The sequence below is a fragment of the Agromyces tropicus genome, from assembly GCF_039531345.1.
Classification (GTDB): Bacteria; Actinomycetota; Actinomycetes; order Actinomycetales; family Microbacteriaceae; genus Agromyces; species Agromyces tropicus.
The window spans coordinates 1-54637 of sequence record NZ_BAAAPW010000007.1; the positions used below are offsets into that span (position 1 = coordinate 1).

Sequence of the window (54637 nt, forward strand, 5' to 3'; positions counted from 1 at the left end):
TCTCCCCCGCCTCGACAGTGAGGTCGATGTGGTCGTTCGCCACCAGGGAACCGAACTTCTTCGTGATTCCTCGGAGTTCGAGTTTCATGCCACCGATCCCGTCGTGAGGAGTTCCGCGCCTGCGCCCCGCGTCTGCACGGCGCGGGCTCCGGCAGCGAGTGCGGCCTGGACAGCTTCGGCGGTCGAATCGCCCGCGGCGAGTGATGCGGCAAGGGTCCCGACGAACGCATCTCCCGCCCCGGTCGTATCGACGATGCGGTCGGCGGGCACGCTGGGGAACGCGAACTCGACCCCGAGCCGGTCGACCAGCTGCACGCCGGCCGCGCCACGAGTCACGATGACGCTGACGCCGAGGGCGCGGTGCACGATGCCAGCGGCATCCCGGATCGGCACCGGTCGTGCCCCGGACCCGCTCAGGGAGTCGGCCAAGGACTGGGCCTCCGACTCATTGACGATGAGCGGGTTCGATGCGCGGAGCGTCGAGCGCGCGACCGGTGTGACCGGCGCGAGGTTGAGGATGAAGCGCGCGTCACGCTCGGCAGTGAACTCGGCGGCCGCGTCGATGGCGGGCCCGGGAACCTCGCCCTGGCAGACGACGACGAGGTGGCGGGGGAGTCCACCGGCGATCGCGTCCAGCGAGTCCCGGACCTGCGCCGCCGAAAGCGACGCGTTCGCGCCCGGGACGAGGACGATGCTGTTCTCGCCACGCCCGTCGACCGAGACGAACGCTCGGCCCGTGGGCGTTCCAGCGACTCGAGTCACGTACGTCGTCTCGACGTCGTGTCGACGGAGGGAGGAGAGGGCGTCGGCGCCGGCTTGGTCCGCCCCGACCGCGGCGACGAGGTGCACGTCGACATCGAACCCCGCCCGGGCCGCCCGCACGGCCTGGTTGGCACCCTTGCCGCCGAGGCCGGCGCGCGCGTCCGCAGCCACCACCGTTTCACCAGGCGCCGGGAGGTCGGCGAGAGCGAAGGCGAGGTCCACGTTCACTGATCCGACTACCACGACAACACCGCGCTGACTCACATCGACTCCTTCGTCTTCGTCACGTGCTGGTCAATCTAAACGTTTAGAGCATGGTCGTCAAGACCCAGTCGCGTGCACGACGCGGACCGTAGCTCGACCCGCGCGAGAGCGGAAGCGGCGCGCCGTGCGTCGGCGTGCGCCCGCACCCGCCCGCTCGCGGCATCCGTCGTGGCCAGGTTCGGGCGGAACGCCGCCGAGGCCACGGTCTCGATCCCGGCCCATCGCAGCCAGTCCTCGAGGTAGGGCTGCTGGAAGTCGCTGCCGAATGCGATGCCGCGCTCCGGGCCGTACACCGCGCTCGTGTAGACGATGGCGGCGCGCTTCCCGTCGAGCAGGCCGGTGTAGCCCTGTTCGCCGTCGAACGAGAAGACCGTGCCGGGCTGGCTGACCACGTCGATGAACTGCTTGAGGATGTACGGGATGCCGTGGTTCCACATCGGGACGCTGAACAGGTAGACGTCCGCGGCCGCGAAGCGCTCGAATGCGAGCCGGCTGCGATGCCATGCCGTCTCCTGCGGGCCGACGGGCGTCTCGCCCGCGAAGATCCGCATCTTGGCGCCGGCGCCGTCGGGGCCGAACGAGGGGAGCGAGCCGTCCCAGAGGTCCCAGGTCTGGATCTCGACCTCAGGGCGCTCGGCACGGAAGGCGTCGAGGAAGCTCGCCGCGAGCGCGAGCGATTCGGATGCCTCGCCGCGGGGCGATGCGGAGAGGTGCAGGAGCGTGGTCATGGTGGTGTCCCATCCGCGGCGGAGCGCCGCCGTCATTCATGTGCGTGTGCACGCTATCAAATGAGTGCGCGTGCACGCAAATGAGTTATGGTGGGAGCATGCCGAGCGATGCCGAACGTGCCTGGGAGGCGCTCCTGCGTACGCACGCGCGCCTGGTCCCGATCTTCGACCGTGAGGTCCAGCGGGGGACCGGGCTGCCCCTCACGTGGTACGACGTGCTGCTGGAGCTCAACTCGGCCGGCGGCCGGATGACCATGGGGCAGCTCGCGGAGCGCGTCGTGTTGAGTCGCACCCGGGTGAGCCGGCTCGTCGACGAACTCGCGCGCGCTGGCCTCGTGGCGCGCGAGGCGAACCCCGACGATGGTCGGAGCGCGTTCGCCGTGATCACCGACGACGGGCGACGACGGTTCCGCGAGGCCGCCCCGATCTACCTGGATGCGATCGACCGGGAACTCGGCGGACCGCTCAGCCGGGACGAGCTCCGTGCGCTGACGGAGATGCTGGAGAAGCTCGCCGGGGCACGCGCCGCGCATCGCGACTGAGCGCCGCGGAACGCCGGAGGCCCGGGTGCGTTCACGCTGAGGGCGTGGCCCCCTCGGCCGGCAGGCTGTGCCAGATCTCGAAGGTGAGCTCCGATGCCTGCTCGGCATCACCGCTGACCAGGAGCTCGATCAGCCGCTCATGCCGTTCGATCGACGCCTGCCCGCCCGCCGCGAAGCGGTCGCGCTCCGCCCGCCGAACCACCGGGCCGAACTGGTCGAGGACCGCCTCGATCGCGCAGTTTCCGAGGGCGGATACCGGGACGCCGTGCAACGCCTCATCCGCGTCGAGCGCGGCGTCGGTGTCGCCTGCGCCCAGGGCTCGAGCGAAGCGCTCGTTCGCGTCGCGCATCCGGGACACCTCGGCTTCGGACAGGGTGCCCGCCATCTCCCGCGCGACCAGGACGTGCATGGCGGCGACGACATCGCGCGCGTCCCTGACCGCCTTCGGGTCGATGGCGCTGACCGTCGTCGATCGTCCCGGCACCGCCACCACCAACCCGCTCGCGCCGAGACGGAGGAGGGCTTCCCGAACCGGCGTCCGGCTCACGCCGAGCCACTGCGCAAGGTCGGCGTCCTTCAGCTGTTCACCGGGAAGGAATGTGCCGTCGACGATGGCGTCCCGCAGCCGGCGGTACACGTCGTCACGCAACAGCGACCGGTCAACGCCGGGGACGCTCTGGGGAATCGGCATGCAATATATTGCCCACACTCCTGCGCCGCCGCGCAAGTCGGAGACGCCGTCTCTTGTTCGTCAACGCGACATGCAATATATTGCACATCGCGAGTGTTATCACCTCATGACCGCAACCCACCCGGGGTGGGCGGACGCTCTGGAAGGAAGAACCATGAACACCGAACAAGGGATCACGAACGTCGTCCTCGTGCACGGGGCCTTCGCTGACGGATCCGGATGGCGCCGCGTGTCCGACGCGCTGACGGCCCGGGGTTACCGGGTCTCGATCGTGCAGAATCCGCTCACCTCGCTCGAGGCCGACGTCGCGGCGACCAACCGGGTACTCGACCTCCAGGACGGGCCGACGATCCTCGTCGGCCACTCATGGGGAGGCACCGTCATCACCGAGGCGGGCGTCCACCCCAAGGTCGCAGGGCTGGTGTACGTGTCCGCACTCGCTCCCGACGCCGGCGAGACCACTGCTCAGCAGTACGAGGGGTTCGCGCCGACGCCCGAGTTCGTCATCGACGTCGGCGATGACGGGTACGGCTACCTCAACCGCGACGCGTTCCGGGCCGGCTTCGCGGCAGACCTCAGCGACGCCGACGCGGCCTTCCTCGCCGACAGCCAGGTGCCCATCGACATGGCCGTGTTCGGCACCCCCGTGACGGTGGCCGCCTGGCGCGACAAGCCGAGCTGGGCCGTCATCGCGACCGAGGACAAGGCGTTCGACCAGGCCATGCTGCAGCACATGGCCACGCGCATCGGCGCCGACATCACCAGCGTCCCGGGCAGCCACGCACTGTTCATCACCCAGGCCGACGCGGTCGCCGACGTCATCATCACCGCAGCCGAGCGCAGCGCGAGGCGCTGACGCCCAGCCGACCGCAGCGGGTCGGCTCGCTCACGAGGCGAGCCGGCCCGGTCGACTCGGAGGAGTTCCGATGATCGTCGCACCGTTCGCCGTCGAGTTGCGGGTGGAGCTGCCCGCAGCAGGAGACTGGGCGGGGCGCAAGGCGCCCGCTCCGCCGCCGAACGTGCCGCCCGTTGAGGTGGGAGGAACGCACCGTGCACTCTGACAGCCTCGGGCTCCGACAGGGGCCCCTCATGACCATCGGCGACTTCTCGCGTGCGGTCCGGATGACCGCGAAAGCCCTCCGGTTCTACCACCGGAATGACATCCTCACGCCGGCGTTCGTCGACGATCACACCGGCTACCGTCTCTACGCCGCCGACCAGATCGCGGACGCCCGCGTCGTCAAGACCCTGCGAGAGCTCCACGTCCCCGTCAGCTCCATTCGGGAGGTGCTGACCGCCCCGGATGTCGCGGCGCGCACGGAACTCCTCGCGCGACACCTCCTGAACATGGAACGACGACTCGACGACACGCGGGTCGCCGTCCAGAACCTCCGCGACGTGCTCACTCCCGAGCGGTCCCGGGTCGAGATCGTCCACCGCAGACTTCCCGAGACGCGGGCCGTGGCGGTCAGCGAGGTCATCGACCTGCGCGACCTCGGAGACTGGTTCCGTCGGTCGATCGCGAGGCTCCGGCGCATCGCCGAACGAACGGATCCTGCCGCGACCGGTCCATACGGAGGAATCTGGCCCAACGACCTGTTCGCTGACGAGCGTGGGACGGCCACCGTCTTCCTCACCATCGGGGCCGGATTCGCCGAACGCGCCATCGAAGCGGATGCAGCGATCGTCGAGCTGCCCCCCGTCGAGCTCGCCGTCGCAACCCACGACGGATCCGACGGGACGATCCCGCAGGTCTACGCCGCGCTCGGTGAACACGTCGCGCGTCACGAACTCGCCACCGACGCACCCGCCCGCGAGACGTACCTCGAGGGGTTCCCCGGCATCGATCCGCACAGCATCACCGAGATCGGATGGCCGATCTTCCGGGTCGTTCACTGAGAGCGGACGAGCGGGGTTGACCTTCCCCTCGGGGGAAGCCGGAACCTGAACCCGTGCACGAATCAGGGGCACGGTCGTCAGCGATCGGCAGCCCGGAGGGTCGTGCACACCGATCACCGGAACTGGTGGAACTGGAGGACACTCATGTCTCACACCGACGCATTCGACGCCTACGACACCGCGACGGTGCCCCCGGTCGTCGCCCGCTACATGGACGCGCAGGGCGACGATGGTCGGAGGCAGTCGATCATCGAGGCCTTCGCGGCGGATGCCCGCGTCACCGACGAAGGCATCGACCACGTCGGCCAGGACGGCATCCGCGCCTGGGTCGACAGGACCGGCGGGGAGTACACGTACACGACGACCCTCATCGGTCAGCGTCAGGACGGTCCCGACCGATGGACGGTCCTGGCGCGCCTGGAGGGCGACTTCCCCGGAGGCGTCGCCGACCTGCGCTACCGGTTCACCCTCCACGAGGACAGGATCTCCAGGCTGATCATCGCGCCATGAGGTGACATCGGACGTCGCCACCGGCGTCGCACACGATGCCGGACGCAGGACGGGGAGGTGCTCGCGCGACGGACGCGGTGCCCTCCCCGTTCGCCGGAAGCGCCGATCGCGGCATCCCGGTCGCCACGCACGCCGCGTGCGGGAGCCGCGGGGCTGGGGGTGTCTGGGAGGGCCTGCCACATTCTCGCGGCGGCGCGTTGCATGGAATGGGCAGGTCGAACGTGACCGGCCCGGCGGCAGCGGCTGGACCACGCCGCACCGAATGCACCAAGTGAAGGAGTGCCACGCATGCGTGGAGTGGTGATGTATGCACCCGGTGATGTCCGAGTCGAGGAGCGGGAGGACCCGACGATCGTCGATCCGACCGACGCGATCGTGCGGTTGACGGCGACCTGCATCTGCGGGTCGGACCTCTGGCCCTACCGCGGTATCGAGCCGGTGGACCGCACGCCGATGGGACACGAATACGTCGGCGTGGTCGAGGAGGTCGGCGCAGACGTGAAGAACGTCAGGGTCGGCGACTTCGTCGTCGGGTCGTTCGTCATCTCCGACAACACGTGCGAGATCTGCCGGTCGGGGTACCAGTCGCAGTGCGTGCACCGCACGTTCGTCGCGGAGATCGGCACGCAGGCGGAGAAGGCGCGCATCCCGTACGCCGACGGCACGCTGGTTGCGACCCCGGGCGAGCCCACCGATAAGCAGGTGGCTCACCTGCTCGCCGCGTCCGACGTGCTCGGCACCGGGTGGTATGCCGCGGTCGCAGCGGATGCCGGCCCCGGCAAGACGGTCGCGGTCGTCGGCGACGGCGCAGTGGGGCTGATGGCGATCCTCGCGGCGAAGGAGCTGGGTGCAGATCGGATCATCGCGATGTCCCGTCACCCGGAGCGTCAGGCGCTGGCTCGTCACTATGGTGCGACCGACATCGTCGAGGAGCGCGGCGAGGCGGGTGTCGCGAAGATCAAGGGGCTCACGAACGGCCTCGGTGCGCACTCGGTGGTCGAAGCCGTCGGAACCCAGGAAGCGTTCATGCAGGCCGTCGGCGCCACCCGTGGCGGCGGCCACCTGGGGTACGTCGGCGTGAACTACGAGGTGCAGATCCCCGGCATCCAGCTGTTCTTCGCCGGCATCCACACCGAGGGCGGCCCCGCGCCGGTGCGCCGCTTCCTTCCCGACCTGATCCAGCTGATCTGGGACGGCACCATCGACCCCGGGAAGGTGTTCGACCTCACCCTGCCCCTCGAGGACGCCGCCGACGGCTACAGGGCCATGGACGAGCGCCGCGCCACCAAGGTGCTCCTCACCCTCTGACCACCCGCTGCGGCAGTGCCCACCGAGCGCTGCCGCAGCAACCCACGGAAGGCGTAGGTTGAGATGATGGCCGCCGAGAACGAAGTGCGCGACTTCCTCATGGCCCGCCGCGCCGCCGTCACACCGGAACAGGCCGGCATCCCCGGCGGCGGCGACCGCCGCGTCGCCGGGCTGCGCCGCGAAGAGGTCGCTCTGCTCGCCGGCGTCAGCCTCGACTACTACACCCGACTCGAACGCGGCCGAATCCACGGCGCATCCGAATCGGTCCTCGACGCGATCGCCGACGCGCTACGGATGACCGACGTCGAACGCGCGCACCTGCACGACCTCGCCCGCCGAGCTCCCGCCACCCCGGCCGCACGCGCCCGCACCACGAGCATGGGGCGGCGCGAGCTGCGCGAGTCGGTGCAGCGCGTGCTCGACAACATGACCGTGCCCGCCGTGGTCTACAACGCCCAGCAGGATCTCATCGCCGCCAACCTGCTCGGCCGGGCGCTGTTCGCACCCCACTTCAACACTCCTCGGCCCAACCTGGCGCGCTTCATCTTCCTCGATTCGCGCGCCCGCGACTTCTACGGCGATTGGCCGCTCGCCTGCAGCCTTACCGCTGCGATGCTTCGCTACGAGGCCGGACGCGACCCGCTCAACACCGAGCTCACGGCGCTCATCGGGGAACTCGCCACCCGCAGCGCGCAGTTCCGCCTGGACTGGGCGGACCGGGACGTCCATGAGCACCGCACGGGCACCAAGGTCTACCGCCACCCCGATGTCGGTGAGATCGAGCTCGACTACGACGTCTTCGAGCTGCCCGGTGAGCCGGGCCTGTCCATCGGCACCTACACCGCCGCGTCGGGGACACCCAGCGCCGACAAGCTGATCCTCCTCGCCAGCAGCGCGGCCACGGTGCACGCCGACGAACTGCGGAAACGACAGGAGTCGCCATGACCGTCGACCTCGACGACCTCCTCGCCGCGCTGCGAGCCGGCCAGACCATCACCGGCGGCTCCCCCCTGCATGAGGTGATGCACCACGCCAGCCAGGAGGCCCTGCAGATCACCGCCCGACTCAACGGCACCTACCATCCGCCCGAGCGAGTCCGCGAGCTGCTCAGCCAGTTGATCGGGGCACCCGTCGATGACACCGTCACCGTCTTCCCACCGCTCTCCACCGACTTCGGCAAGGGCATCCGGATCGGCAAGCGGGTGTTCATCAACTCCGGATGCCGATTCCAGGACCAGGGCGGCATCACCATCGGCGACGGCTGCCTCATCGGACACAACGCCGTCTTCGCGACCCTCAACCACGACCTCGACCCGCGACACCGAGCCGACCTGCACCCCGCACCCATCGTCCTCGGAAGCAACGTCTGGATCGGCGCGAACGTCACGATCCTGCCCGGAGTGACGGTCGGCGACAACGCGGTCATCGGCGCCGGCGCACTGGTCACGAAGGACATCCCGGCCGACGCGATCGCCATCGGCTCTCCTGCGACGGTCGTCCGCTCCGTACCCGGGACCGCGTCGACCGACTGAAACGAACGGTGTGATCTTCCGGTGCCGCTGCGATCCTGCGATGGATCCGCATGGAATCCCAGTGCCCACGCGGGAAACGCAGAAGCCCCGCGCTACCGAAGCAGCGCGGGGCTGATTGTGGCTCCGACCGGCATCGATCCGGTGACCTTTCGATTTTCAGTCGAACGCTCTACCAACTGAGCTACAGAGCCTCGGGGTGCGGAACACCTCGATGATAAGGAGAAAGCCCCTTCTCTCGAAAGGGAAAGGGCTTGTCGCCTGAGCGACCCTGACGGGACTTGAACCCGCGACCTCCGCCGTGACAGGGCGGCACGCTAACCAACTGCGCCACAGGGCCTCGTAATGAAGCTGTTCAATTGTAAACCCATCGCTGGGTGACCCCAACGGGATTCGAACCCGTGCTGCCGCCGTGAAAGGGCGGTGTCCTAGGCCGCTAAACGATGGGGCCGGGCGACCGTGCCGTGAGGCCCGATCTCGGTCTCGCCCTGGGGCTCGACCGCCGAGAAGAAAGCATACGCAGAAGTCGGCGAGATTCCAAAACGAGGGGTCGGAGTCGCGCCACGCGCACCCGAAATGCCCGGTCCGGCGCCGACCGGCTCCTAGTGTGGCAGGGCCACTGCCCGCCGGTCGGGCAGCACGAGCGCGGCCGTACGGCCGCGCGGATGGGGACGGATGTCGCGAGATCGAGCACGTCGAGCGCCGGGCGCCTGGGGGACGCGCCTGCGCGGGTTCGCCGCTGCGCTCGCACTCGTGATCGCGGCGACGGGCGGCGTGGTGGCGAACCCCGCGCCCGCGACGGCGGCCGACTACCCGACGTGGGACGAGGTGCAGAAGGCCAAGGCCGACACGAAGGCCGCGGCCGCCGCCGTCGACGAGATCATCGGGCTCATCGCCGAGCTCGAGGCGAACGTCGAGGCGGCCCGGGCCGAGGCCGAGCGCCGCACCGAGGAGCTCTTCGTCGCCCAGCAGCAGTACGACGACGCGGTCCGCCGTGCGGACGAGATCCAGGCGCAGGCCGATGCGGCGCAGGCGAAGGCCGACGAGGCCGAGAAGAACGCCGGGCAGCTCGCGGCCCAGCTCTACCGCACGGGCGGTTCCGACATCGGGGTGAACCTGCTCTTCGACGCGGGCGATGCGGCCCGCACCGACGAGCTGCTCGCGAAGCTCGGCTCGATGGAGAAGCTCGTCGAGCGGACGGCCGACATCTACGAGGAGGCGCAGGAGGCCGGCAACGCGGCCCAGTCGCTCGCCGACCAGGCCGAGGTGGCGCGCGCCGAACGCGAGAAGCTGCGCATCGCGGCCGAGCAGGCGCTTGCCGCGGCACAGGCCGCCCAGGCGGCCGCCGAGGCCGCGCTGGCCGAGTCCGAGGAGAAGAAGATCGAGCTGGACCAGCAGCTCAAGTTCCTCAAGGACGCCGAGGCGAAGACGACCGCCGCCTACCAGGAGGGCGAGCGCAAGCGGAAGGAAGAGGAGGAGCGCCGCCGCAAGGAGGAGGAGCGCCGCAGGCGCGAGGCGGCCGCGGCGGCCGCGGCCGCGGCAGCTGCCGCCGGCAGCGGCGGTGGCGGCGGGTCGTCCGGCGGTGGCGGCGGAGGATCGACCGCGTCGTCAGGCTGGTCGAAGCCGGCGTACGGCTACATCTCCGAGTACTACGGCCCCCGTGCCGTCATGTGCACCGGCGGGTACTGCACGAACCCGTTCCACTACGCCGTCGACATCGCGACCGGCTGCTCCGCCCCGATCTACGCGGCCGCGAGCGGCACCGTCGTCTACGCCGGCTGGTCGGGCAGCTACGGCAACTTCATCAAGATCGACCACGGCGGCGGCATCTCCACCGGGTACGCCCACATCCGCCCGGGCGGCCTCTTCGTCGGCTACGGGCAGTGGGTGAACTCCGGCCAGGTGATCGCCTCGAGCGGCACCACCGGTGCGTCGACCGGATGCCACCTGCACTTCGAGGTCTACAGCGGCTGGAGCCGCATCAACCCGATCCCGTTCCTGTCGGCGCGCGGCGTCTACCTCGGCTGAGACCGCGGCCGGGAACACGACGAGGGGGCGAGCCGATCGGCTCGCCCCCTCGGTGCGTGCAGCGGATGCCGCGGCATCCGACTTGAGTCAGTGACCCGGGTAGGCCTCGATGGCCTTCGCGATGAGCGACTCGGCCTCCGCCGCGTTCGCCCAGCCCTCGGTCTTGACCCACTTGCCGGGCTCGAGGTCCTTGTAGTGCTCGAAGAAGTGCTCGATCTCCTTGCGGGTGTACTCGGGCACGTCGTCGACGTCCTGGATGTGGTCCCAGCGCGGGTCGCCAGCGGGCACCGCGATGACCTTCGCGTCGCCGCCGCCGTCGTCGACCATGTTGAAGACGCCGACGGGGCGGACCTTCACGCCGACGCCGGGGAAGAGCGGGTACTGGGTGAGCACGAGCACGTCGAGCGGGTCGCCGTCGTCGCCGAGCGTGTTCTCGAAGAAGCCGTAGTCGGTCGGGTACACGAAGTTCGTGTAGAGCACGCGGTCGAGGAACACCCGGCCGGTCTCGTGGTCGACCTCGTACTTGTTGCGGCTCCCCTTGGGGATCTCGATGACGGCGGCGTACTCGCCCATGCTGCTCTCCTCGTTTCGGATGGTGGCGTCTCGAAGTTCTCGGGGCCTCGACGGGCCCGGCGCCGCGGGCGCACCCGAACGGGCCCCGGACGACGGAATAAGGTTACGTGATGCCCTCGGAGCGCCGTCCCCGCCTGACGCCGCCGATCGCCGACGTGCGACGCGCGGTGCGATCGGTGCTCGACGCCCGCGACGACGCCCCGCTCGCGCTCGTCGCGCTCTCCGGCGGGCCCGACTCGCTCGCGCTCGCCGCGGCGGCCGCGTTCGAGGCCCCGCGTGCGGGGTGGCGGGCCGGCGCGGTGGTCGTCGACCACGGTCTGCAGCCCGGGTCGTCCGAGCAGGCGGATGCCGCGGCATCCGTCGCCCGCGACCTCGGCCTCGACCCCGTGCTCGTCGAACGCGTCGACGCGGGCGCCGCGCCCGGCGGCGCCGGTCCGGAGGGGGCGGCGCGCGCCGCCCGGTACGCCGCGCTGGACGCCGCCGCGGCCGCGACCGGCGCCGAGGTCGTGCTGCTCGGCCACACGCTCGACGACCAGGCCGAGACCGTGCTGCTCGGGCTGGCCCGCGGATCCGGCTCCGGCAGCCTCGGTGGGATGGCCGCCCGGTCCGGTCGGTACGCCCGGCCCCTGCTCGGCATCCGCCGCGCCGACACCCGGCAGGCCTGCCTCGACGCCGGGCTCGAACCGTGGAACGACCCGCACAACCTCGATTCCGCGTACGCGCGCGTGCGCGTGCGCGAACGGGTGCTGCCCCTGCTCGAGGCCGAGCTCGGCCCGGGCGTCGCCGAGGCGCTCGCCCGCACGGCCGAGCAGCTCCGCGAAGACGAGCGGGCCTTCGACGAGCAGATCGACGAGTTCATCGAGGAGATCTGCGAGCCGGCCGAGGCGGGCATCGCGGTGTCGGCCGCGGTGCTCGCCGCGAACCCCGCGGCGCTCCGCCAGCGCATCATCCGCCACGTCGTCGCCAGCGAGTTCGGGGCGTCGCTGAGCCGCACCCAGACGCTCGAGGTCGCCCGGCTCGTGACCGACTGGCACGGGCAGGGACCGATCGACCTGCCGGGGGGCGTGCGGGCCACCCGGGCGGGCGCCCACGTCGTGCTCTCCACCACGGGGTCGACGACCGTGCTGCCGCACGATCACTGACCGGCCACGGCGTAGGCTCGTGGCATCCGTTCGGCCGCACGAGGTGAGAGGGAGCAAGGATGGATTCGCGCGAGATCGAGGGCGACCTGACCGAAGTGCTCGTGACGGAGCAGCAGATCCGCGACAAGCTCGCCGAGCTCGCCCGCCGGATCGAGGCCGACTACGAGGGTGAGCGCCTCCTGCTCGTCGGCGTGCTGAAGGGCGCCGTCATGGTCATGGCGGACCTCGCGCGCGAGCTCCGCAGCCACGTGACGATGGACTGGATGGCCGTCTCGTCGTACGGCGCCGGCACCCAGTCGTCCGGCGTCGTCAAGATCCTCAAGGACCTCGACACCGACCTGTCGGGGCGCCACGTGCTCATCGTCGAGGACATCATCGACTCCGGACTCACGCTCAGCTGGCTGCTCGGCAACCTCGCCTCGCGCGGTGCGGCGTCGATCGAGATCTGCGCCCTCCTGCGCAAGCCGGATGCCGCGAAGGTCGAGATCGACGTCAAGTACCTCGGGTTCGACATCCCGAACCAGTTCGTCGTGGGCTACGGTCTCGACTACGCCGAGACCTATCGCAACCTGCGCGACGTCGCGATCCTGGCACCGCACGTGTACAGCTGATCGGGCGTCCGCGCGGAGATCGGGGGGTCGCCGCATGGGGGAGCGCGCACGTCGCACGAGGCTGCGCGACGCCGGTGCCGCGTTCGCGAGCAACTGGCGCAACGGCGACCTGCGCCGCGCCCAGCTAAGCTTCCTCGGCGCATGGACCGCGGAGTGGGCGTTCACGGTCGCCCTCGGCATCGTCGCCTACCGCGACGGCGGCGCCGCGGCGGTCGGACTCGTGGGGCTCCTGCGCATGGTGCCGTCGGCGCTCCTCGCCCCGCTGCTCTCGCCCATCGCCGACCGCGGGCGCCGCGAGCGGGTGCTCATCCTCGTCTCCGTCGTGCGCGGCGCCGCGACCGCGGCGACGGCCGTCGTCGTGGCGATGGCCGGCCCGGCGGCGATCGTGTACGTGCTCGCCGTCGTCTCGACGATCGCGGCCACCCTCTATCGGCCCGCGCACTCGGCGCTGCTGCCGTCCCTCTGCCGCACGGGCCACGAGCTCGCCAGCGCCAACATGGTCCGCGGGCTCCTCGACTCCGCGGCCACCCTCGTGGGCCCGCTGCTCGCCGCCGTGCTGCTCCAGTTCACCGGCGTCGACGTCGTCTTCGCCGTCGCCGCGGCCGCGTCCTTCGCCGCGGCCGCCCTCCTCGTCGGACTCCGGTACGACGCCCCGCCCCGCCCGGCGGCGCCGCGGCGGCCGAACCTCGTCAGGGAGGCGGTCGAGGGGCTGCGTGCCGTCGCGCGGGACCGCGACGTGCTCCTCATCCTGGGCCTCGCCGGGGCGCAGGCGCTCACCCGGGGCGCGCTCACGGTCTTCTCGGTCGTCGTCGCGATCGAGCTGCTCGGCACCGGGGAGCCCGGGGTCGGCGCCCTCATGACCGCGGTCGGGGCGGGGGCGGTGCTGGGGTCGCTCGGGTCCTCGTTCCTCGTCGGCACCGGTCGGCTCGGCGCGTGGTTCGCCGTCGGCGTCGCCCTGTGGGGCCTGCCGATCGCATTGGTCTCCGTCGTGCCGCAGCAGGGGCCGGCGCTGCTGCTGCTCTCGCTCGTCGGCGTCGCCAACGCGCTGATCGACATCGCGGGCTTCACGCTGATCGCCCGGCTCGCGCCCGACGAGGTCCTCGCCCGCGTGTTCGGGGTGTTCGAGAGCATGGTCGCGGTGTTCGTGGGCATCGGGGCGGTCGTCGCGTCGACGCTCGTCGACCAGCTCGGGATCCACGCCGCGCTCATCGCGGTCGGGCTGCTGTGCCCCGTGCTCGCGGTCGCGTCGTGGTGGCGGCTCCGAGCGCTCGACCGGTCGGTCGCGACGCTCGACCGGGAGGTCGGACTGCTGCGGCGGGTGCCCATGCTCGACGCGCTGCCGCTGCCCTCGATCGAGCAGCTCGCGCGCGCGCTCGAGCCCGTGTCGGTCCCGGCCGGGCGCACCGTGTTCGCGCAGGGCGACGTCGGCGACCGGTACTACGTGATCGAGGACGGGGAGGCGAGCGTCCTGCGCGACGGCCGCGTCGTGGCCGAACTCGGCCCGGGTGAGGGCTTCGGAGAGATCGCGCTGCTGCGACCGACGGGGCGGATGGCGAGCGTCGTCGCCGTGCGCGACCTCCGGCTGCAGTCGCTCGCCTCCGATCGCTTCCTCCCGGTCGTCGTCGGGTACACCGCGAGTGCGAGCCGCGCGGCGGCCACGGTCGACGGCATCATGTCGCAGTACGGTCCGGACGGGTCGCCGGGGGAGCCGTCGGGCTGACCGCTTTCAGCGAACAGGCAGCAGGTGTCCAGCGCTGCCGGGGTAGCCTGCTAGCACCATGAACATGAAGAAGCTCCTCCGCGGGCCGATCCTCTACATCGTGCTGGCCATCATCGCGGTCTGGATCGGTTCGACCCTGATCACCCAGTCGGGCTTCCGCGAGGTCTCGACCCAGCAGGGCCTGGAGCTCCTGAACGACGGCAAGGTCTCCGCCGTCAAGATCGTCGACGGCGAGAACCGGGTCGACCTCACGCTCGCGAAGGCCGAGGAGGACCTCGGCACGCAGGTGCAGTTCTACTACGTGACGCCGCGCGGCGACGACATCGTCGCGGCGGTCGACGCCGCGAACCCGTCGGACGGGTTCAACGACGAGGTGCCGCAGCCGAACTGGTTCCTCTCGATGCTCGGCATCCTGCTGCCGCTGGTGCTCATCGGCCTCTTCTTCTGGATCATGCTCTCCGGAATGCAGGGCGGCGGCAACCGCGTCATGCAGTTCGGCAAGTCCAAGGCGAAGCTCGTCTCGAAGGAGAGCCCGAAGGTCACCTTCGACGACGTCGCCGGCGCCGAGGAGGCCATCGAGGAGCTCCACGAGATCAAGGAGTTCCTGAAGGAGCCGGCCAAGTTCCAGGCCGTCGGCGCCCGCATCCCGAAGGGCGTGCTGCTCTACGGCCCGCCCGGAACCGGCAAGACCCTGCTCGCCCGCGCCGTGGCCGGCGAGGCGGGCGTGCCGTTCTACTCGATCTCCGGCTCTGACTTCGTCGAGATGTTCGTCGGCGTCGGCGCGAGCCGCGTCCGCGACCTCTTCGACCAGGCCAAGCAGAACGCACCGGCCATCATCTTCGTCGACGAGATCGACGCGGTCGGCCGCCACCGCGGCGCCGGCCTCGGCGGCGGGCACGACGAGCGCGAGCAGACGCTGAACCAGCTGCTCGTCGAGATGGACGGCTTCGACCCCAAGACGAACGTCATCCTCATCGCGGCCACCAACCGCCCCGACATCCTCGACCCCGCGCTGCTGCGCCCGGGCCGCTTCGACCGCCAGATCGGCGTCGACGCCCCCGACCTCAAGGGTCGCCAGAAGATCCTCGAGGTGCACTCGAAGGGCAAGCCGCTCGCCAAGGGCGTCGACCTCGAGGTCCTCGCGCGCAAGACGCCGGGCTTCACCGGCGCCGACCTGGCCAACGTGCTCAACGAGGCGGCGCTGCTCACCGCGCGCTCGAACGCGCAGCTGATCGACAACCGTGCGCTCGACGAGGCCGTCGACCGCGTGATCGCCGGCCCGCAGCGCCGCACGCGCGTGATGAAGGACAAGGAGAAGCTCATCACCGCGTACCACGAGGGCGGGCACGCGCTCGCCGCGGCGGCGATGAACCACACCGACCCGGTGACCAAGATCACGATCCTCCCGCGCGGTCGCGCCCTCGGCTACACGATGGTGCTGCCCCTCGAGGACAAGTACTCGGTGACCCGCAACGAGCTCCTCGACCAGCTGACCTACGCCATGGGCGGCCGCGTCGCCGAGGAGATCGTCTTCCACGACCCGTCGACGGGTGCCTCGAACGACATCGAGAAGGCGACCGCCACCGCCCGCAAGATGGTCACCGAGTACGGCATGTCGGCCAACATCGGCGCCGTGAAGCTCGGCCAGTCGCAGGGCGAGGTCTTCCTGGGCCGCGACATGGGCCACCAGCGCGACTACTCGGAGGAGATCGCGGAGCGCGTCGACATCGAGGTGCGCGGGCTCATCGAGCAGGCCCACGACGAGGCGTGGCAGGTGCTCAACGAGAACCGCGACATCCTCGACAAGCTGGCCGCGGAGCTGCTCGAGCAGGAGACGCTCGACCACCACCAGATCGCCGAGATCTTCAAGGACGTCACGAAGCTGCCGGAGCGCCCGCTGTGGCTCTCGAGCGACAAGCGGCCGGTCTCGGACCGCCCGCCGATCCCGTTCCCGAGCCGCAAGGCGCCGATCGACCAGGGCGCCGTCGACGGCGGCGTCGACTCCGGCGCACCCGTCGAGGAGGCGAAGGCGTCGCGCACGCCGAGCACGAAGCCGCGTCCCGCCACGGCGTGAGCCTCGGCACGGAGGAGCACGCAGAGGAGGGTGCCATGACGGGGGTGGACGCCGAGCGCATCGAGCGCGCCGTGCGCGAGCTGCTCCTGGCGATCGGCGAGGACCCCGGCCGCCCCGGTCTCGAGCGCACCCCGCAGCGCGTGGCCGAGGCGTATGCGGAGTACTTCAGCGGCATCGGCGCCGACCCCTCGGTGCACCTGGCCGACGCGGTGCCGACCGGGTCGACGGATGCCGGGATGCCGGCGACCTCGGACGCCGTCGTGCTGCGCGACCTCTCGTTCCGATCGGTCTGCGAGCACCACCTCGTGCCGTTCACCGGCACCGCGCACGTGGCCTACCTGCCCGGCGAGAAGCTCGTCGGGCTCGGACGCATCCCCGCGGTGCTCGACACGATCTCGAGCCGCCCGCAGCTGCAGGAGCGCATCGCCGAGGAGGTCGCCGACGCGCTCGACGCCGGCCTCAAACCGCGCGGGGTGCTCGTCGTGCTCGACGCGGTGCACGCGTGCGTGACCACGCGCGGCGCGCGTCAGGAGCACAGCTCGACCGTCACGGTCGCGAGCCGCGGCGCGCTCGCCGACCCCGCGGCGCGGGCCGAGGTCATGGCCCTCATCGGATCGGGGCGCAGTGCCTGAGCCGGCGGCTGCGGAGCCGGGCGAGTCCGCGACCGCGCCCCTCATCATGGGCGTGGTGAACGTCACCCCCGACTCGTTCAGCGACGGCGGGCGGTGGTTCGACACCGACGCCGCGGTCGCGCACGCGCTCGAGCTGGACGCGGCGGGCGCCGACCTGCTCGACGTGGGCGGCGAATCGACCCGCCCCGGGGCGGCGCGCGTCGACCCGGAGGAGGAGCTCCGGCGCGTGGTGCCGGTCATCCGCGAGCTCGCGCGGCGCGGCCTGCGCGTGAGCGTCGACACCATGCGCGCGGCGACGGCCGCGGCGGCCGTCGCCGCCGGCGCCGAGATCATCAACGACGTCTCGGCGGGGCTCGCCGACGCCGAGATGGGGCGGATCGCCGCCGCCACGGGAGCCACCTACGTGGCGATGCACTGGCGCGGCCACTCCGACCGGATGGACGACCTCGCCACGTACGACGACGTCGCGCGCGACGTGCGCGACGAGCTGGCGCGTCGCGTCGACGAGCTGGTCGCCGCGGGCGTCTCCCCCGATCGGCTGATCCTCGACCCGGGCCTCGGCTTCTCCAAGCGCGCCGAGCAGAACTGGGAGCTGCTGGCGAACCTCGACGTGCTCGCCGAGCTCGGCTACCCGCTGCTCGTCGGCGCGTCGCGCAAGCGGTTCCTCGGCGCGCTCCTGCCCGAGGGTGCGCCCGTCGAGGACCGTGACCTGCCCACGGCGGTCATCAGCGTGCTCTCCGCCCGGGCCGGCGCGTGGGGCGTCCGCGTGCACGACGTCGCGGGCACGCGCGTCGCGCTCGACGTCGCCCGCGCATGGCAGAGTGGACGACGTGGCCAGCACTCGTGATCGGATCGCCGTGACGGGCATCCGCGTCCGCGCGCACCACGGCGTCTTCGACTTCGAGCGCGAGCAGGGCCAGGAGTTCGTCATCGACGTGTCCGTCGCCGTCGACCTCGCCGCGGCGGCCTCCGGCGACGACCTCGGCCGCACCGTGCACTACGGCGACCTCGCCGTCGCGGTGGCGGAGGCCGTCGAGCGCGACCCCGTCGACCTGATCGAGACCGTCGCCGAGCGCGTCGCGGCCGTCGCGCTCGGCTTCGACGGCGTCGAGGAGGCGAGCGTCACGGTGCACAAGCCCCAGGCACCGATCGACGTGCCGTTCGACGACGTCGCCGTGACCGTCGTGCGGAGCCGGGCATGACCCGCGCCGTCATCGCGTTCGGTGCCAACCTGGGCGACCGCGAGGCGACGATCGCGTCCGCCACGCGGGCGATCGCCGAGCCCGATGGCGTCGAGCTCGTCGCCGTGTCGCCGGTCTACGAGACGGCCGCGGTGCGGCCGGCCGGCGTCGACCCGGAGGCGCCGCGCTACCTCAACGGCGTCATCGTCGTCGAGACGACGCTGGCGCCGCATGCCCTGCTCGACCTGCTGCAGCGCGTCGAGTCCGAGCACGGGCGCACGCGCGAGACGCGCTGGGGCGACCGCACCCTCGACCTCGACCTCATCGACCACGGCGGGGCACGCGTCGCCGACGACCGGCTCGTGCTGCCGCACCCGCGCGCGTGGGAGCGCGCCTTCGTGCTCCAGCCCTGGCTCGACGTCGACCCCGACGCCGAGCTGCCCGGGCGGGGGCGCGTGGCCGACCTCCGTGCGCAGGCCGACGACGAGGTGGTCCGCCGGTGAACCGCACCCACGTCTCGACGCTCATCGCGTTCGCCGTGATCGGCCTCGCGCTGGGCTACCTCGGCGAGCTCGCGCTCGTCGCCGCGGGTGCCGCGGCGCTCGTGCCGCCGCTCTCGCTGCCCGTCACGCTCACCGGCCTGGGCGTGATCGTCGTGCTGTTCGCCTGGCCGATCCGGCAGGCGGTCCGCGGCGACCGCAGGCGCCGGATCGACCCCTTCCGTGCCGCGCGCATCGCCGTGCTGGCCAAGGCGAGCAGCCTGACCGGTGCGCTCGTCCTGGGCGCCGGGGGCGGGATCGTCCTGTTCCTGCTGACGCGCAGCGTGCTGCCGCCCCTCGGCACGATCTGGATGGCGATCGCGACCGCCGTCGGCGCCGCGCTGCTCCTGGCCGGCGGCCTCGTCGCCGAGCACTTCTGCACCCTTCCGCCCGACGACCCCGAAGAGGAGGGTTCGGCGCATGCCTGACCCCGAGCACGCCGCATCCGACGCCCCGGTCCCCGCCGAGGCACCGGGACCGGCGGCGGACGCCGCAGCGCCCGCGGAGGCGGCGGCGCCCGCAGCGCCCGCGGAGCCGACGCCCGAGCCGGCGCCGGTGCCGGTCGACGCGACCGCCCACGTCGACGACGACTGGCGACGCGTCTCGCCGAAGCACGTCGTGGTCGAAGTCGTCGGCTCCGTCATCGGCTCGGGCATCACGGTCGCCGTGCTGCTCGTCGTCGGCGCGTGGTTCGCGCTGCCGTGGGCGACGTGGGCCGGCATCGCGGTGGCGGCGATCGCGGTCGTCTCGATCGCGTTCGAGCCGCGCCGGGTCCGCTCCATCGGCTACCGCCGCCGCGCCGACGACCTCGTGTTCCGGCGCGGCATCATGTTCCAGCGCCAGGTCGCGGTGCCCTACGGGCGGATGCAGCTCGTCGACCTCACCCGCGGACCCGTGTCCCGCGCGCTCGGCCTCGCCGACCTGAAGTTCGTGACCGCGGCCGCGGCGACCGCCGTGACGCTGCCCGGACTTCCTCTCGAGGACGCCGAGCGGCTGCGCGACGAGCTCGTCGCGCTCGCCGAGACCCGACGGGCGGGCCTGTGACGGCACCCGAGGCCCGCACGCCGATCGGCCCGCTCGCCGACGGCGAGTGGCACCGGCTGCATCCCGCGAGCCCGCTGCTGCGGGGCGGCCTCGTGTTCCTCGCCGTGATCGGGTTCCTCATCGCGAACCTGCGGGAACGGGTCGTCGAGCTGTTCCTGTTGTTCTTCGCCCCCGGTGCCGAGCCGCCCGGAGGGCCGAACGGCGACTTCGGCGGCGACTTCGCCGAGGACCCGGTGACGGGCCTCGTGGCGAACGGCCTCATCGGGTGGGCGCTGCTCGTGCTCGTCGTGGTGATCGCGCTCGTCGTGCTCGGGTTCTGGCTCGCCTGGCGCATGCACACGTTCCGCGTCACCGACGAGGCGCTCGAGGTGCGCAGCGGCATCCTGTTCCGCTCCCACCGCAGTGCGCGGCTCGACCGGATCCAGGGCATCAACGTGGCCCGGCCCGTGTTCGCGCGCCTGTTCGGCGCCGCCAAGCTCGACGTCTCGGTCGCGGGGCAGTCGGGCAACGTCGAGCTCTCGTACCTCGGCTCCGCGCAGGCGGACCGGCTCCGGGGCGACCTGCTCCGGCTGGCTTCGGGTGCGCGCCGGGAGGCGGCGCAGCCGCCGGCGACCGGCGACGGCGTTCCCGCGTCCACTGCGACGGCGGGCCCCGGTGCGGGCCCGACCCTCTCGGACCGCGCCGGAGCGCTCGTCGGGCGCCGGGTGGACGAGTTCCTCGCGCCCGAGCTCGATCCCGACCTCGCCCCGGTCGAGTCGGTCGTGCGGATCCCGTTCGGGCGCGTGATCGCCTCGGCGCTGCTCGGCGGCTCGATGATCTGGTTCGTCGCCGTGGTCGTCGCGATCGTCGTCGGCCTGTCGACGGGCTCGCTCTGGGTGCTCTTCACGTTCGTCCCGGCCGCGATCGGCGTCGTCAGCTACCTGTGGACCCGGATCACCGGGTCGCTGCGCTACACCATCGCCGGCACGCCCGACGGCGTGCGCATCGGGTCGGGCCTGCTCTCGACCGCGAACCAGACGATCCCGCCCGGGCGCGTGCACGCGATCGAGGCGTCGCAGTGGCTGCTCTGGCGCGCCTTCGGCTGGTGGACGGTGCGCGTGAACGTCGCCGGACAGTCGGTGGGGGCGAACGGCGACGCCGCGCGTCGCACGCTCGTCCTGCCGGTCGGCACCGCCGACGACGTCCGCCGGGTGATCGGGCTGCTCGCGCCCGACGCGATCGCGGAACTCGATCCCGTGCTCGACGCCGGGCTGACCGGCACCGGGCCGCACGACGGCTTCACGCCGGCGCCGCGCCGCGCCGCGTGGATCCGCCCGTTCTCATGGCGGCGGATCGGGCTCGGCATCGTCGGCGGCACCGCCCTGCTCCGCCGCGGTTGGCTGCTGCGCAGCCTCGCGCTCGTCCCGCTCGCGCGCATGCAGTCCGTGGCCGTCGCGTCCGGACCGCTCCGGCGCGGGCTCGGACTGGCCTCCGTGCGCATCCACACCGTCGCGGGCCCGGTCACGGCCGAGGCGCCCGCGCTCGACCGGGCCGACGCCGACGACGCGTACGCGCGCATCGCCGACGAGGCGATCGAGCGCGCACTGCGCGACCGCAGCGATCGTTGGGGGGTCCCGCATGCGGCCTGACCAGCGCGCCGGGCGGCTCGGCGTCGGAACCATCGGCGCGGGCCGCGTCGGCGCCGTGCTCGCCTCCGCCCTCGCGGGCGCCGGCCACGCGCTCACCGGCATCTCGGCGGTCTCCGACGCGAGCCGCGAGCGGGCGGCCGCGATGCTGCCCGACCTCCCGGTCCTCGGGGTGCCCGAGATCGTGGAGCGCAGCGAACTCGTGCTGCTCGCGGTGCCGGGCGACGAGCTCTCGGGGCTCGTCGAGGGCCTCGCCTCGGCGGGGGCGTGGCGGCCGGGCCAGCTCGTCGTGCACACCTCGGCGCGGCACGGCATCGCCGTGCTCGAGCCCGCGATGCGGGCCGGGGCGATCCCGCTCGCCATCCACCCGGCGATGTCGTTCACGGGCACGAGCGTCGACCTCGGCCGCCTCGCCGGCACCTGGTTCGCCGTGACCGCACCGGCGCCCGTGCTGCCGATCGGGCAGGCACTGGTCGTGGAGATGGGCGGCGAGCCCTTCGTCGTCGCGGAGGAGGACCGGCCGGCCTACGCGGAGGCCGTCGACACGGCGGTCTCGTTCTCGTCGGCGATCGTCGACCAGGCGACCGGCATCCTCGAGCGCATCGGGATGCCGCGGGCCGGCGCCGTGCTCGCGCCGCTCGTCCGCAGCGCGGTCGAGAACGCCCTCGCACGCCACGACCCGGGGCCGACGGTCGACGGGACGGCTACGATCGACGGGGCCGACGACGATCGGCCGTCGGGAGGTGCGTCGTGACGGGCGACGAGCAGCGGGCGGTCCGCACGGTCGCGGCACCCGCGGTGCACCGCACGATCGCCGGCATCCGCCAGGCCGTGCGCGGTGCACGGTCCGAGGGACGCACCGTCGCGTTCGTCCCGACGATGGGCGCCCTCCACGACGGGCACCTCGCGCTCGTGCGCCGGGCGCGCGCGGCCGCGGACGACGTCGTCGTCTCGATCTTCGTGAACCCGCTCCAGTTCGGCGCCGGCGAGGACCTCGACCGCTATCCGCGCACGTTCGATGCCGACCTCGACGCGCTCGCCCGCGAGGGCGTCGCGCACGTGTTCGCCCCCGCGGTCGACGAGATGTACCCGGACGGCGAGGTCGAGACGCGCATCGCCGCCGGCCACGTGGGCACCCTCTACGAGGGCGCGTCGCGCCCGGGCCACTTCGACGGCATGCTGACGGTCGTCGCGAAGCTCTTCCACATCGTCCAGCCCGACCGCGCCGTGTTCGGCCAGAAGGACGCGCAGCAGGTCTTCCTCGTGCGGCGGATGGTCGCGGACCTCGACGTGCCGGTCGAGGTCGAGGTCGTGCCGACCGTGCGCGAGCCCGACGGCCTCGCCATGTCGAGCCGGAACCGCTACCTCGACGCGCCGGACCGCCGCACGGCGCTGGCACTCTCCGAGGCGCTCGCCGCCGCCGGCCGGGCCGCGCCCGAGGGCCTCGACGAGGTGCTCGCGGAGGCCGCCGCCGCGTTCGGCGACCACGACGGCATCGACCTCGACTACCTGGTGGTGGTCGACCCCGAGACGTTCCTCCCGGTCGACGAGGCCGCCCACGGCCCGGCGACCGTGCTCGTCGCCGCGCGCGTCGGCGGCACCCGGCTCATCGACAACGCCGACATCGTCCTCGGCTGACGCGCCCGGTACCCGCCGCCTCGCGGCATCCGGCTCCCCTTCAGGTCGGCGCACGGCGGCGGGATACGCTGGTGGGTGGCATCCGCTCGGATGCGACCCCCACGACCCCGCCACCGATCCGGAGAAGCCATGGCCGACGAGACCACGCACGAGCCGACCGCCGAGGAGATCTCGGAGCAGAAGTCCGTGCGACTGGCCAAGCGCGAGCGCCTCATCGACGACGCCGCGGACCTCGGGCAGGGCGCGTACCCGGTCTCGCTCCCGATCACCGCGAGCATCCCCGAGGTGCGCGCGCGGTTCGTCGGGCTGGGCGTCGACGAGCGCAGCGGCGAGACGGTCGGCGTCTCGGGTCGCGTCGTGCACCTGCGCAACACGGGCAAGCTCTGCTTCGCCGCGCTGCAGTCGGGCGACGGCAGCCGGATCCAGGCCATGGTCTCCCTCGCCGAGGTCGGTGAGGAGTCGCTCGCGGCGTGGAAGGACCTCGTCGACCTCGGCGACCACGTCTTCGTCGCCGGCGAGGTGATCACGAGCCGGCGCGGCGAGCTCTCGATCATGGCGACCGAGTGGCGGATGGCGTCGAAGGCGATCAACCCGCTCCCGAACCTGCACAACGAGCTCTCCGAGGAGACGCGCGTGCGCAGCCGGTACCTCGACCTCATCGCGCGGGAGCAGGCGCGGCGCAACGTGATCGACCGCGCGAAGGTCAACGCGAGCCTCCGGCGCACGTTCGGCGAGCTCGGCTTCGTCGAGGTCGAGACGCCGATGCTGCAGGTCATGCACGGCGGCGCCTCGGCGCGCCCGTTCGTGACGCACTCGAACGCGTTCGACACCGAGCTGTTCCTGCGCATCGCGCCGGAGCTCTACCTCAAGCGGGCCGTCGTCGGCGGCATCGAGCGCGTCTACGAGATCAACCGCAACTTCCGCAACGAGGGCGCCGACTCGACGCACAGCCCCGAGTTCGCGATGCTCGAGGCGTACCAGGCGTACGGCGACTACCACTCGATCGCCGACCTCACCCAGAAGCTCATCCAGGACGCCGCGGAGGCCGTCTCGGGCTCGCACGTCGTGACGTGGGCCGACGGCACCGACTACGACCTCGGCGGTCAGTGGGACCGCCTGTCGATGTACGGGTCGCTGTCGGAGGCCATCGGCGAGGAGATCACGCCCGAGACGCCGATGTCGCGCCTGCAGGAGCTCGCCGCCGACGTCGACATCGAGATCGACCATCCGCTGCCCGGCAAGTACGTCGAGGAGCTCTGGGAGCACCACGTGAAGTCGGGACTCGAGCGCCCGACGTTCGTCATGGACTTCCCGCTCGACACCTCGCCCCTCGTGCGGCAGCACCGCTCGATCCCCGGCGTCGTGGAGAAGTGGGACCTCTACGTGCGCGGCTTCGAGCTCGCCACGGGCTACTCCGAGCTCGTCGACCCTGTGGTGCAGCGCGACCGGTTCGTCGAGCAGGCCCGCCTCGCCGCCGGCGGCGATCCCGAGGCGATGCGCCTCGACGAGGAGTTCCTGCGGGCGCTCGAGTTCGGCATGCCGCCGACCGGCGGCATGGGGATGGGCATCGACCGCCTCCTGATGGCGATCACGGGCCTCGGCATCCGCGAGACCATCCTGTTCCCGCTGGTGAAGTAGGAGGACGACATGGACGACTACCTGCCCAAGAAGGAGCTCGAGCCCGAGCGGGACCCCAAGCAGCCCTCGTTCTCCCGGATCGCGATCTGGGTGATCGTCGGTGCGGTGGGCCTGTACCTGCTCGGTTCGGGCATCTGGGGAATCGTCACGGGCGGCTGACCGACCGGTCGCGCGGATCCGAGGGAACCGCAGGTATTCTGGAACGGCTATGGATGACTTCTGGCTGAACGCGATCTGGTCGCTCACCCCGACCGTGCTGATCGGACTCATCTTCTGGTTCGTGATGCGGTCGCTGCTGCGCGCCGATCGCACGGAGCGCGACACCTACGCGAAGATCGAGGCCGAGGAGCGCGCGAAGCTCGCCGAGCAGCAGCACCGAGCCGCCTAGTCGCGCATGACGGCGGCACAGCTCACGGCGATCATCGCCATCCTGGCGCTCGTCATCGACATCGTCGTGCGCGTCATCGCGATCATCGTCGTGCCGCGCAACCGCCGTCCCACCGCGGGCATGGCGTGGCTGCTGGCGATCTTCTTCATCCCGTACCTCGGGGTGCTCTTCTTCCTCCTGATCGGCAACCCGAAGCTGCCGAAGGCGCGACGGGCGAAGCAGGCCGAGGTCGACCGCTTCATCCGCGAGAGCACGCACGGCGTCGAGCAGGTCAGCGACAAGACCGACTGGCCGGACTGGTTCGACGGCGTCGTGCGCCTGAACCGCAACCTCGGCGCGATGCCGCTCATCGGGCACAACAGCGCGCGGCTCATCGGCGACTACGAGGCGTCGATCGCCGCGATGGCCGACGCGATCTCCCGGGCGACGCGCTACGTCCACGTCGAGTTCTACATCTTCTCGTACGACTCGACGACCGCCGGGTTCTTCGACGCGCTCGGTGAGGCCGTCGCGCGCGGGGTCGAGGTGCGGGTGCTGCTCGACCACATCGCGTCGCGTCGTTCGAAGGGGTACCGGCGCACCCTGAGGAGGCTCGATCGCATGGGCGTCGAGTGGCGACTGATGCTGCCGGTGCTGCCCCTGCGCGGCAAGTACCAGCGACCCGACCTGCGCAACCACCGCAAGATCCTCGTCGTCGACGGCGAGATCGCGTACATGGGCTCGCAGAACATCATCGACCGGAGCTACAACAAGCGCGGCAACCTCCGTCGCGGGCTGAAGTGGCAGGAGCTCGTCGCCGAGCTCGAGGGGCCGATCGTCTCTGGCCTCGACGCGATCTTCGCCACCGACTGGTACCTCGAGACGGGCAGTGCGCCCTCGCGCGAGGAGCTCATCCCGTTCGCCCAGCCGCCCGAGGAGCAGAACCTCGACTGCCAGGTCGTGCCGAGCGGTCCGGGGTACCCGAACGAGAACAACCTCAAGCTCTTCCTCGCACTGCTGTACGCGGCCCGCGAGCGGATCATCATCACGAGCCCGTACTTCGTGCCCGACGAGGCGATGCTCCGTGCGATCAGCGGGGCGACGCAGCGCGGCGTGCACGTCGAGCTGTTCGTGTCGGAGCTCGGCGACCAGGCGCTCGTGTACCACGCGCAGCGCTCGTACTACGAGGCGCTGTTGCGGGCGGGCGTGCGCATCTACATGTACAAGGCCCCGTACATCCTGCACGCCAAGCACTTCACGATCGACGACGACGTCGCGGTCATCGGCTCGAGCAACATGGACATCCGCTCGTTCGAGCTCAACATGGAGATCTCGCTCCTGGTCCGCGGTGCGTCCTTCGTGCGCGAGATGCGGGCGGTGGAGGAGGGCTACCGGCGAGACAGCCGGGAGCTGACCCTCGACGAGTGGATGCAGCAGCCGTTGCGCTCGACGGTGCTCGACAACCTCGCCCGCCTCACCTCCGCGCTGCAGTAGCGCGGCGGCCCTGACGCGACCGGTTCGGCGCGCGCCGGTCGAGCGCGTCGCTGCGCACGTCCGTCGTCCCCGCATGACCGTGAATGTGGGTTTCTGTGGGAAGTTCTGCGAATGTGTTGCACTTGAGGTTCGTTGTGAGCTAAACTCACACGAACGCAGGTGATCGAAGATCGGCAGGGAGGCCGCGCATGTACGCGATGGAGCGACACGAGCACATCCTCGAGGCCCTCGCACGCACCGGCCGCGTCTCGGTCGCCGGGCTCGCCGACGAACTCGACGTCACCGCCGAGACCATCCGCCGCGACCTCGACGCCCTCGAGCAGGCCGGCCACCTGCGCCGCGTGCACGGCGGCGCCGTGAGCGCCTCCCGCGCGAGCCTCGCCGAGACCACCGTCCTCGAGCGCACCGGGCAGCACACCGACGCCAAGCGGGCCATCGCGAACGAGGCGCTCGCCCTCGTGCCCCCGACCTTCCGCGGCTCCATCCTGCTCGACGCCGGCACCACGACGGGCGCGCTCGCCGAGGCGCTCGTCGGCTGGCGGCCCGAGCCGGGCACGCCGCCGCTCACGGTCTACACGAACTCGGTGCCCATCGCGGCACTGCTGCACGGCAGCCCCGACCTCGTCGTCCGCGTCGTCGGCGGTACGATCCGCGGCATCACGAGCGCCGCCGTCGGGCCCGCCGCCATCGCGCAGCTCGCCGAGATCCGCCCCGACATCGCGTTCATCGGCACGAACGGCGTGAGCGCCGAGTTCGGCCTCTCGACGCCCGACGAGCTCGAGGCGCAGGTCAAGCAGGCCATGGTCGACCGAGCCCGGCTCGCCGTCGTCCTCGTCGACTCGTCGAAGCACGACGACGAGGCGCTCCAGCGCTTCGCCGCCCTCGACGAGGTCGACGTGCTCATCACCGACGCGCCGCCCGGCCCGGCGCTCGCCGTGGCACTCGACGAGGCCGAGGTGGAGGTGCGGGTCGCATGATCGTCACGCTGACCGTCAATCCGTCGCTCGACCGGACCGTCGAGCTCGACGCGGAGCTCGAGCGCGGCGAGGTGCAGCGCGTCGACCGCAGCGTCGAGGAGCCCGGCGGCAAGGGCGTCAACGTCACCCGCGCCCTGGTCGCCGCCGGGTCGGACTCCGTCGCGGTCCTGCCCGGCCGCGCCGACGACCCGCTCGTCCTCGCGCTCGCGACGGCCGGACTGCCGGTCGTCACGGTGCCGATCGCGGGGCGGCTGCGGTCGAACATCGCGATCACCGAGCCCGGCGGGGTCACCACCAAGCTCAACGAGCCGGGCCCGTCGCTCGACGACGACGAGCAGGCCGCCCTGATCCGCGCGGTCGTCGCGCAGTCGGCGCATGCCACGTGGCTCGTGCTCGCCGGATCGCTCCCGCCCTCGCTGCCCGCCGACTTCTACGTGCGCCTCGTGCGCGAGGCCCGCTCCGCGGGCGTCACCGCGCGGGTCGCCGTGGACACGTCGGGCGCGCCGCTCGCGGCGCTCGTCGACGCCGACGTCGAGATCGACCTCGTCAAGCCCAACGGCGAGGAGCTCGCCGAGCTCACGGGCGAGGCCGACCCCGACGCGCTCGAGGCCGACCCCGCGCGGGTCGCCGAGCTGGCCGCGCGGCTCGCGCCCCGCGGCATCCGCTCGGCCCTGGTCACGCTCGGCGCCCACGGCGCCGTGCTCGCGACGGACGGGGGCGCCTGGTTCGCCCCCGCACCGCGCATCGAGGCCCGCAGCACCGTGGGGGCGGGCGACAGCTCGCTCGCCGGCTACCTGCTGGCCACGACCGAAGGGGCGGCGCCCGAGCGGGCGCTCGCCCAGGCGGTCGCACACGGGGCGGCCGCGGCGTCGCTCCCCGGCTCGGCCGTCCCCACGAGGGAGCAGGCCGACGCCTCCGCCGTCACCGTCACCAGAATCCGGGGCGCCGTCGCCCCGGCCGTCCACTAGGAGGAACCGATGTCCACCGTGATCGACCAGCGGCTCGTCACCCTCGACGAGCCACTCGGCGCCGACAAGGCCGCCGTCATCCGAGCCCTCGCCGACGCCGTCGTCGCCGCGGGCCGAGCCACCGACGCGGAGGCGCTCTTCGCCGACGCGTGGGCCCGCGAGGAGAAGGACTCCACGGGCGTCCCCGGCGGCATCGCCATCCCGCACGCGAAGTCCGACGCCGTCACCGAGCCGACGCTCGCCGCCGCCCGGCTGCCCGAGGGGGTCGACTTCGGCTCCTTCGACGGGCCCGCCGACCTCGTGTTCCTCATCGCGGTGCCGACCGCGTCGACGCAGGACCACCTCGCGGTGCTCTCCACGCTCGCGCGATCGCTCATCGACGAGGACTTCGTCGCCGCGCTGCGCTCCGCTCCCGACGTGCAGGCCTTCGTCGCCCTCGTCGAGGGTGCGCTCGAGCCGAAGGACGACGCGGCCGCCGCTCCGGCCGCCGCTCCGGCACCGGCCGAGACCGCCGCCGCACCGGGGCACGCTCCCGTGCTCATCGCGGTCACGGCGTGCCCGACCGGCATCGCCCACACCTACATGGCCGCCGACGCGCTGGCCGGGGCCGCGAAGAAGGCGGGCGTCGAGCTGCACGTCGAGACCCAGGGCTCCTCCGGCTCGACCCCGCTCGCGCCCGACGTCATCGCCCGCGCCGAGGCCGTCGTCTTCGCGGTCGACGTGGACGTGCGCGACAAGAGCCGGTTCGCCGGCAAGCCCGTCGTCCAGGGCCCGGTCAAGCGCGGCATCGACCACCCGGCCGAGATGATCGACGAGGCCGTCGCCGCGATCGGCGACCCGTCGGCGCCGCGCGTCGCGGGCGAGGCAGGAGCGGCCGAGGCCGCTGCGGCGGGTGCCGCGGCCGGCGAGCACTTCGGCCAGAAGATCAAGCGGGTGCTGCTCACGGGCGTCAGCTACATGATCCCGTTCGTCGCCGGCGGTGGCCTGCTCATCGCGCTCGGCTTCCTGCTCGGCGGCTACGACATCACCGACAATGCGCAGGAGGTCGTGCTCGGGAACTCGCTGTGGAACCTGCCGGACGGCGGGCTCCTCGAGTACCTCGGCGCCGTGCTCTTCACGATCGGCGCGATCTCGATGGGCTTCCTCGTACCGGCGCTCGCCGGGTACATCGCGTACGGCATCGCCGACCGCCCGGGCATCGCCCCCGGCTTCGTCGTCGGCTCCGTCTCGGTGCTGATCGGCGCCGGCTTCCTCGGCGGCCTCGTCGGCGGCCTGCTCGCCGGCTGGATCGCGCTGGTGTTCGCCCGGCTCGACGTGCCGCGATGGCTGCGCGGGCTCATGCCCGTCGTGATCATCCCGCTGGTCGCCTCGATCGTGGCCTCGGGGCTCATGATCGTGGTCTTCGGCGGACCGATCGCGGCGCTCACGACCGCGCTCAACGCCTGGCTGTCGGGCCTCAGCGGCGCCGGTGCCGTCGCGCTCGGCCTCATCCTCGGCGCGATGATGGGCTTCGACCTCGGCGGCCCCGTCAATAAGGTCGCCTACGCCTTCGCGGTCGCCGGCCTGTCGGCGGGCTCGCTCGACAACCAGGCGCCGTGGGCGATCATGGCGGCGGTCATGGCCGCCGGCATGGTGCCGCCCCTCGCCATGGCACTCGCCACCGTCCTCGACCGCAAGCTCTTCACCCCGGTGGAGCGCGAGAACGGCAAGGCGGCGTGGCTGCTCGGCGCCGCGTTCATCTCGGAGGGCGCGATCCCGTTCGCTGCGGCGGACCTGCTGCGCGTCATCCCGGCGACCGTGATCGGCGGCGCGATCGCCGGCGCGATCTGCATGGGCATGGGCGTCACGTCGCAGGCGCCGCACGGCGGCATCTTCGTCTTCTTCGCGATCGGCAACCTGCTGTGGTTCGTGCTCGCGATCGTGGCGGGATCGGTCGTCGGTGCGCTCGTGGTGATCGCGCTCAAGCGCTGGGCCCACCGCCGCACGATCCGCGAGGAGGTCGCGGAGGGCGAGCCCTCCATCGTCGCGGCCTGATCCGCTCTGCGACCCGACGGCCGGTGCCCGCTCCGCGGCACCGGCCGTCGGCGTGCGCGGGCGGCGCCGGGCGCCGCGTGCCGGCGGATCGGATCCCTAGCGCCGGGGCTTCAGGCGCACCGTCGGCAGCTCGGGCGCGCGCAGGGGCGCGCCGTCGTAGCCGGAGACCGTGCCGAAGACCCCGTCGGGGTCGTTGCGGTCGATCACGTCCGACTGCCATCGCCGCCGGAACTCGACGATCTCGTCGTGCGACCGGCCGATGAAGTTCCACCACATCACGAGCTCCTCGCCGAACGGGATGCCGCCGAGCAGCAGCACCCGGACGGGGTCGGCGTCGGCGCGCAGGCGCAGCCGGTCGGGGCCGGGCTCGACGACGGCGAGCTGCGACCACGCGACCTCCACCGGCTCGCCCGCCCCCGAGGGCTCCACATGCACGGGCCCGGCGTCGACGAGGACGCCGTGCTCGAAGGCGGGATCGACCGGCAGGTCGACCGTGCCGCCCGCGGGGAGGTCGACCTGGGCGCCGAGGAGCGGCGAGAAGACCGTGATGGGGGAGTCGGCGGCATCCGTCGTCGCGGACCCGTCGGTCGCGAGCTCGCCCGCGAAGACCCGGACCGTCGCGTCGCCGATCGCGACCGGCGCGGTGTCGGCGTGCTCGAAGAACGGCGCGATCCCGCGGGACGACTCGGGCAGGGCGACCCAGAGCTGGACGCCGTGCAGGCGCGTGGTGCCGGGGGTCGAGACCTCGGAGTGCGAGATGCCGCGCCCGGCCGTCATCAGGTTGACGCCGCCCGGCCGCACGAGCTCGTGGCTGCCGGTCGAGTCGCGGTGCTCGATCTCGCCCTCGAAGAGCCAGCTCACCGTCTGCAGCCCCGTGTGCGGGTGCGGGGGGACGACCATGCCGCCGGTCTCGGCCACCTCGTCGGGCCCGTAGTGGTCGGCGAAGCACCAGGCGCCGATCGTCGTGCGGCCCCGCTGCGGGAGCGTGCGACGCACGGGCATCGCCCGAGGCCCGCCCAGCGGGACCTCGCGGTAGTCGAAGACCTGGACCGCCGGGCCGGTCGCATCCTCAGGGGGGCAGAGCAGTTCGACGGGGTCGCGCTCGAGGTTGCTCATTCCCGCATCCTACGCGCGCCCGACGGCCGTGGAGCCGGCCCGCGCCATCGACGATCCGGCGTGGACCGAGTGCGCTCGCGGGCCGATCCGACAGGGCCGGAGGTCCTGTCGTCGTGCGCCGCGCCGTGGCAGCATGACGCCCATGACCACGCACACCGACGCCCGCAGTGTCCGCCGTCTCCTCCTCGCGGGCGCCGCGATCGCGTCGGCGCTGCTGCTGACCGCCTGCAACCCGGGCTCGGGGGTGGTGGAGGACTTCCCGGGCCTGCCCGTCGAGGACGAGGCGGCCGGTGCCGGCGGTGAGGAGACGAACCTCGGCGGCTCCACCGAGGAGCAGATCGACGAGGGCGACGCGGTCGATGCGCCCGAGCCGACGGGCGACGAGCCCTACGTGCAGTACCTCGACGACGGCGGCAAGCTCGCGATCACGATCTGGGGATCGTCGACGTGCCCGGTCGTGCCGACGTCGCTGAACGTGACCGCCGAGGCCGGCGAGGGCAACGCGGTCGAGGCGGTGCTGCCCGAGCCGGAGCTGCGGCCGTGCACCGCCGACTTCGTGCCGCACACGACGGTCTTCTGGACGCCCGTGTTCACCACGACGACCGAGCCGCTCGAGGTGACGATCGGCGACGCCGTGGTGACCGTGCCGATCAAGTAGCGGCCGCGCGGTCGGCCGCGGTCAGTCGCGCTCGAGCGTGAGGTCGACGAAGAGCTCGCTCGCGACCTGCTCGAGGTCGTCGCGCACGTCGGCGGGGTCGCCGCCCGGCGGCACCCGCACCACGAGGTGCGCCTCGAACAGCCGGCCGCCCGCCATGGGCGCGTCGCGCTGGCCGGTCGTGATGGTCTCGATGCTGAGCCCGTGCCGGGCGAGCACCGCCGAGACGTCGCGCACGATGCCGGGGTGATCGTTGCCGATGAGGTCGATGCGCAGGGGGGTCCAGCCGGCGGATGCCGCGGCCTCCGCGGCCTGGTCGACGCCCGGGTGCGCCGACACCTCCATCAGCCCGTCGAGTCCGTCGAGCGCGGCGCGGAGCGCGGCCTCCCGGTCGGCGGGCACCTCGACGACGACGATGCCGGCGAACTGCCCCGCGAGCTCGGCCATCTGGCTCTGCTCCCAGTTGCCGCCGTGCTCGCCGATCGTGTCGGCGAGGGCCTCGACGAGCCCGGCGCGGTCGTCTCCGATGACGGTCAGCACGAGTCTGGACATGCGTGCATCCAACCACGGGCGCTCGGGCGCGGTCGAGTCCGCGGCATCCGTCACGGCCGGGAGTCGGACGATCGCACGACGAGCAGGTCGCCCACCTCGCACTCGAGTGCGCGGCAGATCGCCTGGAGCGTCGAGAAGCGGATGGCGCGTGCCCGGTCGTTCTTCAGGATGCTGAGGTTCACGATGCTCACGCCGACGAGCTCGGACAACCGCGTCAACGTCATTCCCCGTTCGGCGAGCAGCTCGTCGAGGCGGCAGTGGACGTCGTGGGCGTCGTCTTGTTCGGCGGGTGCCATCAGACGAGGCCCTCGGTCTCGACCTGCAGCCGGCGGCCGACCTGGAACGCCGCGCCCACGGCGCCGATCACGAGGATCGCGAACGGGATCGCCCAGTCCGTGCTGAACGTGATCCCGTCGTAGGTGCGGGCGCTCACGGCGGCGAGGGCGCCGTTGACGGTCATGTTCGTCAGCACCGTGCCGAACAGCCAGCCGGCCGTCAGCACCGCGGCGCCCCACCAGACGATCCGCACGTTGGCGGGCGAGAACGCATGGCCGCGAGCGAGGTTCCAGCACAGCGCCGCCAGGAGCGCGACGCCGGCGATGATCGCGGCCGCGTGCACGATCGGCTCGGCCACGAGCGCGAACTGCGTCGCCGCGGCGGGCTCCGCCACCGTCACGACCGCACGATCGACCTCGACCGGGAATGCGGCGCCGTCCGGTCCGATCGGCAGCTCGGCCGCCTCGTCGAGGAAGGGGACGAGGACCGGGACGTCGCGACCCGGGAGCACCTCGGCGAGGCGCGCGGATGCCGCCCACGCGGCGCCGCCGATCGCGAGCGCCGCGACCGCGATCGTGGCGTACGCGCCGATGCGGTCGGATCGGTCGAGGCGGGTTGCGGCGTCATCGGTCGTCATGGGTCCTCCGTGGGCGTCGTATCGAACATCGATAATAACGATGATCGATATGCTACGGATCGCGCTCGCCCGGGTCAACGCCGGAACGGGCGGCGCGCGCGCCGCCGACCCCGATGCCGGCCGGGCCCGCGCCGACGGGTCCGCGCCGAACGGGTCACAGCCGGGTCACGGCCCGTGCGCCCATGGCGAACAGCGACCCGCCGCGCAGTCCCGGTCGTTACCGTGGATGTATCGACGCCCCTACCCGGCGTCGGTGAGGAGTTGAGATGTTCGAGAGATTCACGGACCGAGCCCGTCGTGTCGTCGTCCTGGCCCAGGAAGAGGCCAAGATGCTGAATCACAACTACATCGGCACCGAGCACATCCTGCTCGGCCTCATCCACGAGGGTGAGGGCGTGGCCGCCAAGGCGCTCGAGTCGCTGGGGATCTCCCTCGATGCCGTCCGCGAGCAGGTGCAGGACATCATCGGGCAGGGCCAGCAGCAGCCGACCGGGCACATCCCGTTCACCCCGCGCGCCAAGAAGGTGCTCGAGCTCTCCCTCCGCGAGGCGCTGCAGCTCGGCCACAACTACATCGGCACCGAGCACATCCTCCTCGGCCTCATCCGCGAGGGCGAGGGCGTCGCCGCCCAGGTGCTCGTGAAGCTCGGCGCCGACCTCAACCGCGTGCGCCAGCAGGTCATCCAGCTCCTCTCCGGGTACCAGGGCAAGGAGCAGGTGCAGGTCGGCGCCAACGAGCAGCAGCAGCCGCAGGGCGGCTCGCAGATCCTCGACCAGTTCGGTCGCAACCTCACGCAGGCCGCACGCGAGTCGAAGCTCGACCCGGTCATCGGCCGCGAGAAGGAGATCGAGCGGGTCATGCAGATCCTCTCGCGCCGCTCCAAGAACAACCCCGTGCTCATCGGCGAGCCGGGCGTCGGCAAGACCGCCGTCGTCGAGGGTCTCGCACAGGCCATCGTCAAGGGCGAGGTCCCCGAGACGCTGAAGGACAAGCAGCTCTACTCGCTCGACCTCGGCTCGCTCATCGCCGGCTCGCGCTACCGCGGCGACTTCGAGGAGCGCCTCAAGAAGGTCACCAAGGAGATCCGCACGCGCGGCGACATCATCGTCTTCATCGACGAGATCCACACCCTGGTGGGTGCGGGCGCCGCCGAGGGCGCGATCGACGCGGCCTCGATCCTGAAGCCGCTGCTCGCGCGCGGCGAGCTGCAGACGATCGGCGCGACCACGCTCGACGAGTACCGCAAGCACTTCGAGAAGGACGCCGCGCTCGAGCGCCGCTTCCAGCCCATCCAGGTCGCCGAGCCGTCGCTGCCGCACGCGATCAACATCCTCAAGGGCCTCCGCGACCGCTACGAGGCGCACCACAAGGTCTCGATCACCGACGGCGCGATCGTCGCCGCCGCGAACCTCGCCGACCGCTACATCAGCGACCGGTTCCTGCCGGACAAGGCGATCGACCTGATCGACGAGGCCGGCGCGCGCCTGCGCCTGTCGATCCTGTCGTCGCCGCCCGAGCTGCGCGAGTTCGACGAGAAGATCGCGACGGTGCGCGGCGCCAAGGAGACCGCGATCGAGGAGCAGGACTTCGAGAAGGCCGCGTCGCTGCGCGACGAGGAGAAGAACCTGCTCGGCGAGCGGCTGCGCCTCGAGAAGCAGTGGAAGTCGGGCGAGGTCAAGACGACCGCGGTCGTCGACGAGGGCCTGATCGCCGAGGTGCTCGCGCAGGCCACCGGCATCCCCGTCTTCAAGCTCACCGAGGAGGAGAGCTCGCGCCTGGTCTTCATGGAGAAGGCGCTGCACGAGCGCGTCATCGGCCAGGAGGAGGCGATCGCCGCCCTGTCGAAGACGATCCGCCGCACGCGTGCGGGCCTGAAGGACCCGAAGCGTCCGTCGGGGTCGTTCATCTTCGCCGGCCCCACGGGCGTCGGCAAGACCGAGCTCGCCAAGGCGCTCGCCGAGTTCCTCTTCGACGACGAGTCGGCGATGATCTCGCTCGACATGTCGGAGTACGGCGAGAAGCACACGGTCTCGCGCCTCTTCGGCGCCCCTCCCGGCTTCGTCGGCTTCGAGGAGGGCGGTCAGCTCACCGAGAAGGTGCGCCGCAAGCCGTTCTCCGTGGTGCTCTTCGACGAGATCGAGAAGGCCCACCCCGACATCTTCAACTCGCTCCTGCAGATCCTGGAGGAGGGTCGTCTCACCGACGGCCAGGGTCGGGTCGTGGACTTCAAGAACACCGTCATCATCATGACGACGAACCTCGGCACGAAGGACATCTCGGGCGGCCCCGTGGGCTTCCAGATCGAGGGCGACACCCGCACGGGCTACGACCTCATGCGCGCGAAGGTGAACGAGGAGCTGAAGAAGCACTTCAAGCCCGAGTTCCTCAACCGCGTGGACGAGATCATCGTGTTCCCGCAGCTCACCAAGGAGGAGCTGCTCCAGATCGTCGACCTCTTCATCAAGCGCCTGGGCGAGCGGATGCTCGACCGCGACATGACCGTCGAGCTCACCCTCGCGGCGAAGGAGCGGCTGATCGAGGTCGGGTTCGACCCGACGCTCGGCGCCCGCCCGCTGCGCCGCGCGGTGCAGCACGAGGTCGAGGACCGGCTCTCGGAGAAGATCCTGCACGGCGAGCTCAACTCCGGCGACCACGTGCACGTCGACTTCCAGGACGGCGAGTTCGTCTTCACGACCACCCAGCGGGCGCTGCCCGTCGGCGTCGGCGTGAACACGGGCGCGGCGCTCGGCACCGGCCCGGCGACGCCCGACCTCGCTGCCGGCCAGTAGGACGACCCACCCGGAGGGGCGGATGCCACGGCATCCGCCCCTCCGTCGTGTCCGGCGCGACCTCGGCCCGGGCATACGATGAGCGGATGACCCAGCCCCCGTTCACGGTGCGCCGCGCGCGCACGCCCGACGTGCCGAAGATCGTGGAGCTCGTGGAGCCGCTCGTCACGCGGCGCATCCTCCTCGGCAAGGAGCGGGTCGACCTGTACGGGGCGCTGCAGGAGTTCCGCGTCGCCGAGCGGCCCGACGGGGAGCTCGTCGGGTGCGGCGCCCTGCACGTCATGTGGGAGGACCTCGGCGAGGTCCGCACGCTCGCCGTCCGAGACGCGTGGCTCGGTCACGGCGTCGGGCACGCGCTGCTCGACGCGCTCGAGGCGGACGCGCGCGAGCTCGGCCTCAGCCGGCTGTTCTGCCTGACCTTCGAGGTCGGGTTCTTCGGTCGCCACGGCTTCGAGGACATGGGGTCCGAGACGGTGGATCCCGAGGTGTACGGCGAACTCGTCCGCTCGCACGACGAGGGCGTGGCCGAGTTCCTCGACCTCGCCCGGGTGAAGCAGAACACGCTCGGCAACACCCGCATGCTGAAAGTCCTCTGAGCGTTCCTCACCGCCTCGGGGCGCGCCGTGCCGGCGAACGGGCGGCGTCGTCCGCGAGCCGTACCCTGAGCCCATGTCGACCAACCGTCCCGCCGGGCGCCTGCCCGCCTCCGTGTACCGACGCCGTCGGCTCATGGTGCTGCTCGGGCTCGTCGCCGCCATCGTCGCGGTGGTGCTCGTGATCGTGCGGCCGGGTGCGAGCCAGGGCGACGAGGCGAGCGACACCGCGCCCCCGACCCCGCCCGCGTCGGCGTCCGCGACGGATGCACCCGCGACCAGCGACGGGGTCGGTGAACCGGAGGCGTCGGAGGAGCCCGCCGAGCCGGCCGCCGACGGCGATCCGTGCCGAGCCGGGCAGATCACGGTCGAGGCCGTCACTGATGCCACGGTCTACGCGGCGGGGGAGCAGCCGAAGCTGTCGGTGACGATCACGAACACCGGCTCCAACACGTGCGTCATGAACGTCGGCACCAGCGCGCAGGTCTTCGCCGTCACGAGCGGCAGCGACACCTACTGGACCTCGACGGACTGCCAGGTCGACGCGGTCGACGCCGAGGTCTCCATCGCGCCCGGATCCCCCGTGTCCTCGAGCGAGCCGATCACCTGGGACCGGACCCGGTCGAGCGCCGACACGTGCGGCGGCGAGCGGTCGACCGTCCCTGCCGGCGGCGCCTCGTACCACCTGGGCGTCACCGTGAACGGCATCGCGTCGGCCGACACGAAGCAGTTCCTGCTCTACTGACGCGCATCGCACGGCCTCAGCCATCGGCCGCGACGGCCGTCCCATCCGTCGCCCGACCCGGGGCCCGCAGTCGGGGGAACTCGAAGAGGATGCTGCCACCGAGGTAGCGCGCGAGCAGCGTGCACCCGCCGAGCATGACGAGCACGACGACGGCGTAGGTCGCGGGCAGCGGCAGGACCCCGGCGACCAGCACGGTGATCGCCCAGATGAACGGCACGTGGGCGACGTAGTACACGATGGAGCGGCGGCCGACCCACTCGAGCCAGCGGACGCGGGGCAGCCGGGTCGCGAACCAGACGACGCCGACGACCCCGAGCAGCGAGAGCAGCAGGGGGCGCCAGTGCGCGATCGGGGCGTAGCCGTTCACGGTCGCCGAGTACACCGCCCATGCGGTCGCGACCACCAGGCACGCTGCCGGCAGGTACCAGCGGAGCCGCAGCCAGCGGTCGAGCCAGCGCGCCATCGTCGCACCGGCGAAGAAGTAGAGCCCGAACCAGAGCGTGTTGTTCACGAACGCGAGGTCGGTCCGGAGCGTCTCCATCGCCACGAAGCCGACGACGAAGAACACGAGCGGGTGCACCCACCGGGTGAGCAGCCCCACCGCGTAGCAGGCGAGGAGGACGCCGAGATACCAGAGGTGCGCGCCGTCGCCGAGCCAGAACCACGGACTGCCGGGCTGCGCCGCAGGCCAGCCGACGATCACGAGGACGGCCGACCACACGACCAGCGGCCAGGCGATGCGGCGCAGCTTCCCGGCGACGTAGACGCCGGTGGGCTTGCGGAGCGAGTGGTCGAGCAGCAGGCCCGAGAGGAACATCAGCGTCGGGATGCGAGCGACCGAGAGGGCGTCGAACAGCCACGCGATGCCGGCCGGGACCGTGGGGTACGGGATCTCGAACGCGTGCCAGAGTGCGACGAGGAGCACGGCGCCGCCGCGGAGGAGGTCCATCCAGGTCTTCCGGTCGTCGACGGCCTCGAGCCGCGGCGCCGGGCCCCGATGTGTCCGCATGTGACTCCTGACGTTGAGTGCCTGAGGATCGCTCATCAGGATCGAACTGGACTAACCATCCTGCGGTCCTAGGGGCCTGCGGTGTTACCTCGCGCCGCAGGCCCTGACCCGACCGACTCCTCGGCGCGATCGGCCTGCGCGGTGTCGCGAACGGCGTCGGCTCGACGCGCATCACGGCGCGCTCGCCAGCGTTGGACGGGCCGCTCGAGCAGCCACCAGCTCGCCGTCGCGGCGCCGATGGTCAACGCGATCGAGGCGAGCGAGGTCTGCCACGACATGGGGTGACCGCCGAGCCACATCACGATCGGCCAGTTCCACAGGTAGGCCGCATACGAGACGGTGCCGAGCGCGAGCAGGGGGCGGAGCACCGGGGTCGGAAGCTCGACCCAGTCGCTCCAGACGAGCACGAGCACGACCGTGACCGCCGCGATCGACGGGCCGAGGGCGAGGTACACCCAGGGCGCGGACTTGTCCTCGGGGACGAGCGCGAGCGCGAGCAGCGCGGCGACCGCGGTCGTGCCGATCGCGGCACGCGGGGCCGGTCGTTCAGGGAGCAGGCGCCGCAGCGCGGGCTCCCAGATCCTGGCGGCGGCGCCGATCACGATCGCGATCGCCCACGAGGTCGGCAGGGGATAGATCTCGTAGATCCCGGGCGCCTTCAGCCACATGGTCGCCGCGAGCCCGACGAGGATCGTCGTCGACGCCGCGGCCACCATGGTGCCCACTCGGTTCCACCGCAGCGCGATCGCGAGCAGCACGGGCCAGAGCAGGTAGAACTGCTCCTCCGTCGCCAGGGTCCACAGGTGTCCCACCGTCGCGCTCCCATGGTTGTACGGGAGGTTGCCGGTGTAGGTGAGCCCCGTGAAGAGCATCCGCCACAGCCCGCGACGGTCGCCGAGCGGGTCCCAGACGAGCATCGCCACGACGATGCCGGCGAGGAGGAGCAGCAGCGGCGGCAGCAGCCGCAACGCCCGATTCCGGTAGAAGCGCCCGTACCGGACGCGGCCGTGCCTGCGCAGGTCGTGCAGCAGGATCCCGGTGATCAGGTAGCCGCTCAGCGCGAAGAACGCGACGACGCCGGCGATGCCCGCGGAGCCGAACTCCGCCGGCCAGGCGTGACGGACCAGGACCAACGCGATCGCGACGCCCCGGACGAGGTCGAGGCCCGCGATCCGCGTCCCGCCACCGGCCGTCATCCGTCTGCCCCTTCCGTCCGCGCACAGGTTCGGCAGGCTACCGGGAACGTGTTTCACCCGCGTGACCGCCGCGCGGGTCCGGATCCGCCGGTCGGTAGGCTGGAGGGATGGCCGGTTCGAAGCGATCCAAGCCCGCGCAGCCCGTCGAGTTCCGATCGCAGGCGCTCGCCGAGGCCCTCGAGCGACAGGACATGGCGGCCGTGGCGCTCGCGCTCCGCAACGGCAACACGGTCGTGCCGCTCATCAAGCCCGGCCCCAGGGACCGGCCGCTCGACGGCGGCGAGGTCTGGACGTACCGCGACGCGAAGACCGGCGAGGTCGCGCTGCTCCTCTTCAGCGATGCGCAGCACAAGCCCGCGAACCTCCCGCCCGCGGTCGGCCTGCAGAGCCCCGCGTGGCTGAAGTCGTTCCTCACCCGATACCGCGCGACCATCACGACCGTCTTCCTCGACATCGCCGGCCCGCACCCGATGCAGGCGTCGCCCGACGAGCTCCTGAAGGCGCTCGAGCTCGGGTCGACCGAGGGCTGACGGACCCGCGTCGCCCAGCGTCGCCCCGGGCGACGTCGTCGCCGTCAGAACGCGGCGTCGAGTTCGCGCTCGCGACTGCCGGAGGACGCCATCATGGCGCGCTCGACGGCCGCGCGCACGCTGCCGAGCTCGTCGTCGAGCAGCGCCCGATAGCCGAGCCGGCTCGCCTCGGACGCGCGCTGCCGGGCGGATGCCACCGGGCGCACCTCGCCCGCCAGGCTGATCTCGCCGACCGCGGCCAGGTCGTGCCGCACCGCCCGGTCGCGCATGGCGCTCGCGATCGCGATGGCGATCGCGAGGTCGGCCGCCGGTTCGACCAGCCGCACGCCGCCGACCGTCGACACGTACACATCGTGCTCGCCGAGCTGGCGGAGCCCCGCCCGACGCTCGAGCACCGCGATGATCATCGCCACGCGCGAGGGATCGACGCCGTTCACGACCCGGCGCGGCTGCGGCGCCTTGGTGCCCACGACGAGCGCCTGGACCTCGACGGGCAGCGCCCGGCGCCCCTCGAGTGCGACGGTCACGCAGGTGCCGCTCACCGCGTTACGCGATCGGCTGAGGAAGAGCCCGGACGGGTCGGGGACCTCGGCGATGCCGTCGCCGGTCATCTCGAAGCAGCCGACCTCGTCGGTCGGTCCGAACCGGTTCTTGAGGGCGCGCACGAATCGCAGCGCGGTCTGCCGGTCGCCCTCGAACTGGCAGACGACGTCGACGAGGTGCTCGAGCAGGCGCGGGCCGGCGATCGTGCCGTCCTTCGTGACGTGGCCGACGAGCAGCACCGGCAGCTGCCGCTCCTTCGCGACGCGGATGAGGGTCGACGCGACCTCGCGGACCTGGCTCGGCTGGCCCGGTAGGCCGTCGGACAGCGCGCTCGAGACCGTCTGCACCGAGTCGACGATCAGCAGCTCGGGCGCGACCTGGTCGACCTGGCCGAGGATCGTCGCGAGGTCGGTCTCGGAGGCGAGGTAGAGCTCGTCGTGCAGCGCACCCGTGCGTCCGGCGCGGAGGCGGACCTGGGCCGTCGACTCCTCGGCGCTCACGTACAGCACGCGGCGGCCCGTCGATGCGACGCGAGCCGCGACCTCGAGCAGCAGCGTCGACTTGCCGACGCCGGGTTCGCCCGAGAGCAGGATCGCGGCGCCCGCGACGACGCCACCGCCGAGGACGCGATCGAACTCGCCCACTCCGCTCGGTCGGTGCGCCGCATCATCCGTCTCGAGGATCGCCGAGATCGGACGCGCCGCCCGCGAGGCGCTCGGGGCGACCGGCTGCAGGCTGCGCACGATGCCGGTCTCGGTGCCCGCCTCGACCACCGTGCCCCACTGCTGGCACTCGGCGCACCGGCCGACCCACTTGACGGTGCTCCATCCGCATTCGGTGCAACGGAACGCGGTCGTGGGCTTCGGCATGCTGCGAGCGTACGCGCGGCCGACGACATCCGACGCGGGTCGCGCGGCGCGCCCGGAGGCGGGTCGGTGCGGCGCGGGTCAGCCTGCCGCGGGTGCCGCCGCGGCATCCGTCATCGACGCCTCGGACGGGGCGACCGGCGGCGCCGCCTCGGCCGCGACCACGGCCGGATCGGTGGGGAAGCGGGCGGCCAGGGAGGCGAGGACTGCCGGACGGAAGGCATCCGCCCAGATGCGGTAGCCGTGGTCGTTCGGGTGGAACCAGTCGTTCGCGAAGTGGGTGAACATGCGGCGGAACCCGCCGAGCCGGGTGCCGCGGTGCAGGCGGACGAGCGTGAGCCCGCGCTCGTCGACGAGTCGCCGGAGGATGTCGTTCGCCACGGCGACCTTGCGCTCGTGCTGCGGGAAGTAGAAGAAGGGCAGGTCGGCGACGAGGGCGTGCGGCGGCACCGCGTCGAGGATGGTCCGGAGATCCCGTTCGAAGCCGACCGGGTCCCACTTCGCGATGTCGTTCGCGCCGATCGAGACGGTCATGACGTCGGGACGGTACTTCGCGAGTCGAGGCAGCTGGTCCTCGACGGCCCGTGAGACCGTCGCGCCCGACACGCTGAGGTTCACCACCCGGACGCTGCGCCCGGTGGCGTCGCGGATGAGGCGCGCCAGCACGCCGACGTAGCTGTGGTCGGGTCGACTCGCGCCGATGCCCTGCGCCGCGCTGTCGCCGAGCGCGACGTACAGGAGCTCGCCCCGCACCTTCGCGTGCGCGCGCCACCAGGCGGAATGCACCGGCAGCGTCTCGTTGAGGATGAGGCTGTTCGCGGTGATGCGGGCGCGGAAGCGCCGCCAGACGGCACGGATGCCGAGCACGGCGGCGACGAGGAGCGCGATCGGGGTCAGGGCCGCGGCGAGTCGGGCCACCGCCGGTCGGGGATCGGACATGCGCCGAACGTACGGCCCGGCGCTGGACGGTCGCTGGATGCCGGCTGGACGCGTCGGGCCGAGCGGAGCGGGCCGAGCCCGGCGGGACCTGAGGCCCTCCGGGTCGCGATCCGGATGCCTACGCTGACGCCATGCTCGCGGACACGGACGTGCTCGTCGTCGGCGGAGGGCAGGCCGGCCTCGCGGTCAGCCACGCGCTCACGGGCCTCGGACTCGACCACGTCGTCCTCGAACGCGACCGCGCCGGCGCCTCGTGGTTCCTCCGGTGGGACAGCTTCACCCTCGTCACCCCGAACCACACCATCCGCCTGCCCGGCGGCGAGTACGACGGCGACGACCCCGACGGCTACCTCCCGCGTGAGCAGGTGATCAGCCACCTGCGGCGGTACGCCGCCTCGTTCGGCGCTCCGGTGATCGAGCACGCCCCGGTCGTCGCCCTCCGCGGCGGCGAGGGCGCGTTCGTGGCGGACACGCCGGCCGGAATCGTCCGCGCCCGGCGCGTCGTCGCGTGCACCGGGTCGTTCCAGCTCGAGCGGCGGCCCGCGATCGTCGAGGAGCTCGCCCGTCGCGTGCCGATCGTCGGGGCCACGTCGTACCGATCCCCGGAATCGGTTCCCGCCGGCACCACCCTCGTCATCGGCGGCGGGCAGACCGCCGCGCAGATCACCGACGAGCTGCTCCGCGCCGGTCGCGAGGTGGTGCTCTCGGCGGGCCGCGCGCCCGCGATGCCGCGGCGCGTCGGCGGCCGGGACGGCGTGGACTGGCTCATCGACGCGGGGTTCTTCGAGCAGACGACCGCGGACCTGCCCACGCCCGCCGCGCGGCTCGCCGCGAACCCGTTGGTCACGGGCCAGGGCGGCGGCCATGACCTCAACCTGCGCACGCTGGCTGCTGCGGGCGCGCGGCTCATGGGCCGCATCCGCGGCGTCGACGGGGACCGCCTCGTCGTGGCGGGCGACCTCGGCGAGGCCGTCGCCTCCGGCGACGAGGGCTGGCACGTCGTCTGCGGGCTCATCGCGGAGACGGCGCGACGACTCGGCATGCCCGAGCCCGAGCTGCCGGAGATGCCCAGGGCGAGCATCCCGGTGACGCCCGCGCCCGGCGTCGGGGAGCTCGGCGCGGTCGTCGTCGCGTGCGGGTTCCGGCCCGACTACCGGTGGATCGGCATGCCCGACGTCGTCGACGACCTCGGCTTCCCGAGGCAGCTCGACGGCGCGAGCACCGTCGTGCCGGGGCTCTACTTCGTCGGCGTCCCATGGCTGCGGACGCGCAAGTCGCCGCTGCTGCTCGGGGTCGGCGAGGACGCCGACGTGGTGGCGGCGCAGCTCGCGGCCTAGGGGCATCCGCTCGTTTTGGTGCCTCGCGGCGATCCGGCTATCATCGATCCCGGTACCGTGTCCGAGCGGCCTAAGGTGCAACTCTCGAAAAGTTGTGTGGGTGAAAGCCCACCGTGGGTTCAAATCCCACCGGTACCGCCACGTGAAACGCCCCGGATCCCGGCAAGGGATCCGGGGCGTTCTCTCGTTCGGCGTCGATTCCCCTCGTCCGCGGCTCAGCCGGCGTCGCCGGGGAGCACGAGCACCCCGTCGATGCGACGCGGGATGCCGAGCGGATTCGCCTCGCGGAGCGCGGGCGGCAGCGCGGCATCCGGTGCGTCCTGGAACGCGATCGGCCGCAGGAACCGCCGCAGCGCGCTCACGCCGACCGACGTGTGGATGGTCGTGGTCGACGGCCACGGCCCGCCGTGCTGCTGCGCCCAGTTCACCGCCACGCCCGTCGGCCAGCCCGCGAACAGCACGCGTCCGGCGACCTCGCTCAGCACCTCGACGATCGGGGCGACCTCCTCGTCGGGCTGGGCGTGCACGGTCGCGGTGAGGCTGCCGCCGACGGCGCGGACGGCCGCGAGCGCGTCGGCGACGTCGGCGTACTCGACGAGCAGCGTCGACGGGCCGAAGCACTCGTGCAGCAGCACGCCGGGGTCGGCGATGACCGCGGCGGTCGTCGTCGTCAGTACCACGGGCGCGCCCGTGCCGGGCTGCTGCGCCGGGTCGCCGGCGACGACCTCGACCTCGTCGTGCTCGGCGAGCCGGTCGATGCCCGACGCGAACGCCGAGGCGATGCCGTCGGTGAGCATGGGCGCGGGCCCGGCGGGTGCGGCGTCGAGCGCGGCGCGCACGCGCTCGCCGAAGCCCGAGCCCGCGGGTACGAGCACCACGCCGGGGTTCGTGCAGAACTGGCCGGCGCCCAGGGTGAACGAGCCGACGAGCCCGGCGGCGAACTCGTCGCCGCGGGCGGCGGCGGCCGCCGGGGTGACGAGCACCGGGTTCACGGCGCTGAGCTCGCCGTAGAACGGGACCGGGTCGGGGCGGCGCTGCGCGAGGTCGAACAGCGCTCGGCCGCCGTGCAGCGACCCGGTGAAGCCGACGGCGCGGATCTCGGGATGCTGCACGAGCGCGACGCCGGTCTCGTGCCCGGTCACGTGCGCGAACACCCCCTCCGGGGCGCCCGCGGCGACGAGGGCGTCGCCCACGATCTCGGCGGTCCGGGCCGACAGGCGCGGGTGCGCCGGGTGGCCCTTGACCACCACGGGGCAGCCGGCCGCGAGCGCCGACGCGGTGTCGCCGCCCGCGACCGAGAACGCGAACGGGAAGTTCGACGCCCCGAACACGGCCACGGGACCGAGCGGGCGCAGCATGCGGCGCAGGTCCGGCGTCGGCGGGATCGTCGACGGGTCGGAGTGGTCGATGGTGGCCTCGAGGTAGGAGCCCTCGAGGATCGCGTCGGCGAACCGGCGCAGTTGCGCGGTGGTGCGGGCGACCTCGCCCGTCAGGCGCGCGGTGCCGAGATGCGTCTCGTCATCCGCGACGGCGACGAGCTCGTCGCGGGCGGCGTCGAGGGCGTCGGCGGCGGCGCGGAGCCAGGCGGCCCGCTCGGCGGCGGTCGAGGCGACCGTGACGGCGAACGCGCGGCGCGCGGCGGCGGCGACCGCGTCGAGCTCCTCGCGCGTGGTGTCGGCGGGCCCGGACTCGGTGCGGGCGGGGGCGGCGGTGTCGGTCACAAGTCCTCCGTGGGTCGAGCGGATGCCGCGGCATCCGTCAGCTCGTCTGAGAAGCGTACGCCGAGGCCGGGCTGCCCGGTCGTGGACGCGATGGCGCCCGTGACCGCGACGGGCGCCGGCGCGGCGAGTGCGCCGAGGGCCTCGAAGGAGGCGCCTTCGACGGATTCGACGAGGTGCTCGCCGGGGAGGGCGAGGGCGAGCTGCGCCGAGAGCTCGAGCAGCAGGTGCGGGGCCAGGTCGACGCCGCGGTCGGCCGCCAGCCCGGCGATCTGCAGGAACGGCGTGATGCCGCCGACGCGCACGGTGTTCGGCTGCACGACGTCGACCGCGCCCGCGTCGATGAACTCCGCGAAGCGGTGGCGGGTGTGCAGGTTCTCGCCGAGCGCGACCGGCACGTCGATGCGACGCCGCAGCTCGACGTGCGCGGGCAGGTCGTCGGCGCGCAGCGGTTCCTCGATCCATGCGAGGTCGAACGCCGACAGTTCCCCGATCGCGCGCTCGGCCTGCTCGAGGCTCCAACGCTGGTTGGCGTCGACCATGAGCCGCCGGTCGGGCCCGATCACGTCGCGCACCGCGGTGATGCGCTCGACGTCGCGCGCGAGCTCGGGACTGCCGACCTTGACCTTGACGGCGTCGAAGCCGGCTTCGACCCAGCGCGCGGCCTGCGCGACGAGTTCGTCGAGCGGGTAGTGCAGGTTCACGCCGCTGCCGTAGACGGCGGCGGTCTCGTGGCGGCGGCCGATCAGGTCGGTGACGCCGACGCCCGCCCGGCGCGCGGCCAGATCCCACAGGGCGAGGTCGAGGCCGGCCATCGCGATCGTCGTGATGCCGCCGCTGCCGCCCTCGTGCAGGTGCGTCCAGAGCGGCGCCCAGATCGCGGATGCCTCGGCCTCCCGCCCGAGCGCGAACGCGCGGATGTCGTGGTCGAGGTGCGCTCGCACCGCGGCGGCGCCGATCGTCGGCGTCCACGAGAAGCCCCAGCCCACGGCGCCGTCTGCGTCTTCGACCTCGACCTCGACCACCGAGAGGTCGCGGACGTCCGGCCCCCACGGCCGGAGCAGCGGGATGCGGATCGGGCGCGTCGCGATGCGCGCGATGGCGGCGGTCACCGCGACGCGGCCCCCGCGGCATCCGCCGGCGCCGTCGACGGGCACGTCGACGCGGCCGGGCGCGTGCCGCCGAGCTCGACGAGCGCGAGCCCGCAGTCGAGGATCGCCGCGAGGCGTCGCTCCTGCTCGGGCGTCGGGTCGACGAGCGGCGGGCGCACCGACCCGACCGGCAGGCCGCGCAGGCGCAGGCCGGCCTTGATGAGCGACACCCCGAAGCCCGGCGTCTCGTCGCGGAGGCGCACGAGCGGCGTGTAGAACTCGCGCAGCAGCGACATCCGCGTCGTCTCGTCGCCGTCGATGTACGCCCGGTGATGCATCGCGGCGAGCTCGGGGATCATCGCGAACGCGGCGGACGAGTACAGCGGGATGCCGATGCCCCGGTACGCGCCCTGGCTGAGCTCGGCGGTGAGCAGCCCGTTGAAGAACGCCCAGTCGTCGCGGCCGGCGGCCTCGGCGGCGAGCACGATCTCCTGCGCGAGGCCGATGTCGCCGGTGCCGTCCTTGAACCCGACGACCTTCGGGTTCGCGGCGAGCCGCGTGACGGCGTCGGCGGTGTAGCGGGCCGTGGCGCGGTGGTAGACGATGACGGCCAGCTCGGATGCCGCGGCGACCGCCTCGACCCAGGCGACGAGCCCGGCAGCGGTGCCCGACACGAGGTAGGGCGGGAGCAGCAGCAGGGCGTCGGCGCCGGCTTCGGCGGCCCCGCGCGCGAGCTCGATCGCGTGGCCGAGCGGTCCGCCGGCGCCCGCGACCACCGGCACCCGGCCGGCGACGACGTCGACGCTCGCGCGCACGACGGCGATCGCCTCGCTCGCCGACAGCGCGTGGAACTCGCCGGTGCCGCAGGCGGGGAAGACGCCGCCGGGCCCGAACGGCAGTCGCGTCTCGAGGTGCTCGCCGAGCACGTCGAGGTCGACCCGGCCGTCGGCGTCGAATGGGGTGACGGGGAAGAAGAGCACCCCGTCGAAGGCCAGGGCAGGCGTGGTCATGCGGTCCTCGCTTCGGTGTCGTGGGTCCGGGATGCGGCGGCGAGCTCGCTGCGCCAGTCGCGGCTCGGCCACCAGCCGAGCCGGTCTCGCGCCTTCGCGATCGAGAAGGCGGGCGCCGTGCCCTCGAGTGCATCGGCGGCCGGACCGAGGCCCGGCGCGTACTCGCGCCAGAGCTCGGCGACGGGGCGTTCGGCGAGCGCGTCGGCGGCGCCGACGAAGAAGCCCTCGCCGTCGATCGCGTCGGCGGGCGCGGCGAGCCACGCGTCGACGAAGGCGGCGACGTCGCGCGCGTCGACGTAGTTGAAGAGGCTCACGGCCGCGAGCGCCGGGTCGGCGAGCCGTTCGACGACGGTGTGGCCCTGCTGCGTGAGCGCGCCGGCCCATTCCTCCGGTGAGATCACGTAGCAGGGGCGGAAGGACCCGAACGCGCCGGGCGCGGAGCGGGCGAACATCCGCACCGCCTCCTCGATGACGACCTTCGACAGCGCGTAGGCGTTCGCCGGCGCGAGCGGATGGGTCTCGTCGATCGGCACCGCGGCGGCGCGCCAGCCGGGCGAGGAGTAGCCGATCGGGGTCGGACTCGACGCGGCGAGCACGCGGCCGACCCCGGCCGACGCCGCTGCGCCGAGCACGTCGTGCGCGAGTGCGGTGTTGGTGAGCAGGATGTCGCGCTCGGGAGCGCTGAACGGCACGGCGATGCCGGCCAGGTGCACGAGCGCGTCGGGCCGCAGGTCTTCGAGCACGCGTCCGGCGGCACCGGGAGCCGCGAGGTCGACCGCGCGTTCGTCGACGCCGATGAGCCCGGCCGGGCGACGATCCAGGCCGACGACCTCGTGGCCCGCACCGGCGAGTCCGGTCGCGAGCGAGCGCCCGAGACGGCCGGACGATCCGGTGATGATGACGCGCATGCGTGCGGTTCCCTCCATTCGCCCTCGCCGGCGTGCGACTGAGAAATCGCTTTCTCCGCTCGAGACTATGCGACACGGCGGTTCCTCGCCAACTCCGGGACTAGACTGAGGAATCGATTTCCCGTCGCTGGTCCGGCCGGGGCGGAGATCCGGAGGGACGGGGTGCATGGGCGAACGCAGTCGAGGCGTCACCATCTCCGACGTCGCCGCGCACGCGGGCGTCTCGCCGGCGTCGGTCTCGCGCGTGCTCAACGGGCGGCAGAGCGTCGACCCCGACATCGTCCGCCGCGTCCAGGCGTCGATCGCGACCCTCGGGTACGCGCCGAGCGCCCTCGCGCGCAACCTCGTGCTCGGCCGGACCCGCACGATCGCGATGGTCGTGCCCGACCTCGAGAACCCGCTGTTCCAGGGCATCCTGAAGGGCCTCAGCCTCGCAGCGGCGGGCGACGGCTACCGGGTCCTCGTCGCCGACACCGCCGAGCGCGTCGAGGACGAGGAGGCGACCGCACTCGAGGCCCGCGGGCGCTGCGACGCGCTCGTGCTCTGCGCGCCGCGCATGCCCGAGGAGCGCCTGCGCCGGCTCGTCGACCGCGTCGCGCCCGTCGTGGTCGTGAACCGGCCGCTGCCCGAGCTCGAGGTTCCCATCGTCGGGGTCGACTACGTGCGGGGAATCCGCGACCTCGTCGACCACCTGGTCGCGCTCGGCCACCGCCGGCTCGCCTACGTCAGCGGCCCCGAGGCGAGCGCCTCGAACGCGGAGCGCGTGCGCGGCGTCGACGAGGCGCTCGCGATGCACCCCGCCGTGCGCATCGACCGCATCCCGGGCGGATCGCGACCCGAGGACGGCGAGGCGGTGGCGGACGCCGTGGCCGCTGCCCACCGGGCCGGGGTGACGGCCGTCCTCGCCTTCAACGACCTCGTCGCGCTCGGGCTGCTCGCCCGGCTGCGCGAACTCGGCGTCGACGTGCCCCGCGAGCTCTCCGTCGCGGGCTTCGACGACGTGCCCATGGCACGCTACGCGACGCCGCGGCTGACGAGCATGTCGGTGCCCCGCGCCGAGATCGGCGCCCAGGCGTGGTCGCGGCTGCGCACCCTCATCGACGGCGGCTCGGTCGATCACTCGGTGCTGTACCGACCCCGCCTCGAGGCGCGGGAGAGCACCGCGACCGCCGCGCAGGCGGTCGCGTAGCCCGGCGGCACTCGCGTCGGACCTAGGGCCCTCGCCCCGCCGCGCCGGCCGTGTTCGGCTGGAGGCATGACCGACGACGCGGGCCGCCGGCCCCCCGACCCCCCGGGCACCGCTCGCCCGAGCACCGCGGCGGTGCGGCGCGGCCTGTCGGCCGACGAGGTCGAGCGGCGTCGGGAGGAGTACGGGCCCAACGTGCTCGGCGCCGCCCGCCCCGCGAGCTGGTGGCGCATCCTGCTGCGGCAGTTCGTGAGCCCGCTCATCTTCCTGCTCCTCGTCTCGGCGGTCGTCACCGGCATCCTCCAGCGCTGGATCGACACGGCCTCGATCCTGCTCGTGCTCGTCGGCAACGCCGCGATCGGCTTCTGGCAGGAGCGCCGCGCCGCGGGCGAGGTCGCCGCGCTGCAGTCGCTCACCGCGCCGCGATGCCGGGTCCGGCGCGACGGTGAGGTCGTCGAGATCGACGCCGAGGGGCTGGTGCCGGACGACGTCGTGCTGCTGGCCAGCGGCGACCGCGTGCCGGCCGACCTCCGGCTGCACGAGGCGCGCGGCCTGCGCGTCGACGAGTCGATGCTCACGGGCGAGTCCGCCGCCGTGTCGAAGGTCGCCGGCGACGAGGCCGGCGACCGCGACCTGGTCTTCGGCGGCACGCTCGTGACCACCGGCCGGGCGACCGGCGTCGTGGTCGCCACGGGCGCGCACACGCAGCTCGGCGAGATCGACGCGCTCGTCCACGGCGTCGAGACGCGCACGCCGCTGCAGGTGCTCATCGACCGGCTCGAGCGACGCATCGGCTGGGTCGTCGGCTTCGTCGGCCTCTTCGTGCTCGTCGCGGGCCTCGTGGTCGGGCTCGACGCGGGCGACGCGCTGCTCACCGCGATCGCCCTCGCGGTCGCCACGATCCCCGAGGGCCTGCCGGTCGCGCTGACGGTCGCGATGAGCATCGGCGTGACGCGGATGGCGCGGCGCCATGCCGTCGTCCGGTCACTGCCCGCCGTCGAGACGCTCGGGTCGACGACCGTCATCGCGTCCGACAAGACCGGCACGATCACCGAGAACCGGCTGACCGTGGAGACGGTCTGGGCCGGCGGCGCCGTGCACGCGGCATCCGAGCCGGTCGCGGCGGTGGCGGCCGCGCTCGCCGCGGGCGCGTGGGCGAACGAGGCCCGGGTCGACCCGGCCAGCGGGGCCCTCGCGGGCGACGCGGTCGACGTCGCGATCGCGCAGGCGGCACTCGACGTCGGCGGCGTCCGGCTCGCGGACCTCGGCCGTCCGCCGATCGCGGAGGTGCCCTACGAACCGGAGCTGCGGAGCTCCCAGGCCGTCCGGCCCGGGCCGGACGGCGGTCGGGTGCACTACGCCAAGGGGGCGCCGGGCGCGCTGCTCGAGGCATCCGTCGCCATGCTCGGGCCGGACGGCGAGCGCGTGCCGCTCGACCGGGCGGCCGTGGAGCGGGCCGAGCAGGAGCTCGCCGATCGCGGGCTGCGGGTCATCGCGACCGCGTCGCGGGAGCTCGGTCCCGACGAACCCGCGATCGCCGATCCGGCGGCCCTCGGCGGCCTGACCCTGCTCGGCCTCGTCGGCCTCGTCGATCCGCCCAGACCGGGCGTGGCGGACGCCATCCGTCGCTGCCGGGACGCCGGGATCGCCGTGAAGATGGTGACCGGCGACCATCCGAGCACCGCGGCGGCGATCGCGGAGCGCGTCGGCATCCCCTCGGAGGGCCCGCCGCTCACGGGCGCCGAGCTCGAGGCGATCAGCGACCACGAGGTGGCCGCGCGGCTGCGGGAGACGGCCGTGGTCGCCCGCGTCACCCCGCAGGACAAGCTGCGCATCGTGTCGGTGCTCGAGGAGCACGGCGAGGTCGTGGCGGTGACCGGCGACGGGGTCAACGACGCTCCGGCGCTTCGGATGGCCTCGCTCGGCGTCGCGATGGGCCGCTCGGGCACGGATGTCGCCCGGGAGTCGTCCGACATCGTCCTCACCGACGACGACTTCGTCACCATCGTCGACGCCGTCGAGCAGGGCCGCGTGACGTTCGCCGCGATCCGCAAGGTCGCGTTCTTCCTGCTGGCCAACTCGGTCGCCGCGCCGCTCGCGGTGGCGCTCAACCTGTTCACCGACACGCCCCTGCTGTTCCTGCCCGTGCAGGTGCTGTGGTTCAACCTCGTGCTGAACGGCCTGCAGGACGTGGCGCTCGCGTTCGAGCCCGGCGAGGGCGACGAGCTCGCGGCGGCGCCGCGCCGCAAGGACGCCGGGCTGCTCTCGCGCGACATCTGGATCCGCATCGCCGTGACGGGCGCGTGGATGGGCCTGTGCGTGCTCGTGGCGTTCCACCTCGCGCTCGAGACGGGCCGGAGCCTCGAGCACGCGCGGACGCTGGCGATGACCGTCTTCGCCTTCCTCAACTTCTTCCAGGCGGGCACGGCGCGCTCGGAGCTCCGATCGGTGTTCGCGCTGCGGCCGTGGGCGAACCCGCTCCTGCTCGGCGCCGCGGTGCTCGCCGTCGTCCTGCAGGGACTCGCCGTGTCGACGCCGATCGGCCAGGGCGTGCTCGGGTTCGTGCCGCTGACGCTGCCCGAGTGGATCGGGGCGTTCCTCGTGGCCTCGACGGTGCTGGTCGTCGCGGAGGTCGACAAGTGGATCCGGCGCCGCCGCGGGGCGTCCGTGCGCCGCGTCGGGTGAGGCCGGTGCGCCCGGGGCCCTCGGGTGTCACCATCCGCTGCGCGTCGGCGTGCGCCCCTCCCGGGCGTCGTCGGGCATGGGCATCTCGGCCCGGAGGCCGAGCAGCCGGACCGCGCGCTCCGGGTCCCGCTTCGCGGCGAGCGCCAGGACCTCCCGGAGCACGAGGTCCCGGTCGGTCGTCGCGGCGAGCCGATGGCTGAAGGTCTTCGTGGTGAACGGCACGTACCGCACCTTGAGCGTGAGCCCGACGACGGGGCGACCCTCCGCGGCCACGTCGTCGAGCACGCGGGCGGTCAGCTCGCGCAGGGCGGACTCGACCTCGGCGGGGTCGGCGAGGTCCTGCTGGTACGTGGTCTCGCGGCTGTGCCCGCGGGCGACCCACGGGGTGTCGTCGACGATGCGGGTGCCCTCGCCGCGCCCGAGCCGGCCGTACCAGGGGCCCATCCGCGGGCCGAACTCCCCGGCCAGCACGCCCGGGTCGGCGCCGGCGAGGTCGCGCACCGTCTCGATGGCGTGCGACGAGAGCCGACGGGCGACCTTCGTGCCGACGCCCCAGAGCGCGGTCGTGGGGCGGTCGCCCATGACCGGCATCCAGTTCGCGGCCGTGAGCCGGAACACGCCGCGCGGCTTGCCGAACCCGGTGGCGACCTTCGCGCGGACCAGGGTGTCGCCGATGCCGACGCTGCAGTGCAGCCCGGTGCGCTCCAGCACGGCGGCCTGGAGCGCGCGGGCGAGGGCCTCGGGGTCGTCGGTGGTCGCGCCGACGAAGGCCTCGTCCCAGCCGAGGACCTGCACGACCGTGCCCGGGTGTTCGCGGAGCGCCGCCATGACCCGGGCGGATGCCGCGGTGTAGGCGTCCGCGTCGACCGGCAGGATGACGGCGTCGGGCGCCTTCCGCGCGGCGATCCGCAGCGGCATCCCGGAGCCCACGCCGAACTCGCGCGCCTCGTAGGACGCCGTCGAGACGACGGCGCGCTCGGTCGGGTCGCCGCGGCCGCCGACGATCACCGGCCGGCCCGCGAGCTCGGGGTGCCGCAGCACCTCGACCGCCGCGATGAACTGGTCGAGGTCGACGTGCAGGACCCAGGGCTCGGCGCTCGCCTCCATGTGCCCAGCGTCCGCCTGCCGGAGCGGGTCGCGCAAGCCGTCGACGCTCGGGCGGCGACTCGTACTGCGGCGCGCGTTCCCGCACCCGCCCATCGCGGCGGTGCGACGAGCCGTCCGCGCGCGTAGCGGCTCGCGACGCGCCTGTGCAACCTCTTGCACTCAGGAAGCGTTCAGGAGGACAGTTGGCCCCAACGGAAGGAGTTTCGATGGGTTTCCTTGCTTTCCTGCTCCTCGGCCTCATCGCCGGGGCGATTGCGAAGCTGATCCTGCCCGGCAAGCAGGGTGGAGGGTGGTTCATCACCCTGCTCCTCGGCGTCGTCGGCGCCCTGCTCGGCGGGTGGCTCGGGAGCGTGCTCTTCGGAGTCGGTCTCGAGGAGTTCTGGGACCTCAGCACGTGGCTGCTCGCCATCGGCGGCTCGATCATCGTGCTGCTGATCTACGGCCTCATCGTCGGTCGCCGCAAGGCCGCCTGACCCGACCCGCTCCACCATCGACGGGCCGGCCGACGCGAGTCGGCCGGGCCGTCCGGTGCGTCCGGCGACGGCGGCTCAGCCCGCGTCGCGCGCGTCCGCCAGCACCGCGAAGCCGCGCAGCATCCGCTGCGGTTCGGTGACGGATGCCGCGTGCACGC

General features: G+C 72.7%; 55 protein-coding genes and 4 tRNA genes (1 of these 59 cut by a window edge). 38 read left to right on the plus strand and 21 right to left on the minus strand.

The features are described from left to right. Positions 1–84: 84 nt before the first annotated feature. Both ABD230_RS17215 and ABD230_RS17220 read right to left on the minus strand, forming a co-directional pair. Positions 85–1026 carry a ribokinase gene (locus ABD230_RS17215; RefSeq protein ID WP_344377764.1) on the minus strand — a complete coding sequence of 314 codons (942 nt, stop codon included), beginning with the start codon at positions 1024–1026 and terminating at the stop codon, positions 85–87. Between the two features lie 35 nt (positions 1027–1061). Then, positions 1062–1754: an FMN-dependent NADH-azoreductase gene (locus ABD230_RS17220; protein WP_344377767.1), complete on the minus strand. Its 693-nt coding sequence runs from the start codon at positions 1752–1754 to the stop codon at positions 1062–1064. Positions 1755–1852: 98 nt separating this feature from the next. Between ABD230_RS17220 and ABD230_RS17225 the strand changes: the two genes are divergently transcribed. Beyond that, positions 1853–2296: a MarR family winged helix-turn-helix transcriptional regulator gene (locus ABD230_RS17225; protein ID WP_344377769.1), complete on the plus strand. Its 444-nt coding sequence runs from the start codon at positions 1853–1855 to the stop codon at positions 2294–2296. A 31-nt stretch (positions 2297–2327) separates the two neighbouring features. Here the strand turns inward: ABD230_RS17225 and ABD230_RS17230 are convergent, their stop codons facing one another. Next, positions 2328–2987: a GntR family transcriptional regulator gene (locus ABD230_RS17230; RefSeq protein WP_344377772.1), complete on the minus strand. Its 660-nt coding sequence runs from the start codon at positions 2985–2987 to the stop codon at positions 2328–2330. Between the two features lie 154 nt (positions 2988–3141). Here ABD230_RS17230 and ABD230_RS17235 point away from each other — a divergent pair, with 154 nt between their 5' ends. From ABD230_RS17235 to ABD230_RS17260, 6 genes are all read left to right on the plus strand, one after another. Next, the gene (locus ABD230_RS17235) at positions 3142–3843 is read left to right on the plus strand and encodes an alpha/beta fold hydrolase (RefSeq protein WP_344377775.1); all 702 of its coding nucleotides are present in this window, start codon (positions 3142–3144) and stop codon (positions 3841–3843) included. Between the two features lie 194 nt (positions 3844–4037). Continuing rightward, positions 4038–4886, plus strand: coding sequence for a MerR family transcriptional regulator (locus tag ABD230_RS17240; protein ID WP_344377777.1), 849 nt, complete (start codon positions 4038–4040; stop codon positions 4884–4886). Positions 4887–5030: 144 nt separating this feature from the next. Then, positions 5031–5396: a hypothetical protein gene (locus ABD230_RS17245; protein WP_344377779.1), complete on the plus strand. Its 366-nt coding sequence runs from the start codon at positions 5031–5033 to the stop codon at positions 5394–5396. Between the two features lie 288 nt (positions 5397–5684). Continuing rightward, the gene (locus tag ABD230_RS17250; RefSeq protein WP_344377781.1) at positions 5685–6704 is read left to right on the plus strand and encodes a zinc-dependent alcohol dehydrogenase family protein; all 1020 of its coding nucleotides are present in this window, start codon (positions 5685–5687) and stop codon (positions 6702–6704) included. 66 nt (positions 6705–6770) lie between these two features. Beyond that, positions 6771–7649, plus strand: coding sequence for a helix-turn-helix transcriptional regulator (locus tag ABD230_RS17255; protein WP_344377783.1), 879 nt, complete (start codon positions 6771–6773; stop codon positions 7647–7649). Next, on the plus strand, positions 7646–8236 hold the full coding sequence (locus ABD230_RS17260) for a DapH/DapD/GlmU-related protein (protein ID WP_344377787.1): 591 nt from the start codon (positions 7646–7648) through the stop codon (positions 8234–8236). Before ABD230_RS17255 ends, ABD230_RS17260 begins: the two co-directional genes overlap by 4 nt. Positions 8237–8354: 118 nt before the next feature. Here the strand turns inward: ABD230_RS17260 and ABD230_RS17265 are convergent. The 3 genes from ABD230_RS17265 to ABD230_RS17275 form a co-directional block, all read right to left on the minus strand. Continuing rightward, positions 8355–8427: transfer RNA gene (locus ABD230_RS17265), tRNA-Phe, on the minus strand. Positions 8428–8499: 72 nt separating this feature from the next. Next, positions 8500–8573, minus strand: a tRNA-Asp gene (locus ABD230_RS17270). Between the two features lie 38 nt (positions 8574–8611). After that, positions 8612–8684, minus strand: a tRNA-Glu gene (locus ABD230_RS17275). Positions 8685–8908: 224 nt separating this feature from the next. Between ABD230_RS17275 and ABD230_RS17280 the strand changes: the two genes are divergently transcribed. Further along, on the plus strand, positions 8909–10261 hold the full coding sequence (locus ABD230_RS17280; RefSeq protein ID WP_344377790.1) for a peptidoglycan DD-metalloendopeptidase family protein: 1353 nt from the start codon (positions 8909–8911) through the stop codon (positions 10259–10261). A gap of 87 nt (positions 10262–10348) precedes the next feature. Here ABD230_RS17280 and ppa read toward each other — a convergent pair whose 3' ends face one another. After that, positions 10349–10834: an inorganic diphosphatase gene (gene ppa / locus ABD230_RS17285; RefSeq protein WP_344377793.1), complete on the minus strand. Its 486-nt coding sequence runs from the start codon at positions 10832–10834 to the stop codon at positions 10349–10351. A gap of 110 nt (positions 10835–10944) precedes the next feature. On the opposite strand from ppa, the gene tilS reads away from it, so the two are divergent. From tilS to ABD230_RS17385, 20 genes are all read left to right on the plus strand, one after another. Beyond that, complete coding sequence (tilS, locus tag ABD230_RS17290; RefSeq protein WP_344377797.1) at positions 10945–11976, plus strand: tRNA lysidine(34) synthetase TilS; 1032 nt, start codon at positions 10945–10947, stop codon at positions 11974–11976. A 59-nt stretch (positions 11977–12035) separates the two neighbouring features. After that, entirely contained in the window at positions 12036–12587 is a 552-nt protein-coding gene (hpt, locus tag ABD230_RS17295; protein ID WP_344377801.1) for a hypoxanthine phosphoribosyltransferase, read from the plus strand. 34 nt (positions 12588–12621) lie between these two features. After that, the gene (locus ABD230_RS17300; RefSeq protein ID WP_344377804.1) at positions 12622–14307 is read left to right on the plus strand and encodes an MFS transporter; all 1686 of its coding nucleotides are present in this window, start codon (positions 12622–12624) and stop codon (positions 14305–14307) included. Between the two features lie 58 nt (positions 14308–14365). After that, on the plus strand, positions 14366–16381 hold the full coding sequence (ftsH, locus tag ABD230_RS17305) for an ATP-dependent zinc metalloprotease FtsH (RefSeq protein WP_344377809.1): 2016 nt from the start codon (positions 14366–14368) through the stop codon (positions 16379–16381). 35 nt (positions 16382–16416) lie between these two features. Then, positions 16417–17013 carry a GTP cyclohydrolase I gene (folE, locus tag ABD230_RS17310; RefSeq protein ID WP_344377813.1) on the plus strand — a complete coding sequence of 199 codons (597 nt, stop codon included), beginning with the start codon at positions 16417–16419 and terminating at the stop codon, positions 17011–17013. A 46-nt stretch (positions 17014–17059) separates the two neighbouring features. Next, entirely contained in the window at positions 17060–17860 is an 801-nt protein-coding gene (folP, locus tag ABD230_RS17315) for a dihydropteroate synthase (RefSeq protein WP_344378274.1), read from the plus strand. Beyond that, positions 17844–18215 (plus strand): dihydroneopterin aldolase, encoded by a 372-nt coding sequence (gene folB, locus ABD230_RS17320; protein ID WP_344377817.1) that lies wholly within the window; start codon positions 17844–17846, stop codon positions 18213–18215. The genes folP and folB overlap by 17 nt, the downstream gene beginning before the upstream one ends. Continuing rightward, positions 18212–18697, plus strand: coding sequence for a 2-amino-4-hydroxy-6-hydroxymethyldihydropteridine diphosphokinase (folK, locus tag ABD230_RS17325; protein WP_344377820.1), 486 nt, complete (start codon positions 18212–18214; stop codon positions 18695–18697). The genes folB and folK overlap by 4 nt, the downstream gene beginning before the upstream one ends. Continuing rightward, on the plus strand, positions 18694–19161 hold the full coding sequence (locus ABD230_RS17330; protein ID WP_344377823.1) for a DUF3180 domain-containing protein: 468 nt from the start codon (positions 18694–18696) through the stop codon (positions 19159–19161). The genes folK and ABD230_RS17330 overlap by 4 nt, the downstream gene beginning before the upstream one ends. Continuing rightward, positions 19154–19777: a PH domain-containing protein gene (locus ABD230_RS17335; protein ID WP_344377826.1), complete on the plus strand. Its 624-nt coding sequence runs from the start codon at positions 19154–19156 to the stop codon at positions 19775–19777. The genes ABD230_RS17330 and ABD230_RS17335 overlap by 8 nt, the downstream gene beginning before the upstream one ends. Continuing rightward, positions 19774–21405: a PH domain-containing protein gene (locus ABD230_RS17340; protein ID WP_344377831.1), complete on the plus strand. Its 1632-nt coding sequence runs from the start codon at positions 19774–19776 to the stop codon at positions 21403–21405. The genes ABD230_RS17335 and ABD230_RS17340 overlap by 4 nt, the downstream gene beginning before the upstream one ends. Further along, on the plus strand, positions 21395–22156 hold the full coding sequence (locus ABD230_RS17345; RefSeq protein ID WP_344377834.1) for a Rossmann-like and DUF2520 domain-containing protein: 762 nt from the start codon (positions 21395–21397) through the stop codon (positions 22154–22156). The genes ABD230_RS17340 and ABD230_RS17345 overlap by 11 nt, the downstream gene beginning before the upstream one ends. Next, on the plus strand, positions 22153–23040 hold the full coding sequence (gene panC / locus ABD230_RS17350; protein WP_425546257.1) for a pantoate--beta-alanine ligase: 888 nt from the start codon (positions 22153–22155) through the stop codon (positions 23038–23040). Before ABD230_RS17345 ends, panC begins: the two co-directional genes overlap by 4 nt. 129 nt (positions 23041–23169) lie before the next feature. After that, entirely contained in the window at positions 23170–24678 is a 1509-nt protein-coding gene (gene lysS / locus ABD230_RS17355; RefSeq protein ID WP_344377836.1) for a lysine--tRNA ligase, read from the plus strand. 9 nt (positions 24679–24687) lie between these two features. Continuing rightward, positions 24688–24837, plus strand: a complete 150-nt coding sequence (locus ABD230_RS17360; RefSeq protein WP_344377838.1) for a hypothetical protein — start codon at positions 24688–24690, stop codon at positions 24835–24837. Positions 24838–24886: 49 nt separating this feature from the next. After that, entirely contained in the window at positions 24887–25066 is a 180-nt protein-coding gene (locus ABD230_RS17365; RefSeq protein WP_344377840.1) for a hypothetical protein, read from the plus strand. A 6-nt stretch (positions 25067–25072) separates the two neighbouring features. Beyond that, a complete protein-coding gene (gene cls / locus ABD230_RS17370) occupies positions 25073–26539 on the plus strand; it encodes a cardiolipin synthase (protein WP_344377843.1) in 1467 nt (488 codons plus the stop codon). A 188-nt stretch (positions 26540–26727) separates the two neighbouring features. Beyond that, positions 26728–27516: a DeoR/GlpR family DNA-binding transcription regulator gene (locus ABD230_RS17375; RefSeq protein WP_344377846.1), complete on the plus strand. Its 789-nt coding sequence runs from the start codon at positions 26728–26730 to the stop codon at positions 27514–27516. Then, on the plus strand, positions 27513–28484 hold the full coding sequence (locus tag ABD230_RS17380) for a 1-phosphofructokinase family hexose kinase (RefSeq protein WP_344377849.1): 972 nt from the start codon (positions 27513–27515) through the stop codon (positions 28482–28484). Before ABD230_RS17375 ends, ABD230_RS17380 begins: the two co-directional genes overlap by 4 nt. A gap of 9 nt (positions 28485–28493) precedes the next feature. Beyond that, a complete protein-coding gene (locus tag ABD230_RS17385) occupies positions 28494–30518 on the plus strand; it encodes a PTS fructose transporter subunit IIABC (RefSeq protein ID WP_344377852.1) in 2025 nt (674 codons plus the stop codon). Between the two features lie 96 nt (positions 30519–30614). Here the strand turns inward: ABD230_RS17385 and ABD230_RS17390 are convergent, their stop codons facing one another. Continuing rightward, positions 30615–31634 (minus strand): pirin family protein, encoded by a 1020-nt coding sequence (locus ABD230_RS17390; RefSeq protein ID WP_344377855.1) that lies wholly within the window; start codon positions 31632–31634, stop codon positions 30615–30617. Between the two features lie 142 nt (positions 31635–31776). Between ABD230_RS17390 and ABD230_RS17395 the strand changes: the two genes are divergently transcribed. Further along, a complete protein-coding gene (locus tag ABD230_RS17395; protein ID WP_344377857.1) occupies positions 31777–32292 on the plus strand; it encodes a hypothetical protein in 516 nt (171 codons plus the stop codon). A 21-nt stretch (positions 32293–32313) separates the two neighbouring features. Here ABD230_RS17395 and ABD230_RS17400 read toward each other — a convergent pair whose 3' ends face one another. Genes ABD230_RS17400 through ABD230_RS17410 form a run of 3 tightly spaced genes read right to left on the minus strand, consistent with a single transcriptional unit; the run spans position 32314 to position 33754 of the window. Beyond that, a complete protein-coding gene (locus ABD230_RS17400; protein ID WP_344377860.1) occupies positions 32314–32841 on the minus strand; it encodes a glycine cleavage system transcriptional repressor in 528 nt (175 codons plus the stop codon). Positions 32842–32891: 50 nt separating this feature from the next. Beyond that, a complete protein-coding gene (locus ABD230_RS17405; RefSeq protein WP_344377862.1) occupies positions 32892–33137 on the minus strand; it encodes a helix-turn-helix domain-containing protein in 246 nt (81 codons plus the stop codon). Further along, positions 33137–33754 carry a hypothetical protein gene (locus tag ABD230_RS17410; protein WP_344377864.1) on the minus strand — a complete coding sequence of 206 codons (618 nt, stop codon included), beginning with the start codon at positions 33752–33754 and terminating at the stop codon, positions 33137–33139. Before ABD230_RS17410 ends, ABD230_RS17405 begins: the two co-directional genes overlap by 1 nt. Before the next feature lie 266 nt (positions 33755–34020). Here ABD230_RS17410 and ABD230_RS17415 point away from each other — a divergent pair, with 266 nt between their 5' ends. The 3 genes from ABD230_RS17415 (at position 34021) to ABD230_RS17425 (ending at position 37881) form a co-directional block, all read left to right on the plus strand. Continuing rightward, positions 34021–36543 carry an ATP-dependent Clp protease ATP-binding subunit gene (locus tag ABD230_RS17415; RefSeq protein ID WP_344377867.1) on the plus strand — a complete coding sequence of 841 codons (2523 nt, stop codon included), beginning with the start codon at positions 34021–34023 and terminating at the stop codon, positions 36541–36543. An 86-nt stretch (positions 36544–36629) separates the two neighbouring features. Then, positions 36630–37139, plus strand: coding sequence for an amino-acid N-acetyltransferase (locus ABD230_RS17420; protein WP_344377869.1), 510 nt, complete (start codon positions 36630–36632; stop codon positions 37137–37139). Positions 37140–37212: 73 nt separating this feature from the next. After that, positions 37213–37881, plus strand: a complete 669-nt coding sequence (locus ABD230_RS17425; RefSeq protein ID WP_344377870.1) for a hypothetical protein — start codon at positions 37213–37215, stop codon at positions 37879–37881. A gap of 16 nt (positions 37882–37897) precedes the next feature. Here ABD230_RS17425 and ABD230_RS17430 read toward each other — a convergent pair whose 3' ends face one another. Both ABD230_RS17430 and ABD230_RS17435 read right to left on the minus strand, forming a co-directional pair. Then, on the minus strand, positions 37898–38890 hold the full coding sequence (locus ABD230_RS17430; protein WP_344377873.1) for an acyltransferase family protein: 993 nt from the start codon (positions 38888–38890) through the stop codon (positions 37898–37900). Positions 38891–38958: 68 nt separating this feature from the next. Further along, on the minus strand, positions 38959–40086 hold the full coding sequence (locus ABD230_RS17435; protein WP_344377875.1) for an acyltransferase family protein: 1128 nt from the start codon (positions 40084–40086) through the stop codon (positions 38959–38961). A 107-nt stretch (positions 40087–40193) separates the two neighbouring features. On the opposite strand from ABD230_RS17435, the gene ABD230_RS17440 reads away from it, so the two are divergent. Beyond that, the gene (locus ABD230_RS17440) at positions 40194–40616 is read left to right on the plus strand and encodes a dehydrogenase (protein WP_344377877.1); all 423 of its coding nucleotides are present in this window, start codon (positions 40194–40196) and stop codon (positions 40614–40616) included. Between the two features lie 44 nt (positions 40617–40660). Here ABD230_RS17440 and radA read toward each other — a convergent pair whose 3' ends face one another. Both radA and ABD230_RS17450 read right to left on the minus strand, forming a co-directional pair. Further along, entirely contained in the window at positions 40661–42028 is a 1368-nt protein-coding gene (radA, locus tag ABD230_RS17445; RefSeq protein ID WP_344377880.1) for a DNA repair protein RadA, read from the minus strand. A 78-nt stretch (positions 42029–42106) separates the two neighbouring features. Further along, positions 42107–42964 (minus strand): SGNH/GDSL hydrolase family protein, encoded by an 858-nt coding sequence (locus tag ABD230_RS17450; RefSeq protein WP_344377884.1) that lies wholly within the window; start codon positions 42962–42964, stop codon positions 42107–42109. A gap of 131 nt (positions 42965–43095) precedes the next feature. Here ABD230_RS17450 and ABD230_RS17455 point away from each other — a divergent pair, with 131 nt between their 5' ends. Further along, a complete protein-coding gene (locus ABD230_RS17455) occupies positions 43096–44301 on the plus strand; it encodes a flavin-containing monooxygenase (protein WP_344377887.1) in 1206 nt (401 codons plus the stop codon). Positions 44302–44352: 51 nt separating this feature from the next. Then, positions 44353–44442 (plus strand) — tRNA-Ser (locus ABD230_RS17460). 74 nt (positions 44443–44516) lie between these two features. On the opposite strand, the gene ABD230_RS17465 is transcribed toward ABD230_RS17460, so the two are convergent. Genes ABD230_RS17465 through ABD230_RS17480 form a run of 4 tightly spaced genes read right to left on the minus strand, consistent with a single transcriptional unit; the run spans position 44517 to position 49028 of the window. Further along, positions 44517–46022 carry an aldehyde dehydrogenase (NADP(+)) gene (locus ABD230_RS17465; protein ID WP_344377889.1) on the minus strand — a complete coding sequence of 502 codons (1506 nt, stop codon included), beginning with the start codon at positions 46020–46022 and terminating at the stop codon, positions 44517–44519. Then, on the minus strand, positions 46019–47131 hold the full coding sequence (locus ABD230_RS17470) for a mandelate racemase/muconate lactonizing enzyme family protein (protein WP_344377892.1): 1113 nt from the start codon (positions 47129–47131) through the stop codon (positions 46019–46021). Before ABD230_RS17470 ends, ABD230_RS17465 begins: the two co-directional genes overlap by 4 nt. Then, on the minus strand, positions 47128–48105 hold the full coding sequence (locus ABD230_RS17475; protein ID WP_344378281.1) for a 5-dehydro-4-deoxyglucarate dehydratase: 978 nt from the start codon (positions 48103–48105) through the stop codon (positions 47128–47130). The genes ABD230_RS17470 and ABD230_RS17475 overlap by 4 nt, the downstream gene beginning before the upstream one ends. Positions 48106–48116: 11 nt before the next feature. Next, positions 48117–49028, minus strand: a complete 912-nt coding sequence (locus ABD230_RS17480) for an NAD-dependent epimerase/dehydratase family protein (protein ID WP_344377895.1) — start codon at positions 49026–49028, stop codon at positions 48117–48119. A 166-nt stretch (positions 49029–49194) separates the two neighbouring features. Here ABD230_RS17480 and ABD230_RS17485 point away from each other — a divergent pair, with 166 nt between their 5' ends. Both ABD230_RS17485 and ABD230_RS17490 read left to right on the plus strand, forming a co-directional pair. Then, positions 49195–50217, plus strand: coding sequence for a LacI family DNA-binding transcriptional regulator (locus ABD230_RS17485; RefSeq protein WP_344377898.1), 1023 nt, complete (start codon positions 49195–49197; stop codon positions 50215–50217). Positions 50218–50283: 66 nt separating this feature from the next. Next, positions 50284–52899: a cation-translocating P-type ATPase gene (locus ABD230_RS17490; RefSeq protein WP_344377901.1), complete on the plus strand. Its 2616-nt coding sequence runs from the start codon at positions 50284–50286 to the stop codon at positions 52897–52899. Positions 52900–52926: 27 nt separating this feature from the next. Here the strand turns inward: ABD230_RS17490 and ABD230_RS17495 are convergent, their stop codons facing one another. After that, positions 52927–54006 (minus strand): DNA polymerase IV, encoded by a 1080-nt coding sequence (locus ABD230_RS17495; protein ID WP_344377904.1) that lies wholly within the window; start codon positions 54004–54006, stop codon positions 52927–52929. 206 nt (positions 54007–54212) lie between these two features. On the opposite strand from ABD230_RS17495, the gene ABD230_RS17500 reads away from it, so the two are divergent. Next, on the plus strand, positions 54213–54479 hold the full coding sequence (locus ABD230_RS17500) for a GlsB/YeaQ/YmgE family stress response membrane protein (RefSeq protein WP_344377907.1): 267 nt from the start codon (positions 54213–54215) through the stop codon (positions 54477–54479). Between the two features lie 75 nt (positions 54480–54554). Here ABD230_RS17500 and ABD230_RS17505 read toward each other — a convergent pair whose 3' ends face one another. Next, positions 54555–54637 carry the final stretch of a glutamine amidotransferase gene (locus tag ABD230_RS17505; protein WP_344377910.1) on the minus strand. It continues 664 nt past the right edge of the window, so 83 of the gene's 747 nt are visible here — the last part of the coding sequence; its start codon lies beyond the right edge, outside the window; the stop codon is at positions 54555–54557.

Excerpts from the sequence above, each read along its gene's own strand:
- ABD230_RS17415 (WP_344377867.1), top strand. The coding sequence starts at position 34,021 with ATGTTCGAGAGATTCACGGACCGAGCCCGTCGTGTCGTCGTCCTGGCC.
- ABD230_RS17225 (WP_344377769.1), top strand. The coding sequence starts at position 1,853 with ATGCCGAGCGATGCCGAACGTGCCTGGGAGGCGCTCCTGCGTACGCAC.
- folK (WP_344377820.1), top strand. The coding sequence starts at position 18,212 with ATGACCCGCGCCGTCATCGCGTTCGGTGCCAACCTGGGCGACCGCGAG.
- lysS (WP_344377836.1), top strand. The coding sequence starts at position 23,170 with ATGGCCGACGAGACCACGCACGAGCCGACCGCCGAGGAGATCTCGGAG.
- ABD230_RS17395 (WP_344377857.1), top strand. The coding sequence starts at position 31,777 with ATGACCACGCACACCGACGCCCGCAGTGTCCGCCGTCTCCTCCTCGCG.
- ABD230_RS17500 (WP_344377907.1), top strand. The coding sequence starts at position 54,213 with ATGGGTTTCCTTGCTTTCCTGCTCCTCGGCCTCATCGCCGGGGCGATT.
- ABD230_RS17420 (WP_344377869.1), top strand. The coding sequence starts at position 36,630 with ATGACCCAGCCCCCGTTCACGGTGCGCCGCGCGCGCACGCCCGACGTG.
- ABD230_RS17385 (WP_344377852.1), top strand. The coding sequence starts at position 28,494 with ATGTCCACCGTGATCGACCAGCGGCTCGTCACCCTCGACGAGCCACTC.
- tilS (WP_344377797.1), top strand. The coding sequence starts at position 10,945 with ATGCCCTCGGAGCGCCGTCCCCGCCTGACGCCGCCGATCGCCGACGTG.
- ABD230_RS17455 (WP_344377887.1), top strand. The coding sequence starts at position 43,096 with ATGCTCGCGGACACGGACGTGCTCGTCGTCGGCGGAGGGCAGGCCGGC.
- ABD230_RS17245 (WP_344377779.1), top strand. The coding sequence starts at position 5,031 with ATGTCTCACACCGACGCATTCGACGCCTACGACACCGCGACGGTGCCC.
- ABD230_RS17335 (WP_344377826.1), top strand. The coding sequence starts at position 19,154 with ATGCCTGACCCCGAGCACGCCGCATCCGACGCCCCGGTCCCCGCCGAG.
- ftsH (WP_344377809.1), top strand. The coding sequence starts at position 14,366 with ATGAACATGAAGAAGCTCCTCCGCGGGCCGATCCTCTACATCGTGCTG.
- ABD230_RS17375 (WP_344377846.1), top strand. The coding sequence starts at position 26,728 with ATGTACGCGATGGAGCGACACGAGCACATCCTCGAGGCCCTCGCACGC.
- ppa (WP_344377793.1), bottom strand. The coding sequence starts at position 10,834 with ATGGGCGAGTACGCCGCCGTCATCGAGATCCCCAAGGGGAGCCGCAAC.
- ABD230_RS17435 (WP_344377875.1), bottom strand. The coding sequence starts at position 40,086 with ATGACGGCCGGTGGCGGGACGCGGATCGCGGGCCTCGACCTCGTCCGG.
- ABD230_RS17450 (WP_344377884.1), bottom strand. The coding sequence starts at position 42,964 with ATGTCCGATCCCCGACCGGCGGTGGCCCGACTCGCCGCGGCCCTGACC.
- ABD230_RS17405 (WP_344377862.1), bottom strand. The coding sequence starts at position 33,137 with ATGGCACCCGCCGAACAAGACGACGCCCACGACGTCCACTGCCGCCTC.
- ABD230_RS17365 (WP_344377840.1), top strand. The coding sequence starts at position 24,887 with ATGGATGACTTCTGGCTGAACGCGATCTGGTCGCTCACCCCGACCGTG.
- ABD230_RS17485 (WP_344377898.1), top strand. The coding sequence starts at position 49,195 with ATGGGCGAACGCAGTCGAGGCGTCACCATCTCCGACGTCGCCGCGCAC.
- ABD230_RS17255 (WP_344377783.1), top strand. The coding sequence starts at position 6,771 with ATGGCCGCCGAGAACGAAGTGCGCGACTTCCTCATGGCCCGCCGCGCC.
- ABD230_RS17490 (WP_344377901.1), top strand. The coding sequence starts at position 50,284 with ATGACCGACGACGCGGGCCGCCGGCCCCCCGACCCCCCGGGCACCGCT.
- ABD230_RS17495 (WP_344377904.1), bottom strand. The coding sequence starts at position 54,006 with ATGGAGGCGAGCGCCGAGCCCTGGGTCCTGCACGTCGACCTCGACCAG.
- ABD230_RS17230 (WP_344377772.1), bottom strand. The coding sequence starts at position 2,987 with ATGCCGATTCCCCAGAGCGTCCCCGGCGTTGACCGGTCGCTGTTGCGT.
- ABD230_RS17430 (WP_344377873.1), bottom strand. The coding sequence starts at position 38,890 with ATGCGGACACATCGGGGCCCGGCGCCGCGGCTCGAGGCCGTCGACGAC.
- ABD230_RS17250 (WP_344377781.1), top strand. The coding sequence starts at position 5,685 with ATGCGTGGAGTGGTGATGTATGCACCCGGTGATGTCCGAGTCGAGGAG.
- ABD230_RS17280 (WP_344377790.1), top strand. The coding sequence starts at position 8,909 with ATGTCGCGAGATCGAGCACGTCGAGCGCCGGGCGCCTGGGGGACGCGC.
- radA (WP_344377880.1), bottom strand. The coding sequence starts at position 42,028 with ATGCCGAAGCCCACGACCGCGTTCCGTTGCACCGAATGCGGATGGAGC.
- ABD230_RS17360 (WP_344377838.1), top strand. The coding sequence starts at position 24,688 with ATGGACGACTACCTGCCCAAGAAGGAGCTCGAGCCCGAGCGGGACCCC.
- ABD230_RS17410 (WP_344377864.1), bottom strand. The coding sequence starts at position 33,754 with ATGACGACCGATGACGCCGCAACCCGCCTCGACCGATCCGACCGCATC.
- ABD230_RS17380 (WP_344377849.1), top strand. The coding sequence starts at position 27,513 with ATGATCGTCACGCTGACCGTCAATCCGTCGCTCGACCGGACCGTCGAG.
- folE (WP_344377813.1), top strand. The coding sequence starts at position 16,417 with ATGACGGGGGTGGACGCCGAGCGCATCGAGCGCGCCGTGCGCGAGCTG.
- folP (WP_344378274.1), top strand. The coding sequence starts at position 17,060 with ATGGGCGTGGTGAACGTCACCCCCGACTCGTTCAGCGACGGCGGGCGG.
- ABD230_RS17235 (WP_344377775.1), top strand. The coding sequence starts at position 3,142 with ATGAACACCGAACAAGGGATCACGAACGTCGTCCTCGTGCACGGGGCC.
- ABD230_RS17425 (WP_344377870.1), top strand. The coding sequence starts at position 37,213 with ATGTCGACCAACCGTCCCGCCGGGCGCCTGCCCGCCTCCGTGTACCGA.
- ABD230_RS17390 (WP_344377855.1), bottom strand. The coding sequence starts at position 31,634 with ATGAGCAACCTCGAGCGCGACCCCGTCGAACTGCTCTGCCCCCCTGAG.
- ABD230_RS17480 (WP_344377895.1), bottom strand. The coding sequence starts at position 49,028 with ATGCGCGTCATCATCACCGGATCGTCCGGCCGTCTCGGGCGCTCGCTC.
- ABD230_RS17345 (WP_344377834.1), top strand. The coding sequence starts at position 21,395 with ATGCGGCCTGACCAGCGCGCCGGGCGGCTCGGCGTCGGAACCATCGGC.
- ABD230_RS17220 (WP_344377767.1), bottom strand. The coding sequence starts at position 1,754 with ATGACCACGCTCCTGCACCTCTCCGCATCGCCCCGCGGCGAGGCATCC.
- hpt (WP_344377801.1), top strand. The coding sequence starts at position 12,036 with ATGGATTCGCGCGAGATCGAGGGCGACCTGACCGAAGTGCTCGTGACG.
- ABD230_RS17300 (WP_344377804.1), top strand. The coding sequence starts at position 12,622 with ATGGGGGAGCGCGCACGTCGCACGAGGCTGCGCGACGCCGGTGCCGCG.
- ABD230_RS17440 (WP_344377877.1), top strand. The coding sequence starts at position 40,194 with ATGGCCGGTTCGAAGCGATCCAAGCCCGCGCAGCCCGTCGAGTTCCGA.
- ABD230_RS17400 (WP_344377860.1), bottom strand. The coding sequence starts at position 32,841 with ATGTCCAGACTCGTGCTGACCGTCATCGGAGACGACCGCGCCGGGCTC.
- ABD230_RS17260 (WP_344377787.1), top strand. The coding sequence starts at position 7,646 with ATGACCGTCGACCTCGACGACCTCCTCGCCGCGCTGCGAGCCGGCCAG.
- cls (WP_344377843.1), top strand. The coding sequence starts at position 25,073 with ATGACGGCGGCACAGCTCACGGCGATCATCGCCATCCTGGCGCTCGTC.